The sequence below is a fragment of the Variovorax gossypii genome (assembly GCF_003965815.1).
Lineage (GTDB): Bacteria > Pseudomonadota > Gammaproteobacteria > Burkholderiales > Burkholderiaceae_C > Variovorax > Variovorax gossypii.
This window is the reverse complement of record NZ_RXOE01000001.1, coordinates 1-57,031: the sequence shown is the minus strand read 5'-3', so window position 1 is coordinate 57,031 and position 57,031 is coordinate 1. Positions and strand designations below refer to the sequence as shown.

47 protein-coding genes and 1 pseudogene (1 of these 48 cut by a window edge) are annotated in these 57,031 nt (G+C 68.9%); 38 read left to right on the top strand and 10 right to left on the bottom strand.

Annotated elements, in window-relative coordinates; all coding sequences use genetic code 11:
• The 9 genes from nusB to EJP69_RS00200 all read left to right on the top strand — a co-directional run.
• Positions 1-253, top strand: partial view of a transcription antitermination factor NusB gene (gene nusB / locus EJP69_RS00240; RefSeq protein ID WP_093202799.1) — the 3' portion only. The gene continues 302 nt to the left of window position 1, outside the view; only the last 253 of its 555 coding nucleotides appear in the window; the start codon falls outside the window, past its left edge; it ends in the stop codon at positions 251-253.
• Between the two features lie 88 nt (positions 254-341).
• Positions 342-1,538 carry a pyridoxal phosphate-dependent aminotransferase gene (locus tag EJP69_RS00235; protein WP_126468367.1) on the top strand — a complete coding sequence of 399 codons (1,197 nt, stop codon included), beginning with the start codon at positions 342-344 and terminating at the stop codon, positions 1,536-1,538.
• Complete coding sequence (locus tag EJP69_RS00230) at positions 1,535-1,993, top strand: YbgC/FadM family acyl-CoA thioesterase (RefSeq protein ID WP_126468366.1); 459 nt, start codon at positions 1,535-1,537, stop codon at positions 1,991-1,993. The genes EJP69_RS00235 and EJP69_RS00230 overlap by 4 nt, the downstream gene beginning before the upstream one ends.
• Complete coding sequence (gene tolQ, locus EJP69_RS00225) at positions 1,990-2,712, top strand: protein TolQ (RefSeq protein WP_093202806.1); 723 nt, start codon at positions 1,990-1,992, stop codon at positions 2,710-2,712. The genes EJP69_RS00230 and tolQ overlap by 4 nt, the downstream gene beginning before the upstream one ends.
• A 15-nt stretch (positions 2,713-2,727) precedes the next feature.
• On the top strand, positions 2,728-3,165 hold the full coding sequence (locus EJP69_RS00220) for an ExbD/TolR family protein (protein ID WP_093202808.1): 438 nt from the start codon (positions 2,728-2,730) through the stop codon (positions 3,163-3,165).
• A 3-nt stretch (positions 3,166-3,168) separates the two neighbouring features.
• Complete coding sequence (gene tolA / locus EJP69_RS00215; protein ID WP_093306159.1) at positions 3,169-4,086, top strand: cell envelope integrity protein TolA; 918 nt, start codon at positions 3,169-3,171, stop codon at positions 4,084-4,086.
• 87 nt (positions 4,087-4,173) lie between these two features.
• A complete protein-coding gene (locus EJP69_RS00210; RefSeq protein WP_126468365.1) occupies positions 4,174-5,904 on the top strand; it encodes a peptidoglycan D,D-transpeptidase FtsI family protein in 1,731 nt (576 codons plus the stop codon).
• Positions 5,905-5,965: 61 nt separating this feature from the next.
• On the top strand, positions 5,966-7,186 hold the full coding sequence (locus EJP69_RS00205) for a SprT-like domain-containing protein (RefSeq protein ID WP_126468364.1): 1,221 nt from the start codon (positions 5,966-5,968) through the stop codon (positions 7,184-7,186).
• Positions 7,183-12,402 carry an AAA domain-containing protein gene (locus EJP69_RS00200; protein WP_126468363.1) on the top strand — a complete coding sequence of 1,740 codons (5,220 nt, stop codon included), beginning with the start codon at positions 7,183-7,185 and terminating at the stop codon, positions 12,400-12,402. The genes EJP69_RS00205 and EJP69_RS00200 overlap by 4 nt, the downstream gene beginning before the upstream one ends.
• Here EJP69_RS00200 and EJP69_RS00195 read toward each other — a convergent pair.
• Both EJP69_RS00195 and dnaE read right to left on the bottom strand, forming a co-directional pair.
• Positions 12,386-12,784, bottom strand: a complete 399-nt coding sequence (locus tag EJP69_RS00195) for a YgiW/YdeI family stress tolerance OB fold protein (protein ID WP_093202822.1) — start codon at positions 12,782-12,784, stop codon at positions 12,386-12,388. The two genes, EJP69_RS00200 and EJP69_RS00195, sit on opposite strands and share 17 nt — an antisense overlap.
• 103 nt (positions 12,785-12,887) lie before the next feature.
• Positions 12,888-16,406, bottom strand: coding sequence for a DNA polymerase III subunit alpha (gene dnaE / locus EJP69_RS00190; RefSeq protein ID WP_093202824.1), 3,519 nt, complete (start codon positions 16,404-16,406; stop codon positions 12,888-12,890).
• A gap of 135 nt (positions 16,407-16,541) precedes the next feature.
• Here dnaE and EJP69_RS00185 point away from each other — a divergent pair, with 135 nt between their 5' ends.
• The 5 genes from EJP69_RS00185 to EJP69_RS00165 all read left to right on the top strand — a co-directional run bounded on the left by EJP69_RS00185 (position 16,542) and on the right by EJP69_RS00165 (position 21,900).
• Entirely contained in the window at positions 16,542-17,327 is a 786-nt protein-coding gene (locus tag EJP69_RS00185) for a sulfurtransferase (RefSeq protein ID WP_126468362.1), read from the top strand.
• 38 nt (positions 17,328-17,365) lie between these two features.
• On the top strand, positions 17,366-18,082 hold the full coding sequence (locus EJP69_RS00180; RefSeq protein ID WP_093202829.1) for a response regulator: 717 nt from the start codon (positions 17,366-17,368) through the stop codon (positions 18,080-18,082).
• Positions 18,033-19,616 carry a sensor histidine kinase gene (locus tag EJP69_RS00175; RefSeq protein ID WP_093306148.1) on the top strand — a complete coding sequence of 528 codons (1,584 nt, stop codon included), beginning with the start codon at positions 18,033-18,035 and terminating at the stop codon, positions 19,614-19,616. The genes EJP69_RS00180 and EJP69_RS00175 overlap by 50 nt, the downstream gene beginning before the upstream one ends.
• A 180-nt stretch (positions 19,617-19,796) precedes the next feature.
• Positions 19,797-20,327 (top strand): tripartite tricarboxylate transporter TctB family protein, encoded by a 531-nt coding sequence (locus EJP69_RS00170; RefSeq protein WP_206169266.1) that lies wholly within the window; start codon positions 19,797-19,799, stop codon positions 20,325-20,327.
• A 4-nt stretch (positions 20,328-20,331) separates the two neighbouring features.
• Positions 20,332-21,900, top strand: a complete 1,569-nt coding sequence (locus tag EJP69_RS00165; RefSeq protein ID WP_126468361.1) for a tripartite tricarboxylate transporter permease — start codon at positions 20,332-20,334, stop codon at positions 21,898-21,900.
• A gap of 69 nt (positions 21,901-21,969) precedes the next feature.
• Here the strand turns inward: EJP69_RS00165 and EJP69_RS00160 are convergent, their stop codons facing one another.
• From EJP69_RS00160 to EJP69_RS00140, 5 genes are all read right to left on the bottom strand, one after another.
• The gene (locus EJP69_RS00160) at positions 21,970-22,386 is read right to left on the bottom strand and encodes a hypothetical protein (RefSeq protein WP_093306146.1); all 417 of its coding nucleotides are present in this window, start codon (positions 22,384-22,386) and stop codon (positions 21,970-21,972) included.
• Between the two features lie 106 nt (positions 22,387-22,492).
• On the bottom strand, positions 22,493-23,416 hold the full coding sequence (locus EJP69_RS00155; RefSeq protein ID WP_126468360.1) for a pirin family protein: 924 nt from the start codon (positions 23,414-23,416) through the stop codon (positions 22,493-22,495).
• Positions 23,417-23,563: 147 nt separating this feature from the next.
• Positions 23,564-24,115 (bottom strand): flavodoxin family protein, encoded by a 552-nt coding sequence (locus tag EJP69_RS00150; protein ID WP_093202842.1) that lies wholly within the window; start codon positions 24,113-24,115, stop codon positions 23,564-23,566.
• 37 nt (positions 24,116-24,152) lie between these two features.
• On the bottom strand, positions 24,153-24,557 hold the full coding sequence (locus tag EJP69_RS00145) for a DoxX family protein (RefSeq protein WP_126468359.1): 405 nt from the start codon (positions 24,555-24,557) through the stop codon (positions 24,153-24,155).
• Between the two features lie 91 nt (positions 24,558-24,648).
• Positions 24,649-25,350, bottom strand: coding sequence for a pirin family protein (locus tag EJP69_RS00140; protein ID WP_093202847.1), 702 nt, complete (start codon positions 25,348-25,350; stop codon positions 24,649-24,651).
• Between the two features lie 159 nt (positions 25,351-25,509).
• Here EJP69_RS00140 and EJP69_RS00135 point away from each other — a divergent pair, with 159 nt between their 5' ends.
• The 8 genes from EJP69_RS00135 (at position 25,510) to EJP69_RS00100 (ending at position 34,149) form a co-directional block, all read left to right on the top strand.
• Positions 25,510-26,463, top strand: coding sequence for a LysR family transcriptional regulator (locus EJP69_RS00135; protein ID WP_093202849.1), 954 nt, complete (start codon positions 25,510-25,512; stop codon positions 26,461-26,463).
• A gap of 149 nt (positions 26,464-26,612) precedes the next feature.
• Complete coding sequence (locus tag EJP69_RS00130; protein ID WP_126468358.1) at positions 26,613-27,752, top strand: NAD(P)/FAD-dependent oxidoreductase; 1,140 nt, start codon at positions 26,613-26,615, stop codon at positions 27,750-27,752.
• A 7-nt stretch (positions 27,753-27,759) separates the two neighbouring features.
• On the top strand, positions 27,760-28,722 hold the full coding sequence (gene gluQRS, locus EJP69_RS00125) for a tRNA glutamyl-Q(34) synthetase GluQRS (protein ID WP_126468357.1): 963 nt from the start codon (positions 27,760-27,762) through the stop codon (positions 28,720-28,722).
• Positions 28,722-29,477 carry a tRNA (guanosine(46)-N7)-methyltransferase TrmB gene (gene trmB, locus EJP69_RS00120; RefSeq protein ID WP_126468356.1) on the top strand — a complete coding sequence of 252 codons (756 nt, stop codon included), beginning with the start codon at positions 28,722-28,724 and terminating at the stop codon, positions 29,475-29,477. The genes gluQRS and trmB overlap by 1 nt, the downstream gene beginning before the upstream one ends.
• A gap of 76 nt (positions 29,478-29,553) precedes the next feature.
• Entirely contained in the window at positions 29,554-30,009 is a 456-nt protein-coding gene (locus tag EJP69_RS00115; protein WP_126468355.1) for a helix-turn-helix transcriptional regulator, read from the top strand.
• A gap of 35 nt (positions 30,010-30,044) precedes the next feature.
• A complete protein-coding gene (locus tag EJP69_RS00110; protein ID WP_126468354.1) occupies positions 30,045-30,455 on the top strand; it encodes a VOC family protein in 411 nt (136 codons plus the stop codon).
• Positions 30,456-30,467: 12 nt separating this feature from the next.
• Positions 30,468-32,897 carry an ATP-binding cassette domain-containing protein gene (locus EJP69_RS00105; protein WP_126468353.1) on the top strand — a complete coding sequence of 810 codons (2,430 nt, stop codon included), beginning with the start codon at positions 30,468-30,470 and terminating at the stop codon, positions 32,895-32,897.
• A 79-nt stretch (positions 32,898-32,976) separates the two neighbouring features.
• Entirely contained in the window at positions 32,977-34,149 is a 1,173-nt protein-coding gene (locus EJP69_RS00100) for an ABC transporter substrate-binding protein (protein ID WP_093202867.1), read from the top strand.
• A 30-nt stretch (positions 34,150-34,179) separates the two neighbouring features.
• Here EJP69_RS00100 and EJP69_RS00095 read toward each other — a convergent pair whose 3' ends face one another.
• Positions 34,180-35,058, bottom strand: a complete 879-nt coding sequence (locus tag EJP69_RS00095) for a LysR family transcriptional regulator (RefSeq protein WP_093306130.1) — start codon at positions 35,056-35,058, stop codon at positions 34,180-34,182.
• Between the two features lie 185 nt (positions 35,059-35,243).
• Here EJP69_RS00095 and EJP69_RS00090 point away from each other — a divergent pair, with 185 nt between their 5' ends.
• Together EJP69_RS00090 and EJP69_RS00085 are read left to right on the top strand one after the other, a co-directional pair.
• Positions 35,244-35,699, top strand: coding sequence for a GNAT family N-acetyltransferase (locus EJP69_RS00090; protein WP_170217018.1), 456 nt, complete (start codon positions 35,244-35,246; stop codon positions 35,697-35,699).
• A gap of 3 nt (positions 35,700-35,702) precedes the next feature.
• Positions 35,703-37,232 carry an MFS transporter gene (locus EJP69_RS00085; protein WP_126468351.1) on the top strand — a complete coding sequence of 510 codons (1,530 nt, stop codon included), beginning with the start codon at positions 35,703-35,705 and terminating at the stop codon, positions 37,230-37,232.
• Between the two features lie 16 nt (positions 37,233-37,248).
• Here the strand turns inward: EJP69_RS00085 and EJP69_RS00080 are convergent, their stop codons facing one another.
• Positions 37,249-37,938 (bottom strand): alpha/beta hydrolase, encoded by a 690-nt coding sequence (locus tag EJP69_RS00080; RefSeq protein WP_093202877.1) that lies wholly within the window; start codon positions 37,936-37,938, stop codon positions 37,249-37,251.
• Between the two features lie 260 nt (positions 37,939-38,198).
• Here EJP69_RS00080 and EJP69_RS00075 point away from each other — a divergent pair, with 260 nt between their 5' ends.
• From EJP69_RS00075 to EJP69_RS00065, 3 genes are read left to right on the top strand one after another with little or no spacing between them, the layout of a single operon-like run.
• On the top strand, positions 38,199-39,794 hold the full coding sequence (locus EJP69_RS00075; protein WP_126468350.1) for an efflux transporter outer membrane subunit: 1,596 nt from the start codon (positions 38,199-38,201) through the stop codon (positions 39,792-39,794).
• A gap of 5 nt (positions 39,795-39,799) precedes the next feature.
• The gene (locus EJP69_RS00070) at positions 39,800-41,038 is read left to right on the top strand and encodes an efflux RND transporter periplasmic adaptor subunit (protein WP_126468349.1); all 1,239 of its coding nucleotides are present in this window, start codon (positions 39,800-39,802) and stop codon (positions 41,036-41,038) included.
• Positions 41,039-41,050: 12 nt separating this feature from the next.
• On the top strand, positions 41,051-44,242 hold the full coding sequence (locus EJP69_RS00065) for an efflux RND transporter permease subunit (RefSeq protein WP_126468348.1): 3,192 nt from the start codon (positions 41,051-41,053) through the stop codon (positions 44,240-44,242).
• Here the strand turns inward: EJP69_RS00065 and EJP69_RS00060 are convergent.
• Entirely contained in the window at positions 44,239-44,961 is a 723-nt protein-coding gene (locus EJP69_RS00060) for a Crp/Fnr family transcriptional regulator (protein ID WP_093202886.1), read from the bottom strand. The genes EJP69_RS00065 and EJP69_RS00060 overlap by 4 nt on opposite strands.
• A gap of 126 nt (positions 44,962-45,087) precedes the next feature.
• Here EJP69_RS00060 and EJP69_RS00055 point away from each other — a divergent pair, with 126 nt between their 5' ends.
• The 11 genes and pseudogenes from EJP69_RS00055 to EJP69_RS00005 form a co-directional block, all read left to right on the top strand.
• Positions 45,088-45,678: an HD domain-containing protein gene (locus tag EJP69_RS00055; RefSeq protein ID WP_093202889.1), complete on the top strand. Its 591-nt coding sequence runs from the start codon at positions 45,088-45,090 to the stop codon at positions 45,676-45,678.
• 21 nt (positions 45,679-45,699) lie between these two features.
• Positions 45,700-46,467, top strand: coding sequence for a class II aldolase/adducin family protein (locus EJP69_RS00050; RefSeq protein ID WP_126468347.1), 768 nt, complete (start codon positions 45,700-45,702; stop codon positions 46,465-46,467).
• Positions 46,468-46,575: 108 nt separating this feature from the next.
• On the top strand, positions 46,576-47,454 hold the full coding sequence (locus EJP69_RS00045) for a bile acid:sodium symporter family protein (RefSeq protein ID WP_126468346.1): 879 nt from the start codon (positions 46,576-46,578) through the stop codon (positions 47,452-47,454).
• Between the two features lie 7 nt (positions 47,455-47,461).
• Complete coding sequence (locus tag EJP69_RS00040) at positions 47,462-48,388, top strand: LysR family transcriptional regulator (protein WP_126468345.1); 927 nt, start codon at positions 47,462-47,464, stop codon at positions 48,386-48,388.
• A gap of 76 nt (positions 48,389-48,464) precedes the next feature.
• Positions 48,465-49,892, top strand: coding sequence for an FAD-dependent tricarballylate dehydrogenase TcuA (gene tcuA / locus EJP69_RS00035; RefSeq protein ID WP_126468344.1), 1,428 nt, complete (start codon positions 48,465-48,467; stop codon positions 49,890-49,892).
• On the top strand, positions 49,876-51,099 hold the full coding sequence (gene tcuB / locus EJP69_RS00030; protein WP_126468343.1) for a tricarballylate utilization 4Fe-4S protein TcuB: 1,224 nt from the start codon (positions 49,876-49,878) through the stop codon (positions 51,097-51,099). The genes tcuA and tcuB overlap by 17 nt, the downstream gene beginning before the upstream one ends.
• A 30-nt stretch (positions 51,100-51,129) precedes the next feature.
• On the top strand, positions 51,130-51,918 hold the full coding sequence (locus EJP69_RS00025) for a class II aldolase/adducin family protein (RefSeq protein ID WP_126468342.1): 789 nt from the start codon (positions 51,130-51,132) through the stop codon (positions 51,916-51,918).
• A gap of 46 nt (positions 51,919-51,964) precedes the next feature.
• Positions 51,965-52,948, top strand: a complete 984-nt coding sequence (locus tag EJP69_RS00020) for a Bug family tripartite tricarboxylate transporter substrate binding protein (protein WP_126468341.1) — start codon at positions 51,965-51,967, stop codon at positions 52,946-52,948.
• A gap of 7 nt (positions 52,949-52,955) precedes the next feature.
• On the top strand, positions 52,956-53,942 hold the full coding sequence (locus EJP69_RS00015) for a D-2-hydroxyacid dehydrogenase (protein WP_126468340.1): 987 nt from the start codon (positions 52,956-52,958) through the stop codon (positions 53,940-53,942).
• Between the two features lie 225 nt (positions 53,943-54,167).
• Positions 54,168-56,711, top strand: a complete 2,544-nt coding sequence (locus EJP69_RS00010; RefSeq protein WP_126469244.1) for a type VI secretion system Vgr family protein — start codon at positions 54,168-54,170, stop codon at positions 56,709-56,711.
• Positions 56,711-57,031 (top strand): annotated as a pseudogene (locus tag EJP69_RS00005) (esterase/lipase family protein); the annotation flags it as partial. The gene EJP69_RS00010 and the pseudogene EJP69_RS00005, both read left to right, overlap by 1 nt.

Here is a 57,031-nt window from a genome sequence, read left to right as displayed (position 1 = left end):
CCCGCTGCTCGACCGCAAGTTCGAGGAGATCTCGCCCATCGAGCACGCCGTGATGTGGATTGGCGTCTACGAATTCCAGAACTGCCCCGACGTGCCCTGGCGCGTGGTGCTCAACGAGTGCATCGAGTTGGCCAAGGAGTTCGGCGGCACGGATGGCCACAAGTACGTGAATGCTGTGCTCAACGGGCTGGCGCCGCAGCTTCGGCCGCTCGAAGTGGAAGCGGACCGCGCTTCGGGGAAAGCGCGAGCATGAGGAGCGCCGCACGGCCGCCCGAAGGCGCTCGCCCCCTCGCTTGCGAGGGGGTTGGCGAAGGCGCGCAGCGCCGCAGCCTGGGGGTGCGATGAGAATTTCCACGCGCGCGCAGCGCATCGAGCCCTTCTATGTGATGGAAGTGGCCAAGGCCGCCGGCGTGCTGGCCCGCGAGGTCGCCCACACCGACCGGCCGATGATCTTCCTGAACATCGGCGAGCCCGACTTCACCGCCCCGCCCTTGGTGCAGGAAGCCGCCGCCCGCGCGGTGCGCGCCGGCGCCACGCAGTACACGCAGGCCACCGGCCTCGACCACCTGCGCGAACGCATCAGCGCCTGGTATCGGCAGCGCTTCAACGTCGACGTGCCGGCCCGCCGCATCGTCGTCACCGCCGGTGCCTCGGCCGCGCTGCAGCTGGCCTGTCTCGCGCTGATCGAATCGGGCGACGAGATCCTGATGCCCGACCCGAGCTATCCGTGCAACCGCCACTTCGTGAGCGCGGCCGAAGGCAAGGCGGTGCTGCTGCCGACCACGGCCGAGGAACGCTTCCAGCTCACGGCCGCCAAGGTCGAGGCCGCCTGGACGGACAAGACGCGCGGCGTGCTGCTGGCATCGCCCTCGAATCCGACAGGCACCTCCATCGCGCCCGACGAGCTGCGCCGCATCCACGAAGTGGTGTCCAAGCGCGGCGGCATCACGCTGATCGACGAGATCTACCTCGGCCTCTCCTACGACGATGCCTTCGGTCAGACGGCGCTGGCCATCGACGAGAACGTCATCAGCATCAACAGCTTCAGCAAGTACTTCAACATGACCGGCTGGCGCCTCGGCTGGCTGGTGGTGCCCGAAGTGCTGGTGCCGGTCGTCGAGCGCCTGGCGCAGAACCTCTTCATCTGCGCGAGCACGGTGTCGCAATACGCCGCGCTGGCCTGCTTCGAGGACGAGAGCATCGCCGAGTACGAACGCCGCCGCGCCGAGTTCAAGGCGCGCCGCGACTGGTTCATTCCGCAGCTGAACGCGCTGGGCCTGAACGTGCCCGTGGTGCCCGACGGCGCCTTCTACGCCTGGGCCGACTGCACTTCCTTCGCCGAGAAGCTCGGCATCTCGGGCAGCTGGGACTTCGCCTTCGAGACGATGAAGCGCGCCCACGTCGCCGTCACGCCCGGTCGCGACTTCGGCACCGCCGAGACCGCGAAGTTCGTGCGCTTCTCCACTGCCAGCTCGATGGCGCATCTCCAGGAGTCCATCGAACGCCTGCGGGCGATGGCAGAGAACCGGGCCCGATGAGCTACGCGTTCCCGATCCGCGTCTACTGGGAAGACACCGACGCCGGCGGCATCGTGTTCTACGCCAACTACCTGAAGTTCATGGAGCGCGGCCGCACCGAGTGGCTGCGCTCCCTGGGCGTGGAGCAGCGCAAGCTGCGCGAGGAAACCGGCGGCCAGTTCGTGGTGAGCGAGACACAGCTCAAATACCATCGACCCTCCCGACTGGACGACGAACTGCTCGTTACGGCCGATCTTCAACAACTGGGCACCGCGTCACTGATAATCGGACAGCGCGTGCTATCGAAAACAGAGCAGGAGCGAACGGGGGCCTCCGAACCCGTCCTGCTGTGCGAAGGCGCGATCCGCATCGGATGGGTGGACGCGGCCACACTTCGGCCCGCACGCATCCCGAAACAGGTGACGGGAACCCTCGAGCGCTACAGCGGCTCCATGACTCAACCTTTCAAGCCATGAACCAAGACCTTTCCATCATCAATCTCCTGCTCCATGCGAGCTTCGTGGTGCAACTGGTCGTGCTGCTGCTCGTGATCGTCTCGATCGCAAGCTGGGCCGCGATCATCCGCAAGTACTTCGCGCTGCGGCGCATGCGGGCCCTCAACGACGACTTCGAACGCGAGTTCTGGTCGGGCACCAGCCTCAACGAACTCTTCGCCTCCGCCGCGCAGAACGCCAAGTTCGCCGGCCCCATGGAGCGCATCTTCGCCTCCGGCATGCGCGAGTACCAGAAGCTGCGCGAGCGCCACGTCACCGACGCCGGCACGCTGCTCGACGGCGCCCGCCGCGCGATGCGCGCGAGCTTCCAGCGCGAACTCGATGCGGCCGAGCAGAACCTCTCCTTCCTGGCCACCGTCGGCTCCGTCTCTCCGTACGTGGGCCTCTTCGGCACCGTATGGGGCATCATGCACGCCTTCACCGGCCTTGCCGCCCTGGCACAGGTGACGCTGGCCACCGTGGCCCCCGGCATCGCCGAGGCGCTGGTGGCCACCGCCATCGGCCTCTTCGCCGCCATTCCAGCGGTCGTGGGCTACAACCGCTTCGCCCGCGAGATCGACAAGATCGCCATCGCCCTCGAAACGTACATCGAGGAGTTCTCCAACATCCTGCAGCGCAACCTGTCGGCCAACCCGGCCGCCGGCGGCGCGGGCTCCTCGGTGGCTCCGGCCAACCGCTGAACGGAGGCGCAGCGCATGCCCGCCGTTTCATCCCGGGGCCGCGGCCGCCGGACGATCAACGAGATCAACATGGTCCCGTTCATCGACGTGATGCTGGTGCTGCTGATCATCTTCATGGTCACCGCGCCGCTCATCACGCCGAGCGTGATCAACCTGCCCTCGGTCGACCGCGCCAGCAAGCAGCCCGACAAGCCCATCGAGATCGTCATCAAGAGCGAAGACGAAGTGCAGATCAAGAAGGACCCGTCCACCGGCACGGGCGGCACCTCGATTCCCATGGCCCAGATCGGCTCGGCCGCCAAGCAGGCCCAGGGCGGCGACGACCAGCGCCCGGTGGTCATCAGCGCCGACAAGGCCGTGAAGTACGAAACCGTCGTGAAGGCGATGAACCAGCTCAAGCGCAGCGGTATCGAGCGCGTGGGCCTGTCCGTCACGACCACGGGCGGCAAATAAGGCATGTCGCTCGCACTGGATCGCCCCGAGTTCGCACCGCCGCCGCAACGCGGCACTGGGCGTGCACTGGTACTGGCGCTCATCGCTCACGGCCTGCTGATCGCGGCGCTGACCTGGGGCGTGCGCTGGCGCAGCGACGCCGACGAAGGCGCCGTCGATGCGGAGCTGTGGTCTTCCACGGTGCAGCAGGCGGCTCCCCGCCTGCAGGCACCGCCGGCACCCGCTCCCGTTCCCGCGCCACCGCCGCCCGCCCCCGCACCGCCGCCCCCGCCTGCAGCGAAGGCTCCCGAGCCCGCCCCCGCACCGAAGGCTCCCGACATCGCCCTCGAGCGCGAGAAGAAGCTCAAGGAGCAGAAGGAACAGCAGGAGCGCGAACTCGAGCGGCAACAGCAGCAGAAGAAAAAAGAGCTGGAAGCCAAGCAGCGCGCCGAGGACGAAGCCCAGCGCAAGAAGGAACAGCAGCAGAAGCTGGCCGAGCAGAAGAAGCAGCAGGAGGCCGAGGCCAAGCAGGCAGAGCAGAAGAAGGCCGAAACCGCCGCGAAGCAGGCAGCCGCCGACCGCGCCGCCGCGCTCAAGCGCATGCAGGGCCTTGCGAATGCCACCGGCAGCGACGACTCGCGCGGCACGGCCCAACGTACGTCCGGTCCGTCCAGCGGCTATGCCGGCCGCATCGCCGCCGCGGTGCGCCCGAACATCACCTTCCCCGATGCCGACACCGTGAACGGCAACCCGGCGGCCGAGTTCGAGGTGAGCCTGGCACCCGACGGCACCATCGTCGGCGTGAAGCTCAGCAAGTCGAGCGGCCTGCCCGGCTGGGACGACGCCGCCGAGCGCGGCCTGCGCAAGACCGACAAGCTGCCTCGCGACACCGACGGGCGCATCTTCCCGTCGCTGATCGTCACGCTGCGACCCAAGCGCTGATTTCCAGCCTGCGCCTAACGCGCAGCTAAGAAAATGGGCCCCTTCCGGGTGACTTGCACGTCACCCGGAACTCGATAATCGAGGCTCATGACCCCCAACGGCCGCATCCGCTACGGCAGCAGTCCCCTGCTCGCCAGCCCCACTCCCGTGTGGCGCAGCAAGTTCATCGTGGCCAGCGTCGCCTTCGGCTTCCTGCTGCTGGCCGGGCGCGCAGCCTACGTCCAGATCTTCGCCAACGACTTCTTCCAGCACCAGGGCGAGGTGCGCTACCAGCGCACGCTGGAGCTGCCGGCAAACCGGGGCCGCATCCTCGACCGCAACGGGCTGATCCTGGCCTCGGACATCCCCGCTCCCAGCATCTGGGCCATTCCGGAAGACATCGAGCGCGACGACCCGGCCACGCAGGAAAAACTCAGGCAGGCCGCGAAGCTGCTCGGCATGCCGCAGAAGGACTTCGACAAGAAGCTGGAAGACGAGGACAAGAGCTTCGTCTGGGTCAAGCGCCAGGTCGACGAGCCCGTGGCGAAGCAGGTTGCCGCGCTCAACATCAAGGGCGTCTACCTGCGCCGCGACTACCGTCGCCAGTACCCCGAGGGCGAGGCGGCGGCGCACCTGGCGGGCTTCACCAACGTGGAAGACATCGGCCAGGAAGGCATCGAACTCGCCTTCGACCACGACCTGGCCGGCAAGGCCGGCTCGCGCCACGTGCTGAAGGACCGGCTGGGCCACATCGTGGAGGACACCGAGGACCAGGTGCCGCCCACGCCCGGCCACGACATCCAGCTCAGCATCGACGACCAGGTGCAGTTCGTGGCCTACGAGAAGATCCGCGACGCCGTCATCGCCAACAAGGCGCGCGCCGGCAGCGTGGTGGTGGTGAATGCGCAGACGGGCGAGCTGCTGGCCATGGCCAACTACCCGAGCTACGACCCCAACGACCGCCACAGCCTCACCGGCGAGCAGCTGCGCAACCGCGCGATGACCGACGTGTTCGAGCCCGGCTCGACGATGAAGCCCATCACCGTCGCCACCGCGCTGCAGCTGGGCCGGGTCACGCCCAAGACCATCATCGACACCAATCCAGGGCGCATCACCGTCTCGGGCGCGACCATCCACGACGACGAGAACTTCGGCGTGCTCACGGTCGAAGGCGTGATCCAGAAGTCGAGCAACGTCGGCGCGACCAAGATCTCGCAGCGCATGTCGGCACAGGAGATGTGGAATTCGCTCACCGCCGTAGGCCTCGGCCAGAAGCCGCAGACGCCCTTCCCCGGCGCGGTGACCGGCAGGCTGCGGCCGTGGAAGTCGTGGCGGCCGATCGAGCAGGCCACCATGTCGTACGGCTACGGCCTGTCGGCGTCGCTGTTCCAGATCGCGCATGCCTACACGGCCTTCGCGCACGACGGCGAGGTGATCCCCATCAGCCTGCTGAAGAACCACGGCGAGGAACCCGCCGGCGTGCAGGTGTTCTCGCCGCTGGTGGCCAGCGAGGTGCGCCAGATGATGCACATGGCCGCCGCGCCCGGCGGCACCGCGCCGCTGGCCCAGACCGTGGGCTACTCGGTGGGCGGCAAGACCGGCACCGCGCACAAGCAGGTGGGCAAGGGCTACGCGAGCAACAAGTACCGCGCCTGGTACACGGGCATGTCGCCCATCGACAAGCCGCGCATCATCGTCGCGGTGATGGTCGACGAGCCCAGCGCCGGCAAGTACTTCGGCGGCCTCGTGGCCGCGCCGGTGTTCAGCCAGGTGGTGCAGCAGACGCTGCGCATCATGAACGTGGTGCCCGATCTCGCCGTGACGTCGATGGCGCACTGAACCGAGCTGCCTCCATGCTCGTTTAGGATCGTCGGCAACATTTGTTGCCGGCGCTCCTGACATGGTCGAAACCACCCCTGCCGTAAGCCTCGAGGACCTGACTCCGCTGCCCTACCAGCGCGCCCTGGCCGCATGGCTTGAGGCGAACGAGCCCGAGGTCTGGCGCTGGGCCGCCTCCGCCGAGGCGCGCGAGGAGCACGCCTCCGCCGTGCGCGCCGAACTGCTGCGCAACTCCTACCGGCTCGACGCGGCCGCGCACCCTGAGCTGCATGCGCATGCTCAGCTCGCCTCGCAGCGGCTGGGCATCACCGCGTCCGTCACGCTCTACCAGGCGGGCGACGGCGCGATGAACGCCGCGATCCACTTCATGCCCGGCGAGGCGCACATCGTGCTCTCGGGCCCGCTGCTGGAGCGCCTGCAGGGCGCCGAGATGCAGGCCGTGCTGGGTCACGAGCTGGCCCACTACCTGCTGTGGGAGCTCGACGGCGGTAGGTACCACGTCGTCGACCGGCTGCTGAACGCCACCGCGGCCGATCCGCGCGCCGATGCCAGCCACCTGCAGGCGGCACGCCGCTACGCGCTCTACACCGAAGCCTTTGCCGATCGCGGCGGCTGCGTGGCCTGCGGCTCGCTGGAGCCGGCGGTGAGCGCGCTGGTGAAAGTGCAGACCGGCCTGAGCCAGGTCAACGCCGCCAGCTACCTGCAGCAGGCCGAGGAGATCTGCGCCGCGCCCGACATGCAGACGCGCGGCACGAGCCACCCCGAAGTGTTCGTGCGCGCCCGTGCGCTGCGCCTGTGGACCGAACGCGAGCCCGATGCCGACGAATGGCTGGCCGGCGCGCTCGAAGGCCCGCTCGACCTGGGCACGCTCGACATCCTCGGCCAGCAGCGCGTGGGCGCGATCACGCGTGCCACCATCGCGCAGCTGCTGCAGCGGCCCTTCCTGCAGTCGGAGCCGCTGCTGGCGCACGCGCGCCGCTTCTTCCCCGACTTCAAGCCGCCCGGTTCGGCCATGCCCCCGCCCGAGGAGGTGCCCGCCGGCCTGCACGACTACATGGCCAGCGTGCTGGTCGACTTCGTCGCGGCCGACCCCGAGCTCGACGACGTCACCCTGGCCGCCGCGCTCGGCATCGCCGAAGCACTGGGCTGCGCCGGGCCGCTGGAGCAGCGCGTGGTCAAGGACATGCGCTTTCCCAAGCGCAACCTCACGCGCGTGAAGCGCGAAGCCGCCGCCCTGCTCGACAAGGCGCAGTCCCAGCACCAGCAAGCCGCGACCACATGACGACACAGGCATCCGCCCCCCTGCTGCAGCTGATCGACGCCGCCGACGCGCACGGCGGCCTGCAGACCGACGACGTGCTCAAGCTGGTGCTGCCGCTGCTGCGCGAGGTGTCCGCCCTGCACGAGCAGGGCAAGGTCGCCGCCCTCGGCAGCGCGTTTGCCTACCGCGTCATCGAGGCCCCGGCGCTCGCGCTCGCGCAGCCCGAAGGCACCGAGCCGCGCCGCAACCTCGAAGCGATCGCGCCGCTCGAGCAGCCAGCCACGTCGGTGCTGCGCGTGGTCGGCGAACAGCGCGTCACCATCGACGCCGATGCCGGCTTCTCGGTCGAGAACCTCATGCTCATGGCCAACGCCGCGCCCGACGCACTGCCCACGCGCCCGGTCTACCTGCCCGGCTACGGCGCCTGGGAGCAGCGCTTCGCGCATCACGACGCGCTCAGCGACATCCTGTGCCTGGGCCAGGTGCTCGCCAGCCTTTCCTGCGGGCTCGACTTCAACGACGGCGAAGAGCTGGGTCGCTTCGTCGCGAACCGCGGCAACCTGTTCAACCTCAACCGCCGGCTGCATCCGGTGGTGGCGGCGGTGATCTTCGAGATGACGGCGCTCGACCGCCACGAGCGCGCGCGCGACCTGCCCTCGGTGATCCGCCGCCTCGAAACCTACCGCGACCAGCCGCTGGACCTGGGCCTGGAACGCATCGCTCCCGCCAAGGACGGCGCCGGCCAGCGCCGCGAGGCGATCCAGCTGCACCTGCGCGACCGACTGTTCGACCTGTCGCGGCGCAACCGGCTGCTGTACTTCAAGCCCACGCAGGCGCACGTGAACCTCACTATCGCGAGCGTGCCGCTGGTGGTCGACATGCACAGCATCCGCGTCGACCAGCTCTGCCTGTGGGACGGCCGCTTCGCCTCCGACATCACCGCGTGCAGCCCCGTGCCGCTGGCGCGCTGGCTACGCTTCGAGGACCAGCCCTACCTGCCCGGCGCGCTCGACCGTATCCTGCAGGAGGCGCGGCGCGATCGCTCCGAATACGGCTTCTCGCAGCTGTCGCTGGTCATCGCCTTCCTGCGCTGGCACAACCTCAAGGAAGACGCGGCCGAGCGCATCGCGTCGCCGCTGCTGATGCTGCCGGTGGAGCTCACGCGCAAGAAAGGCGTGCGCGACCAGTACCTGCTCGAGGCCTCGGCCAGCGAGGCGCAGGTCAACCCCACGCTGCGGCACCACTTGCGCCAGCTCTACGGCATCGTGCTGCCCGAGACGGTGGACCTGCGCGAGACCACCATCGAGCAGTTCCACGCCCAGCTCGCAGCGCAGATCGTGCAGAGCGAGCCCGGCGTGCAGCTGCGGCTGGTGCGCCAGCCCGAGATCGCGCTGATCCACCAGCGCGCGCGGCAGCGGCTCGAACAGTTCAAGCGGCGCACCCGCGTGCGCGCCGCGTCGGCGCTGCCGACGGCGGTGCACGACTTCAGCTACGCGCAGGACGACTTCCGCCCACTGGGGCTGCAGCTTTTCCACGCGCGCGTGCGCGGCGTGCCGCTGCCGGTGCGAGACGCCGTCGGCGCAAGGCCGCAGCCGCGTGCGCCGCAGATGGCTCCCGCCGCCGCCTCGGCCGAAACCGAACGCAAGACCATCGAGCTGCGCGAAAGCACCGGCAACCCGTACCAGTGGGACATCGACCTCACGGCCGTGACGCTGGGCAACTTCAACCACCGCAAGATGTCGCTGGTGCGCGACTACTCGGGGCTGGCCGAGTCCGGCATCGCCAACGAGGCCTTCGACCGCGTGTTCTCGCTGCAGCCGCGCCAGGTGGATGCAGAGGCGCCGCCCTCGCTGCCGCTGGCCGAGCAGTGGCCCGTGGTGCAGGCCGATGCCACGCAGACCGCCGCCGTCGCGCTGGCGCGCACGGGCACCAGCTACATCATCCAGGGACCGCCGGGCACCGGGAAGTCGCAGACCATCACCAACCTGATCGCCGACTACGTGGGGCGCGGCAAGCGCGTGCTCTTCGTGTGCGAGAAGCGCGCCGCCATCGACGTGGTGTTCCACCGCCTGCGCCAGCAGGGGCTGGACGAGCTGTGCTGCATGATCCACGACTCGCAGGGCGACAAGAAGGCCTTCGTGCAGAACCTGCGCAAGACCTACGAGCACTGGCTCGAAGCCCCCGAGGAGCTGGCGCAGGAAAGCGCCGAACGCGGCCAGCTGGTCGATGCGATGGAACTCGACCTGCGCGCGCTGGAACGCTTCGACGCCGCAATGCGCGAGGTGCCGGCACATATCGCAGTGACGCTGCGCGAACTGGTCTCTCGGCTGATCGCGCTCAAGCCTCATGACCCGACGCTGACGCCGCTGCAGGCCGAGGCACTGCCCGCCTTCGCCGCATGGCGCGGCCATGCGGAACTCATCTCGCGCCTGCACCTGGCCGTGACCGAAAGCCTGGGCACGGCGAGCCTTGCGCAGCACGCGTTCGCGCAGCTCGCGCCCTCGCTGCTGCGGCAGGAAAAGCCGCTGGCGAAGCTGGTCGAACTCTCCGAACTCACCGCCGATTCGAGCGGCACCTGCCGCGATGCATTGGCCGGCGCCTGGCCGCCGCTCGCCGAAGCCCGCGCCACATGGGCGGACGCCTTGGCCGTAGTGGCCGATGCGCGACGCGTAGCCTCGCTGGCCGCACGCGGACAGCTCAGCCTGCTCGACGGCACGCACGCCGACAGCCTCGCGCTCGGCAACACCATGACCGAGCGCCACGGCCTGACGCAGGCGCTGGACGAAGCGCTGCAGCGCACCGCCCAGTGGCGCGACAAGCTCACGCCCGCCGACACCGAAGCCGGCCTCGCGCAGGCCCGCGCCCAGCAGGGCTCCCTGCTGCGCTGGCTCAAGCCCTCGTGGTGGCGCCTGAACGGCGAACTCAAGCGGCGCTACAACTTCGCGGCCCATGCGGTGCGCCCGCAGCCCAGCCAGATCCTCGAACAGCTGCTGGCCGAGCACACGGCCCGCGCGGCCGTGCAGAAGCACCAGGCACGGATCGAGACCGACTACGGCTGCGCCGACCCGGAAGCCTTCGTGCAGCAACTGCAGGCGCTGCGCAGTCCCGACAGCAGCGCCGGCCTGCGCGCGGAATTCCAGGCCCATCTGCGCACCGGCGCCAGCGCCGCCGCCCGCAGCGTCGAGCAGCTTGCCGCAGCCGGCGTGCACGTCGACACGCTCGACGCCCTGCTGCGCGACTTGCTGCACGACGCCGCCGGCCAGCCGCTGGACGCGCTCGAAAAGCTGGCCCGCACCCTGCGCGAACAGGCCGATGCCCTGCCCTCGGTGCTGGTGCCGCTGCAGGAACTGGCCGATGCCGATCCGGCCGTCGCCACGGCGCTTCGCACCCTGCCATTGCCGCCCGATGCCATCGAATACGCCGTGGCCCGCGAAAGCCTGGAGCGCGTCTATCGCGCCGAGCGCTGGCTCCCGCGCTTCGACGGCGCCGCGCTCGCGCGCCATGCACAACGGCTGGCCGAGGCCGAGCGCAAGCTGCTGGAGCGCAACGCCCGCACGCTCGCCGCCGCGGTGCGGCAGCGTTTTCGCGACCATGTGCAGAAGAGCGCTCTTTCAGCCAGCCAGCTCGACGCCGAGGGCAAGCTCTTCAAGAAGAGCTACAACGCCGGCCGCCGCGAGCTCGAGCACGAGTTCGGCAAGACCATGCGCTACAAGGCGATCCGCGAACTCGCCAGCGGCGACACCGGCCAGGTGGTGCGCGACATGAAGCCGATCTGGCTCATGAGCCCGCTGTCGGTGTCCGACACGCTGCCGCTGGCGGCCGACCTGTTCGACGTGGTGATCTTCGACGAGGCCAGCCAGATCCCGGTGGAGGAAGCCGTGCCCGCGCTGTATCGCGCGCCGCAGATCATCGTGGTGGGCGACGAGATGCAGCTGCCGCCGACCAGCTTCTTCTCGTCCGGCCGCGACCCCGAGGACGACACCGTCTCGGTCGAGGAGGAAGGCGACCGCATCGCCGTGGTGCTCGACGCCGACAGCCTCCTGAACCAGGGCGCGCGCAACCTGCCCGCCACGCTGCTGGCGTGGCACTACCGCAGCCGCTACGAGTCGCTCATCGGTTTCTCGAACGCGGCCTTCTACGCGGGCAACCTCTACACCATTCCCGACCGCAGCCTGCCGGCGCCAGAGCGCGATGAGATCCTGGTGCAGTCGCGCAGCCCCTCGGACGCATCGGTGGCCGCACAAGCCGACGCGCTGCTCTCGCGCGCCATCAGCTTCCACCGCGTGACCGACGCGGTGTACGAGAGCCGCGTCAACGAGGGCGAGGCGCGCCACATCGCGCAGCTGGTGCGCGAACTGCTGCGCCGCGAGACCGGCCTGAGCCTGGGCATCGTGGCCTTCTCGGAGGCGCAGCAGGGCGAGATCGAGGAAGAGCTGGAAGCGCTGGCCTCCGTCGACAGCGCCTTCGCGGCACGGCTCGAGGCCGAGTACGTGCGCGAGGAGGACGACCAGTTCTGCGGCCTCTTCATCAAGAACCTGGAGAACGTGCAGGGCGACGAGCGCGACGTCATCCTGCTGAGCATCTGCTATGGCCCGAACGCCGAGGGCCGCATGCTGATGAACTTCGGGCCGATCAACCAGCGCGGCGGCGAGAAGCGGCTCAACGTGATCTTCAGCCGCGCGCGGCATCACATGGCGGTGGTCTCGACCATCCGGCACGAGGCGATCACCAACGACCACAACGAGGGCGCGGCCGCGCTGAAGAATTTCCTGCGCTATTCGGAATGCCTCTCGCGCGGCGATGCGGGCACGGCAAGGCGAGTGCTCGAAGGCATGAATCCGCTCACGCGCGGCAGTGGCGGTCCGCGTCATGCGCGGGCCGACGAGGTGACGGCGCAGATCGCCGCCGCGCTGCGTGCGCGCGGCCATGCGGTGGACGAACAGGTGGGGCAGTCGCGCTTCCGCTGCGACCTGGCATTGCGCACGCCCGGTTCATCCCCGAACGATGGCCACTACGCGCTCGGCATCCTGGTCGACACCGCCACGCACTACGAGAACCGCAACGTGCTGGAGCGGTACGTTTCGCGCCCGCGCATCCTCGATGCCTTCGGCTGGCGGGTGATTCAGGTGCTGGGCAAGGACTGGCTGCACGAGCCCGACGCGGTGCTCGAGCAGATCGAGCAGGCCCTGGCGAAGTCCGGGGCTGCGTCCAAGGAGGAAATCAGCGCAGCACGCTGAGGCGCTTCACGTCGAGTTCGACCTTGCTGCCGATCAGGTCCTTGTCGAACTCGCCCGTGACCTCGACGCGCACCTTGTCGTCGATCTTCACGCCCGGCGGGAAATGCTTGGCGTCGATCTCCACCTTGATGCGGCCGGTTTCATCCGCGAAGGTGTAGTGCTCGCCGCCGTCGTGCGACACGATGAAGCCGCGCAGCGTGACGTGCTGGTCGTCCTTGCCGGTGTCGAGCAGCTGCTTCACGCTCATCGTCGGCACGGTGCTCGGGCCGGCATACGGCGTGCCCGATCCGGCTGCCGGCTGGGTGCTCGGGCCGGTGTACTGGGCCGAGGCGGCAAAGGGCAATGCCAGGGCCAGGGCAACGACGAGGGACTGTTTCTTCATGGCGGGATCCTCCTGAGCTTCATGATTGAAAAGCGAGAGGCATCGTAGCGAGGGCCTCAAAGAGCCCACGCCCGCCGGGCACTTGTCATCGCGCCGGCAGAAATCAGTCGTAGACGATCAGCGCCTTGCCCGCTTCGGCCTGCGCGGTCCAGCTGGCCAAGGCCGCGTCGGTCGGGAAGAACTTCGCGCGGTCGCCCAGCTGCAGCTCGACCTGCGCGCCCGAACGTGCCATCGACAGCCGCACCGGCAGCCCCTGGATCAGGTCGCCGACCTCGGTCTGCTCGGTGCGCGGCGGAAAGTCCTTCAAGAGCCGCGCGATGTCGGGCGCCTTGCCGTTCACCGCCACGCGCAGGAACTTGCCGAAGCGGCAGCGCGCCGAGGCCAGGTCCCACACCTGCTGCACCTGGAAGCGCGCCTCGAAGCCGCCGCGTGCGGGCTGCAGCCGGCCGCTCACGATGACGAGTTCGTCGTCCTTCAGCGTGTTGCGGTTGGCGTTGATGAGCGCCTCGTCGGCCGTGGCGTCGATGGAATCCGACTTGTCGTCGAGCTTGAAGATCGCAAGCCGGCCGCGCTGGCCGTTGATGACGCGGAAGTCGCTCACGATGCCGGCGATGACCTGCTGGTCGCGGCTGTCGAGCAGGTCGGTGATCTCGCGCTTGCAGAAGCGCCGCACCTCGTGCGAGACCTCGTCGAACAGGTGGCCCGAGAGGTAGAAGCCGATGGCCGTCTTCTCCAGCGTCAGGCGCTCCTTCACGCCCCAGGGCGTGGCGTCGACCAGGTCGGGCTCGGCGGTGGCGGAGCCATGCTCGGAGTCGCCGAAGATGTCGACCTGCGATGCGTTGGCCGCCGTCGCGTTGGCGAATTCGAAGGCGCGGTCCAGCGAGGCGACCAGCGACGCACGGTTCTGCTGGATGGCGTCGAAGGCGCCGGCCTTGATGAGCGCTTCCACGGTGCGCTTGTTGATGCGCTGGCGGTCGATGCGCACGCAGAAGTCGTACAGGCTCTTGAACGGCCCACCCTCCTCGCGCGCGCGCACCACGGCCTCGACCGCGAGCTGGCCCGTGCCCTTCACGGCGCCAAGGCCGTAGCGGATGATCTTGTTGGTGACCGGCTCGAAGCGGTAGTTGCCGCGGTTCACGTCCGGCGGCTCGAAGGTGATGCCGAAGTTCTTCTGGGCGTCCTCGAACAGCAGCTTGAGCTTGTCCGTGTCGTCCATTTCCACGGTCATGTTGGCGCAGAAGAACTCGGCCGTGTAGTGGACCTTGAGCCAGCCCGTGTGATACGCCAGCAGCGAGTAGGCGGCGGCGTGCGACTTGTTGAAGCCGTAGCCCGCGAACTTCTCCATCAAGTCGAAGATTTCGTCGGCCTTGTCCTGCTCGATGCCGTGCGTCTTGAGCGCGCCCGCGCGGAATTTCTCGCGGTGCTCGGCCATCTCCTCGAGCTTCTTCTTGCCCATCGCGCGGCGAAGCAGGTCGGCGCCGCCGAGCGAGTAGCCGCCCAGGATCTGCGCGGTCTGCATCACCTGCTCCTGGTAGACCATGATCCCGTAGGTCTCGGAGAGCATCTCGGCCACGGCCGGGTGCGGGTACTCCACGTCCTCGCGGCCGTGCTTGCGCGCCACGAAGCTGGGAATCAGGTCCATCGGGCCCGGGCGGTACAGCGCGTTCAGCGCGATCAGGTCTTCCAGGCGCGTGGGGCGAGCGTCCTTCAGCATGCCCTGCATGCCGCGACTTTCAAACTGGAACACGGCCTCGGTCTTGCCGTCGGAGAAGAGCCTGTAGGTGGGCCCGTCGTTCAGCGGAATGTTCTCGAACGCGAAGTTCTCCTGGCCCTTGTGGCGCTTCATGATGAACTCGCGCGCGATCTCCAGGATCGTGAGCGTGGCCAGGCCCAGGAAGTCGAACTTCACGAGGCCGATGGCTTCGACGTCGTCCTTGTCGTACTGGCTCACGGCCGATTCGCTACCGGGCTGCTGGTAGAGCGGGCAGAAGTCGGTGAGCTTGCCCGGCGCGATGAGCACGCCCCCGGCGTGCATGCCGATGTTGCGGGTCATGCCTTCGAGCTTCTGCGCGAGCTCGACCAGCATCTTGACTTCTTCTTCCTTCTCGATGCGCTCCGCGAGCTGCGGCTCCATCTCGATGGCGTAGTTGTTCTTGTCGCCCTCGATCTTCTTCTCGGGCGGGTACTGCAGCGTGACCGACATGCCGGGCTTGTTCGGAATCAGCTTGCTGATGCCGTCGCAGAACATATAGCTCATGTCGAGCACGCGGCCCACGTCGCGGATGGCCGCGCGCGCGGCCATGGTGCCGAAGGTGGCGATCTGGCTCACGGCGTTGCGGCCGTACTTGTCCTTCACGTAGTCGATGACGCGGTCACGGTTGCCCTGGCAGAAGTCGATGTCGAAGTCGGGCATCGAGACGCGCTCGGGGTTCAGGAAGCGTTCGAACAGCAGCTTGTATTCGAGCGGGTCGAGGTCGGTGATCTTCAGCGCGTAGGCCACCAGCGAGCCGGCACCCGAGCCCCGGCCCGGGCCCACGGGGCAGCCGTTGGTCTTTGCCCACTGGATGAAGTCGCCCACGATAAGGAAGTAGCCTGGGAACCCCATCTTCAGGATGGTGTTGATCTCGAACTCCAGCCGCTCGACGTAGCGCGGGCGCTCGGCATCGCGCTTGGCCTCGTCGGGGTAGAGATGCTTCAGGCGCAACTCGAGGCCGTCGAACGATTCCTGGCGGAAGAAGTCGTCGATGGGCATGCGCACGCCCTCGGCGATGAAGGGCGTCGGAAAGTCCGGCAGCTGCGGCTTGCCCAGCACCAGCGTCAGATTGCAGCGCTTGGCGATCTCCACCGTGTTGGCCAGTGCGCTGGGCACGTCGGCGAACAGCGCCTGCATCTCGGCGCTCGACTTGAAGTACTGCTCCTCGGTGAAGCGGCGCACCCGGCGCGGGTTGCCCAGGATTTCGCCTTCGGAAATGCACACGCGCGCCTCGTGCGCCTCGTAGTCCTCGCGCTCGGCGAACTGCACGGGGTGCGTGGCGACCACCGGCAGGTGCAGCCGGGCCGCCAGTTGCACCGCGGCGATGACGTGCGGCTCGTCTTCAGGCCGGCCCGCACGCTGCAGCTCGATGTAGAAGCGGTGCGGGAAGATGCCCGCCAATTGCAGCGCCAGCTCGGCGGCACGCTCGCCCTGCCCCTGCAGCAACGGCTGCCCCAGCGGCCCTGCCTGCGCGCCCGAAAGCGCGATCAGCCCGCCCGATAGCTCCTGCAGCCATTCGAGCTTGCAGGCCGCCTGCGACTGGCCCCGGCCCACGTTCTGCGTCCACGCCCGCGCCAGCAGCTCGGACAGGTTGAGGTAGCCCTCCATGTTCTGCACCAGCAGCACGATGCGGGTCAGGGCGCCGGGCTCCTTGCCCAGCCCGTCAACGAAGGCCTCGGCGCCGACGATGGGCTTGACGCCCTTGCCCCGGCCCTGCTTGTAGAACTTGACGGCCCCGAACAGGTTGTTCAGGTCGGTGATGGCCAGCGCGGGCTGCTTGTCGGCAGCGGCGGCCTTGACGACATCGTCGATTCGGTTGGTGCCGTCGACGACGGAAAACTCGGTGTGCAGGCGCAGGTGAACAAACATGCTTGCATTGTAGAAAGCAGCGTCTCCACGATGTGGGTTGGCAATCCCTGAAATTGCCCTCCGCCGCACCCCGCCGAGGCCAGGCAGAGGCCCCGCGCCCGGGCGATATTCCGGCGGCACCTAAAATCCCGCCCCGTGCAAGAGATTCTGAATATCGCGGCCTACAAGTTCGTGGCCATAGACGACAGCCCCGTGCTGCGCGAAGACCTGCGCGAGCGTACGCAGGCCCTGGGGCTCATGGGCACCATCCTGCTGGCGCCCGAAGGTATCAATCTGTTTCTGGCCGGCACGGCCGACAGCGTGCGGGCCTTCCTGGCCCATCTGCGCGCCGACGCCCGCTTCGCCGACCTCGAGGTCAAGGAGAGCTGGTCGGCCGGCCAGCCTTTCCGGCGCATGCTGGTGAAGCTCAAGCGCGAGATCATCCGCATGGACCACCCCGCCATCCGCCCCGCCGCCGGCCGGGCGCCCGGCGTGGACGCCCCGACGCTCAAGCGCTGGCTCGACCAGGGCCATGACGACGAGGGCCGCGAGATCGCACTGCTCGACACCCGCAACGCCTTCGAGGTCGACTACGGCAGCTTCGAGGGCGCCATCGACTGGCGCATCGACAAGTTCACCGAATTCCCTCCCGCCCTGCGCGCGCACCGCGACGAGTTCAAGGGCAAGACGGTGGTGAGCTTCTGCACCGGCGGCATCCGCTGCGAGAAGGCTGCCATCCTGATGCACGAGGAAGGCGTGGAGAACGTGCTGCAGCTCGAAGGCGGCATCCTCAAGTACTTCGAGGAAGTCGGCGGCGCGCACTACAAGGGCGACTGCTTCGTCTTCGACGGCCGCGAGGCCCTGGCGCCCGACCTGAGCGCGCGTTCGGCGCGCGCCAGCGCCCGCGCCTCGGAAGACCCCGACCTCGCCATCAAGCAATAACGGCGACAGCGACGACAAGACGCGACAGGCCTCCTCCCATGCGCATCCTCCTGGTGGAAGACGAACTGGACATGGCCTCGTGGCTGATCCGCGCGCTCACCCAGAGCGGCTTCGTGCCCGACCATGCGCCCGACGCGCGCACCGCCGAAGCCTTCATGGCCGGCACCGAATACGACGCCATCGTTCTCGACCTGCGCCTGCCCGACAAGCACGGCCTGAGCGTGCTGGCCGACATGCGCGCCGCCGACGACCGCACGCCGGTGCTGATCCTCACCGCGCAGGGCGCGCTGCAGGACCGGGTGCGCGGCCTGAACCTGGGCGCCGACGACTTCCTCACCAAGCCCTTCGAACTCGAGGAGCTCGAGGCGCGCCTGTCGGCGCTGGTGCGACGCAGCCGCGGCAAGCAGCACCCGCGCCTGCAATGCGCCTCGCTCTCGTACGACAGCCAGAGCCGCGCCTTCACGCTGCGCGGCACGCTGCTGTCGCTCACGCCGCGCGAGCAGGCCGCGCTCACCGCCCTGCTGCTGCGCAGCGGCTCGCCGGTGGGCAAGTCGCAGCTCTTCGCCAAGGTGTTCACCAACGACAGCACCGCAGGCCCGGACGCCATCGAGGTGGTGCTGCACCGGCTGCGCCGCAAGCTCGCGGACAGCGACGTGCGCATCGTCACCGTGCGCGGCCTGGGCTACATGCTGGAGAGCATTGCCGATGGTTCCTCAGCCCCGGCCAGCACCCGACTCCCCGGCGAAGGCGACTGAGGCGCCGCAGCCGCAGCGCTTCGGCATCCGCGCGCGCCTGCTCGCGCTGCTGCTGCCCGGCATCGTCGCGCTGCTGGCGCTCGACAGCTGGAACGACTACCAGACCCTGACCGACTCGCTCGTGGTCGCCTACGACCAGAGCCTGCTCGAACCCGTGCAGGCCCTGGCCAACGGCATCGTGGTCGCGAGCGACGGCAGCGTGCGCGTGCAGGAGCCGTTCTCGATCCAGGCGATGTTCGAGTCGACGCGGCTGCGCTACAAGTATCTGCACGTCGGCGTGCAGCGCATTCCCAAGGGCGAGGCGCTGGACGTGAACTCGCCCGAGACCACGCTCATGGGCGTGCCCGGCCTGCCACGCCCCGCGCAGCGCCCGCCCGACGGCACGCCTGTGTTCTACGACGCGGAGCACGAGGGCCACCCGGTGCGCGTGGCCGCGCTGCGGCAGACGGTGTACGACAACGTCCATCCCGGCGTCGCCTACAGCGTACTGATCCAGGCGGCCGAGGGCACCGGCCCGCGCGCCCGGGCACAGGCCGAGACGCTGCGCCAGGAGGTACTGCGCGACACGCGCATGGTGCTGGTGACCGCCCTGCTGGTGTGGCTGGGCGTGGCCTGGACGCTGCGCCCGCTGGAGCGCCTGCGCCGCTCGCTGCGCGAACGCCCGCGCGACGACCTCACGCCGCTCGACGCCGGCGGCGTGCCGCGCGAAGTCGCGCCGCTGGTGGATGCGGTCAACCACCACATCGCGGGCCACCGGCGCATGGTGGCCGAGCAGTCGCAGTTCCTGGCCGATGCCTCGCACCAATTGCGCACGCCGTTGAGCATCCTGTCGATCCAGGCCGGCTACGCGGTGCGCGAGACCGATCCGGCGCGCATGCGCGAATCGCTGCACGCCATCGTCGCGCAGCTCGCGCGCACGCGGCGCCTGAGCGAGCAGCTGCTGGCGCTCGCCCATGCCACCACCGGAGACGAAGCCGCGCCCGCCGGGGAGCCGGCCATCGCCGACCTCAACGCCATCGCACGCGGCGTGGTGCTCCAATACCTGCCCCTCGCGCGCGAGAACGACCAGGACCTGGGCTGGGTCGATGCGCGTGGCGACATCGTCGGCGACGAAGCCGACGGCACGGACGAGGCAGGCGACGATGACGACGCGCCCGTGCTCCCCGTCGCGGCCAATGCCGCGGAGCTGCACGAGGTGCTGGCCAACCTCGTGCACAACGCCATCAAGTACACGCCGCGCGGCGGCAACATCACCGTGACCGTCAGGCGCGAGGCATCTCACGCATTGGCCGAGGTGTGCGACAGCGGACCGGGCATCGCGCCCGAACGGCGCGAGAGCGTGTTCGAGCGCTTCCATCGCGACACATCCTCGACCACCGGTGCCGCGCAGGGCGCCGGACTCGGGCTCACCATTGCGCGCAGCTATGCACGACGCAACGGCGGAGAGATCGAACTCTCCAACGCCGACATGCCCGAGAGGCCCAACGGCGGCGGATTGCGCGCGACGCTGAGGCTGCCTCTTCGCGCTGCCTGAACTGCGTCGCAAGGCGCGTCCGCAAGCCCGGCCCGAGCCCCGTTTTTGCAAGGGTTTCACCCGATACGCCGGTACGTGATTACACGTATTTTGCGGCCCGCAAGGCTGTACGGACCTCTCCCGAAAGGGGATTGAAAGTCTCGATTCCTAGACTGCGCTCCTTCCAAACGAAGGAGACTTATGCAGCACCAGCTCGGTGAAGATCCGGCCTCGCACGCGCCCCGGCCCGCTTCGAAATTCAAGAAAGACTACTACGGCGGCGCACTGCTGATCGTGGTCGGGCTGGCAGCCGTGTATGCCGGCGTCGGCTACCGCGTGGGCGAGCTCGCGCACATGGGCCCGGGCTTCTTCCCCGTCGCGCTCGGCGCGCTGCTGGCGCTCACCGGACTGCTCATCGCAATTTCCGCGCGCGGCGACAAGTCCGGCGGCGGCGCGAGCGAGGAAACTGCCTCGCACGGCCACCCGGGCGGCATGCCCGACCTGCGCGGCTGCATCTGCATCGTGCTCGGCATCCTCGCCTTCCTGCTCTTCGGCGAATACGGCGGACTGCTGCCTGCGACCTTCGCCATCGTGTTCATCTCGGCGCTCGGCGATCGCGACAACACGCTGACCGAGGCGCTGCTGCTCTCGCTCGCGATGTGCTTCATCGCGGTGGTGGTCTTCTGGTGGGCGCTGAAGCTTCAGCTGCCCCTGTTCCAGTGGGGAGGCTGACACCATGATCGGTCAATCGCTTCACGACCTCTGGTTCGGCTTCGGCGTGGCCTTCCAGGGCTCGAACCTGATGTGGTCCTTCTTCGGCGTGCTGGTGGGCAACCTGATCGGCGTGCTGCCGGGCATGGGCGCACTGCAGGCCATCTCGATCCTGCTGCCGCTCACCTACGTGATGCATCCGGTGCCCGCCATCCTGATGCTGGCCGGCATCTTCTACGGTTCGCAGTACGGCGGCGCCATCGGCGCCATCCTGATGAACATGCCTTCACACCCGCCGCACGCGGTGACCTGTCTCGACGGGTACCCGATGACCAAGCAGGGCAAGGGCGGCGTCGCGCTCGGGGTGACGATGATCGCCTCGTTCCTCGCGGCCTCGGTCGGCATCATCGTGATGATCTTCGCCTCGCCGCTCCTGGTGCAGATCGCGTTCAAGTTCGGCCCGACCGAGATCTTCTCGATCATGCTGCTGGGCCTGCTGGCCGGCTCCACCATGTCGCGCGGCTCGCCGCTCAAGGGCGTGGCAATGACGCTCTTCGGCCTGCTGTGCGGCGTGGTCGGCACCGACGTGAACAGCGGCAGCTTCCGCTTCGCCTTCGGCCTGCCCGAGCTGAGCGACGGCCTCGAGCTGGTGGCGATCTCGATGGGCCTGTTCGGCGTGGCCGACTTCCTGCTCAACGTGAACCGCATGAAGACCATCGGCGACACCGGCACCCTGAAGCTCAGCGACATGCGCCCGAGCAAGGAAGAGCTCAAGCGCGCCTTCCCCGCGATGATCCGCGGCACCATCGTCGGCACGGTGTTCGGCGCAATGCCAGGCACGGGCCCGACCATCACCACCTTCATCGCCTACGCGCTGGAACGCAAGGTGTCGAAGACGCCGAACAAGTTCGGCACCGGCATGATCGAAGGCGTGGCCGGCCCCGAGGCCTCGGCGCACTCGAAGACGCAGGTCGACTTCATCCCGACGATGAGCCTGGGCATCCCAGGCGACGCGGTGATGGCGCTGATCCTCGGCGCGCTGCTGATCCAGGGCATCCAGCCCGGCCCGCAGCTCATCACCGAGCATCCGGACATCTTCTGGGGCCTGATCGCCTCGTTCTGGATCGGCAACGTGATCCTCGTGATCCTGAACGTGCCGCTGATCGGCGTGTGGGTGAAGCTGCTGAAGGTGCCCTACAAGTACCTGTTCCCGGCCGCGATGTTCTTCATTGCAACCGGCGTGTACAGCACGCAGAACAGCCTCTTCCAGATCTGGGAAGTGCTGGTCTTCGGCATCGTCGGCGCGGTGCTGATGACGCTGGAGTTCTCGGTCGCGCCGATCCTGCTGGGCTTCGTGCTCGGGCCGATGGTGGAGGAAAACTTCCGCCGCGCGCTGCTGCTGTCGCGCGGCGACATGTCGGTGTTCGTGACGCGGCCGATCAGCGCGACCTTCATCGGGCTGTGCGCGCTGCTGCTGCTCGGTGTGAGCTACTCCGCGTGGCGCGGTCGCGGTGGCCGCAAGGGCGTGGTCGAGCTGCCGAAAACGCCTGAAGGTGCACCGCCCGCCGAGACGGTGTCGATCAGCGGCAAGTAGTCAGCCATCAGCAAGAAGAAAGGCCCGCATCGCGGGCCTTTTTCATGTCTGCGGTTTTCCGTTCGCCGCCTACTTGAGCTTCTGCGCGAACGCCAGCAGGCGCTCGCCATCGGCGTCGGTGAACACCGAGGCCGGCGTCAGGCCGACGTAGCGGCCGCCCTCGTGCGGCCGGGCCTCCACGAGCTGCATGCCCACGAGCTTGCCGCTCTTCACGTAGCGCGTCTCGATGTAGATGCCGGTCTGGCCTTCCTTGTTGATCGGCAGCTCGGCGACGGCCGCGTAGTCGTCGGCCTTGAGCAGCTGCGTGAGCCTGTCCTTCAGGTGGAAGTCGTACCAGGCCTGCTGGTAGACCATCGACTCGCCGGTCTGCACGTGCTTGAGCATGAGGACCAGTTGCCGCTTGAAGAGCTTCAGCTCCTTCATCAGGAACTCGAAGAGATCGCCGTATTCGCCCGGTGCAACCTCGGGTGTACGAAAGACTGCCATTTGCCTTGCTCCCTTTCTGGGGATGTCGTTGGGACGGCGATCCCCTCGATCGCCGCTTGCGGGGCGGAGCTTACCGTCCTCGCAAGACAGGCCGGCCCGGAGCAGTTCAGACAGGCGTGGTGCCCGTGTCGGGCTCGCGCACGCCGAAGGGCTTGCCCGGCAGCGGAATGAACTCGGTCTCGCCGGGCACGTGGCCCATGCGCTGGGCGGCCCAGTCGGCGCCGGCCTCGAGGATGCGCTCGCGCCGGCTCGAGACGAAATTCCAGGTGATGTAGCGCGGGCCGTCGAGCGGCTCGCCGCCGATCACCACCAGCCGCGCGGCAGCGCTGGCCGTGAGCACCGCGCCCTGCCCGGCCGGCAGCACGGCCATGGAATGCACGGGAACCTGCTCGCCGTTCACCGCGAGATCGGCATCGACCGCGTAGACCGCAAGCTCGGGTGCCAGCGCGGGCAGCTCGAAGCGACCGCCCGCGGGCAGCGCGATGTCGAGATACACGGTCTGCGAGAGCGTCTTCACCGGCGAGCGGGCGCCGAAGGCCTCGCCCACCAGCACGCGCACCGCAACGCCCTGCTCCGTCAGCTCGGGGATCGCGTCGGCCGGCGTGTGCTCGAAGCTGGGCTCGATCTCCTCGTGTGCCTGCGGCAGCGCGGCCCACAGCTGCAGGCCGTGGTTCACGTAGGTGTCGGCCTTCAGGCGCTCGGGCTTGCGCTCGGAGTGCACGATGCCGCGGCCCGCGATCATCCAGTTGATGGCGCCGGGCAGGATCTCCTGCACGCTGCCGAGGCTGTCGCGATGCATCATCGCGCCCTTGAAGAGATAGGTGACCGTCGAGAGCCCGATGTGCGGATGGGGGCGCACGTCGTGCTCGGTGCCCGGCTGCTCGGTGGCCGGGCCGAAATGGTCGAAGAACACGAAGGGACCGACCGAGCGCTGTTGCGCCGCCGGCAGCAGGCGCCGCACGTTGAAGCCGCCTCCGAGGTCCTTGTCGTGCGGCTTGAGCAGTCGGGTTTCGGGGGTGGCGTCGGTCATCGTGTTCTCCGTGAGTGATTGGTCGGCTTCGTTCGTCGCAGTCCGTTCGCGAGACACCGCGGAACCGGCTTTGCCGGGCCGCGGGTGTCGCCCCCGGCGAGGGGGTTGGCGCAGCGACACGAAGTGCGCGAAGCCTGGGGGTGAGTTCTAGCCTCGCGATCTTGCCACCGTGCCGATGCGCTCACCGAAAGCACGGGCAGTGTCGAAATCGCCCTTGAGCATTTCGGCCGGGCTCGCGTCCGACGGCGACTGCGTCAGCAGGCCGCCGTAGCCGCCCACGTAGTTCAGCGCGTCGCGCGTCGCCGCCTTGCTGTTGCTCGGCAGGATGCCCATGCTGACCCAGATGCCGCTGTGCTGCATGGCCAGCGTCCACAGGTAGGTCATGGTCGTGACCTTGTCGCCGTTCATGGTGGCGCTGTTGGTGAAGCCGGCGAAGAGCTTGTCCTTCCAGCCCTGCGTGTACCAGACCTTCGACGACGCGTCGGCGAATTTCTTGAACTGCCAGCTCACGCCGCCCATGTAGGTCGGCGAGCCGAAGATGATCGCGTCGGCCGCGGCCAGCAGCTCCCAGCCGCCTTCGGGCAGGTTGCCGTCCGCGTCGATGGCCAGCAGCTGCGCGCCCGCGCCGTCGGCGACGGCCTGGGCCACGCGCTGGGTGTGGCCGTAGCCGGAATGGAAGACGACGACGATGTTTGCCATGTTTCAGTGCTCCTGAGCGGGTGAATTGTGTGTGGGATCAGCGCTTGTCGATGCTGAAGCGGCCGGGGCCGAAGGCTGCAAACGAAAACAGGCCGCCAGCGATGGCCATGTTCTTGAAGAACTGGATGTTCTGCGATGCATCCGCCCAGAACTTGTGGAAGAACAACGCCGTCGCGATCGTAAAGATGGCCATGAGCAGCCCCACCAGCCGCGTCTTGAAGCCGAGCAGCAGCGCAATGCCGAGGCCGAGCTCGACCACGATGGCGATCACCGCCGCGACTTCCGGCAGCGGCAGGCCCGCGCTGGTGATGTAGCCGACGGTGCCCGAGAAGCCCATGAGCTTGCCGAAGCCGGCTGGAATGAACAGCGTGGCGATAAGGATTCGGCCGATCAGGGCCTGCAGGTCTTGAGACGGATTGGGGGTTGCGGTTGTGGTTGCCATGGTTGAAAACTCCTCGGTTGTTGGTTGGATTGGGGAAAAGAGAGAGGGAAAGAGAAAAGCCGGGCGGCCAGCGCCCGGCAAGGGGGAAAGATCAGGCGGCCAGGTCGAACACCAGCACTTCGGCGTCCTTGCCCGCGCCCAGCGTCACCTGCGATTCGCCTTCGAGCATCGCGGCGTCGCCGCCGGAGAGCTTCTGGCCATTCACTTCCAGCTCGCCGCGCACCAGGTGCACGTAGCTCTTGCGCTTCGGGTCGAGCGCCAGGCTGGCCTTTTCATCGCCGTCGAACAGGCCGGCGTACAGGCTCGCGTCGGCGTTCACCTTCACCGAGCCTTCGCTGCCGTCTGGCGAGGCCACCAGGCGCAGCTTGCCGCGCTTCTCGGCGTCGCTGAACTTCTTCTGCTCGTAGCCTGGCTCGATGCCACGCACGTTCGGCAGGATCCAGATCTGCAGGAAGTGCGTGGTCTCGTCGGCCTTGTGGTTGAACTCGCTGTGCATCACGCCGCGGCCCGCGCTCATGCGCTGCACGTCGCCGGGAGGGATGCTCTCCACGTTGCCCATGCTGTCCTTGTGCGCCAGTTCGCCCGAGAGCACGTAGCTGATGATCTCCATGTCCTTGTGGCCATGGGTGCCGAAGCCGGCGCCCGCCGCCACGCGGTCTTCGTTGATCACGCGCAGGTTGCCGAAGCCCATGTGGGCCGGGTCGTAGTAGTTGGCGAATGAAAAGCTGTGGAACGAGCGCAGCCAGCCATGGTCGGCATAACCGCGTTCCTGAGATTTACGGACTTGCAACATCGTCTTGCTCCTTCTGCCCTGCCCCGGTGGGGTGTCGGGCCTTTTTCGTATGCCGCGCCGGATGCGCAGCGGATGAGAAGAATTTTGGGCCGCCACCCTCCTCGGAAAGACGCTGCGGTTTGATGGCACCATTCAAATATTTTGATTAATGGAGCCCCGATGCCCAGTCCCAGAGACGTGCTGACCCCCGACGCCCTCGCCATGCTCCAGACCGTGGCCAGCACCGGCAGCTTCGCCGCCACGGCGCGCGCGCTGAACCTCGTGCCCAGCGCCTTGAGCTACCGGGTGCGCCAGATCGAGGACGCGCTCGACGTGCTGCTGTTCGACCGCAGCGCCCGCCAGGCCCGGCTGACCGAGGCCGGCGCTGAGCTGTTGCGCGAGGCCGAACGGCTGCTCAACGAGATCGACGCGGTGGCCAACCGCGTCAAGCGCGTGGCCACCGGCTGGGAGCCGATGCTGACCATCGCGGTCGACAGCGTGATCGCGCGCGACCCGCTGCTCGACCTCGCCACCGCCTTCTTCGCGCTGGAGCCGCCCACGCGGCTGAAGCTGCGCGACGAGACGCTGATGGGCACCATCGAGGCCCTGACCTCCGGCGAAGCCGACCTCGCGATCGGCGCGGTGCTCGACGCCGCGAGCCTGGCCTTCACCTCCACCGGCATCCGCAGCCGGCCGATCGGCGAGTTGAGCTTCGTCTACGCGGTGGCGCCGCACCATCCGCTGGCGCGCATCACGCAGCCGCTGAGCGACACGGTGATGCGGCAGCACCGCGCGGTGGCGGCGGCCGACTCGGCCCGTCAGGCACCGGGCCTCACGGTGCATCTGGTGGGCGGGCAGGACGTGCTCACCGTGCCGAGCATGCAGGCCAAGATCGCTGCGCAGCTGCACGGGCTGGGCGGGGGCTTCCTGCCCGAGCCGATGGCGCGGCCGTACATCGAGGCCGGGCACCTGGTCGAGCTGCAGACCGAGCGCAAGCCGCCGCGGGGTGAGCTGCACTGCGCATGGCGCGTGCGCAGTGCCGGCAAACCCGGCCGGGCACTCGAATGGTGGCTGGCGCAGTTCGAGCACGAAGGCACGCGGCGCGCGCTGCTCGAACGGCATCGGGGGCGATGAGGCAGCCGTGCTTCATCGACGGGGCCGACGAGTATTGCCGAGGATCGCGCAACGCCGCTAAGGGTGTGCCCTCAGGCGAAGCGGCCGCCGGACCGATGTAGAGTGCAGACACATCCATCCGCATTCCATCCAGAAGAAAAGAGTCGTTCATGAGCACTCGCGCAACTGCAAAGAAACCGGCCAAGGCCGCCGCCGACCGCCACCGAACTCCAGCCGCCCTGTCTTCTTCGCCTCCTCCCTCCTCCTCTTCCCGTTCCTCCTCCCGCCACTACGCCGTCGTCGGCGCCGGCATCGCCGGAGTGGCCTGCGCGCGGACGCTGGCGCAGGCCGGCCACAAGGTCACGCTGTTCGAGCGCAACGACGCAGCCGGCGGACGCATGGCCAGCGTGGACACCGCCTTCGGCCGCTTCGACAGCGGCGCTCAATATTTCACCGTGCGCGATCCGCGCTTCGCCCTGGCGCTCGAAAGCGCGCCCGGCACCAGCAAGCGCTGGAGCGCCAACCTCGTGCGCGTGCTCGATGCCCACGGCCGCGTGGCCGAGGCTGCCCTGCCCTCGCTCGAGCCGCACTGGGTGGCCCAGCCCGGCATGGAGTCGCTGGTGACCCGCTGGGCCGCTCCGCTGGGCGACAGCCTCGTCACCGGCACGCAGGTCACTCAGATCGAGCCCGATGCGCTCGACCCGAAGCGCTGGCAGCTGCGCACGACCGGCGCCGACGATTCACGCCACGTCTACTCGGGCTTCGACGCCGTGCTGCTCGCCGTGCCACCCGCCGGCGCCCGCGCGCTGCTTGGCGACGGCAAGCTCTCGGCCACGCTCTCGCGCAAGATCGAACCCGTGCGCATCGCGCCCTGCTGGACGCTGATGATCGCCTTCCCGCAGGCCAACCAGCCCAACATGTCGCACCTCGGCCCGCAGTGGAACGCGGCGCGCAGCACGCACCACCGCGTGGCGTGGCTGGCGCGCGAATCGTCCAAGCCCGGGCGCGAGCCGATCGAGCGCTGGACGCTGCAGGCCAGCGCGACCTGGTCGGAGGAACACCTGCGCGACGCGCCCTCGCGCATCGAGGCCAAGCTGCTGCGCGCCTTCGCCGAGATCACCGGCATCCACGCCACGCCGGCCCACGCCCAGGCCATCTGCTGGAACGAGGCCCAGACGCAGGTGCCCGTGGGCACCACCCACCTCTGGGACGCCAAGGCCCGCATCGGCATCGCGGGCGACTGGTGCACCGGCCATCGCGTGGAAGACGCCTTCCTCTCGGGCCTGTCGCTCGCGCTCGACGTGATCTGACCGGGAGATGAGGGAGACCGGCCGCTTCGCGCCCTCGCCCACCGGCCCGCTGCACGCGGGCTCGCTGGTGGCCGCGCTCGCGAGCTGGCTCGACGTGCGCGCGCGCGGACCGCAGGCGCGCTGGCTGGTTCGCATCGAGGACGCCGACACCGAGCGCTGCCTGCCCGGCATGGGCGAGCACATCCTCCAGCAGCTGGCCGACTGCGCGCTGCTGCCCGACGAGCCCCCCGTCTGGCAGACCCGGCGCACCGACCGCTACGAGGCCGCACTCGATCGGCTGAAGGCGCGCGGGCTGGCCTACCCCTGCGGCTGCTCGCGCAAGGACATCAACGAGGCGCTCGCGCGGCTCGGCCATCGGCACGAACGCCACGGCGAACGCGTGTACCCCGGCACCTGCCGCGACGGGCTGCACGGCAAGCCCGCGCGCGCATGGCGCTTCGCCACGGAGAAATTCGAGGCCGACCTCCCGCCCACGCCCGGCGTGCCGTGGGAGGAAGACGGCGACGATGCAACCGCCGGCGGCGAACTCTGCTTCGTCGACCGCCGCCTGGGCCGCCAGCGCCAGAACGTGAGCCGCGAGGTCGGCGACTTCGTGCTGCGCCGCGCCGACGGCCCCTGGGCCTACCAGCTCGCGGTGGTGGTCGACGACGCCGAACAGGGCGTGACCGACGTGGTGCGCGGCGAGGACCTCACGGACAACACCGCGCGCCAGATCCTGCTGCAGCGCGCGCTGGGCTTTCCCACGCCCAGCTACCTGCACACGCCGCTGGTACGCGGCGCGGACGGCGACAAGCTGTCGAAACAGAACGGCGCCACCTCCATCGACACCGGCTCCCCGGCAGCCGCGCTGGCCGCGCTCGACGCCGCCGCACGGGCGCTGGGCCTGCAGCCCGCCACGGCCGCCGACTGCCCCTCGGCGCTGGCCGGCTGGGTGCCCCAATGGCGCGCTCTCTACAATTCGCGCCCGTGATGAATCTTTCCGATACCGTGTCCAACGACCTCCCTCCGGGCAATGACGAGGGTGCCGACGAAGGCGCCGACAAGCCCCATCCGCTGCACCGCCGCCTCAAGAGCTTCGTCAAGCGCGGCGGCCGCACCACCGAGGGCCAGGCGCGCGCCTTCTCCGAACTGGGCCCGCTGTACCTGGTGCCCTACAAGCCCGAGCCGATCGACCTGACCGCAGCCTTCGGCGGCCGCGCCGGCCCGACCGTGCTGGAAATCGGCTTCGGCATGGGCGAGGCCACCGCGCACATCGCGACGGTGCTGCCCGACACCAACTTCTTCTGCTGCGAGGTGCACGAGCCCGGCGTGGGCGCGCTGCTCAAGCGCATCGGCGAGCAGCAGCTGTCGAACATCCGCATCTGCGCGCACGACGCCGTCGATGTGCTCGACCACATGCTGCAGCCCGGCACGCTGGCCGGCGTGCACGTGTTCTTTCCCGATCCGTGGCACAAGAAGCGCCACAACAAGCGCCGGCTGATCCAGCCCGGCTTCGTGACCAAGCTCGCGCAGCACCTGCGCCCCGGCGGCTACATCCACTGCGCCACCGACTGGCAGCCCTATGCCGAGCAGATGCTCGAGGTGCTCGCGGCCGAGCCGATGCTGCGCAACACGGCCGAGGGCTACGCGCCCAAGCCCGAATACCGTCCGCTCACCAAGTTCGAGAACCGCGGCATCAAGCTGGGCCACGGGGTGTGGGACCTGGTGTTCGAGCGCAAGGCCTGACCCTTTCCCCGCGCCGGCCCCGCCCGCCGGGGCTGCCGGGTTGAGCCTGCCGGTCCGGCATGGCACGATCCCGCGGATGACCAGCAGCAAACCCGACGCCGAGCAACTGCATCTTCGCGAACTGGCCCGGCTGCGCCGCGTTCGCGACCGCATCGACCGCGAATACGCCCAGCCGCTCGACGTCGAGGCCCTCGCCTTCGGCGTGCACATGTCGGCGGGCCACCTCAGCCGCCAGTTCAAGCTCGCGTACGGCGAGTCGCCCTATTCCTACCTGATGACGCGGCGCATCGAGCGCGCGATGGCGCTGCTGCGCCGGGGCGATCTCAGCGTCACCGAGGTCTGCTTCGAGGTCGGCTGCTCGTCGCTGGGCACCTTCAGCACGCGCTTCACGGAGCTCGTCGGCATGCCGCCCAGCGCCTACAAGCGGGAGACCGCGCTGCAGACCGCGGGAATGCCCTCGTGCGTGGCGAAACAGGTCACGCGACCGATCAGGAATCGAGAAGCGCCGGTCGTGGAGCCGCATCTAGACTGAGCGCTCCTCGACAACACAACGACCGGACGACCACCATGAACCTCAGCATCCACGCCAGTTTTCTTCCGCACAACGACCCCGAAGCCTCCCTCGCCTTCTACCGCGACCTGCTCGGCTTCGAGGTCCGCAACGACGTCGGCTACGGCGGCATGCGCTGGATCACCGTCGGCCCGGTCGGCCAGCCCGCCGTGTCGATCGTGCTCGCGCCGCCGGCCGCCTACCCCGGCATCACCGACGAAGAGCGCCGCACCATCGCCGAGATGATGGCCAAGGGCACCTACGCCGCCATCCTGCTGGCCACGCCCGACCTCGAAGGCACCTTCGCGAAGCTGCAGGCCAGCGACACCGAGATCGTCCAGGAGCCGACCGACCAGCCCTACGGCGTTCGCGACTGCGCGGTGCGCGACCCCGCGGGCAGCATGATCCGCATCCAGCAACAGCGCTGAGGCGGAGAACCGATGAGCACGAAGGTAGCAAGGAAGACCACGACAGCGACAAAGACAGCGAAAGCAGCGACGACCGCGCCCTCCGCGCAGCACACCGCCGACAGCCACGACATGATCCGCGTGCACGGCGCGCGCGAGAACAACCTGAAGGACATCAGCATCGAGATCCCGAAGCGCAGGCTGACGGTGTTCACCGGCGTCTCGGGCTCGGGCAAGAGTTCGCTGGTGTTCGGCACCATCGCGGCCGAGTCGCAGCGGCTCATCAACGAGACCTACAGCGCCTTCGTGCAGGGCTTCATGCCCACGCTGTCGCGGCCGGATGTCGACGTGCTCGACGGCCTGACGACCGCGATCATCGTCGACCAGCAGCGCATGGGCACCGACCCGCGCTCCACGGTGGGCACCGCCACCGACGCCAACGCGATGCTGCGCATCTTGTTCAGCCGCCTGGGCAAGCCGCACATCGGCCCGCCGGGCGCATTCGCCTTCAACGTGCCATCGGTCAGCGCGGCCGGCGCCATCACCATCGAGCGCGGCGCGAAGACGAAGACCGTGAAGGAAACCTTCAATCGCATCGGCGGCATGTGCCCGCGCTGCGAGGGCCGGGGCTCCGTCACCGACTTCGACCTGTCGCAGCTCTACGACGACGGCAAGTCGCTCAACGAGGGCGCGCTCAAGATCCCCGGCTACAGCATGGACGGCTGGTACGGCCGCATCTTCCGCGGCTGCGGCTTCTTCGACGCCGACAAGCCGATCCGCAAGTTCACGAAGAACGAGCTGCACGACCTGCTCTACAAGGAAGCGACCAGGATCAAGGTCGACGGCATCAACCTCACCTACGCGGGGCTGATCCCGACGATCCAGAAGTCGTTTCTTTCGAAGGACGTGGAGGCGATGCAGCCGCACGTGCGCGCCTTCGTCGACCGCGTGGTGACCTTCTCCACCTGCCCCGAGTGCGACGGCACGCGGCTCAGCGCGGCGGCGCGCTCGTCGAAGGTCAAGGGCATCAGCATCGCCGACGCCTGCTCCATGCAGATCAGCGACCTGGCCGCGTGGGCGCGCGGCCAGAAGGAGCCCTCTGTGGCGCCGCTGCTCGAGGCGCTGGCGGCGACGCTCGATTCCTTCGTGGAGATCGGCCTGGGCTATCTCTCGCTCGACCGGCCCTCGGGCACGCTCTCGGGCGGCGAGGCGCAGCGCACGAAGATGATCCGGCACCTCGGCTCCTCGCTCACCGACGTCACCTACGTCTTCGACGAGCCCACCACCGGCCTGCACCCGCACGACATCCAGCGCATGAACGAGCTGCTGCTGCGGCTGCGCGACAAGGGCAACACGGTGCTGGTGGTGGAGCACAAGCCGGAGGTCATCGCCATCGCCGACCACGTCGTCGACCTCGGGCCCGGCGCGGGCACGGCCGGCGGCAGCGTGTGCTTCGAAGGCAGCGTCGAGGGGCTGCGCGGCAGCGGCACGGTCACCGGCCGGCACCTCGACGACCGGGCCACGCTGAAGAAGAAGGTGCGCAAGCCGACCGGCAAGCTCGAGATACGCGGCGCGACGGCGCACAACCTGCGCAAGGTGAATGTCGACATTCCGCTCGGCGTGCTCGCGGTCGTCACCGGCGTGGCGGGCTCGGGCAAGAGCTCGCTGGTGCACGGATCGATTCCGGCCGGCGCGGGCGTGGTGAGCATCGACCAGGGCGCCATCCGCGGCTCGCGGCGCAGCAACCCGGCAACCTACACCGGGCTGCTCGACCCGATCCGCAACGCTTTCGCGAAGGCCAACGGAGTTAAGCCGGCGCTCTTCAGCGCCAACTCCGAAGGCGCGTGCCCCACCTGCAACGGCGCGGGCGTCATCTACACCGACCTGGCGATGATGGCCGGCGTCGCCACCACCTGCGAGGAATGCGGCGGCAAGCGCTTCCAGGCCTCGGTGCTGGAGTACCGCTTCGGCGGGCGCGACATCAGCGAGGTGCTGGCGATGCCGGTGGACGAGGCCGCGGCCTTCTTCGGCGAGGGCAAGGCCCGCACGCCGGCCGCGCACGCCATCCTGCAGCGGCTGGCCGACGTGGGGCTGGGCTACCTGCGGCTCGGGCAGCCGCTCACCACGCTCTCGGGCGGCGAGCGTCAGCGGCTCAAGCTGGCCACGCAGATGGCCGAGAAAGGCGACATCTACGTGCTCGACGAGCCGACCGCCGGCCTGCACCTCGCCGACGTGGCGCAGCTGCTGGGCCTGCTCGACCGGCTGGTGGATTCGGGCAAATCGGTCATCGTGGTCGAGCACCACCAGGCCGTGATGGCGCATGCCGACTGGCTCATCGACCTCGGCCCCGGCGCGGGGCACGACGGCGGCCGGGTCGTCTTCGAGGGCACGCCCTCGGACCTGGTCGCCAAGCGCGCCACCCTGACCGGCGAGCATCTCGCCAGTTACGTCAAGGGAGGCTGACCCCACCCGCGCATTTGCCGCCTTCCACCCTGGCCCCGATATTGCTACACTTTTTTACTAATGTGAAAGAAGGTGTCCAATGAACAGGTCACGCAGGGAATGGTTGGGCAAGGCATGTGGCGCGCTGATGCTGGGAAGCGGCATCGGGGTTACCCACCCCGTCATGGCGCAGGCCACGCGGACGCCGGCGGCGGGCGGAGCGCGCGTCGTGCTCCTCGGGCAATCGGTGCCGCTGACGGGCAGTGCTTCGGAAATCGGCACCGCCTTCGCCGCCGGCAGCCGCCTCGCGGTGAGCAGCTTCAACGAACGCAACGCCGCCAGCGGCCTGCAGCTCAAGCTTCTGCAGCTCGACGACGGCTACGACGCGGCCCGCGCAACCGCCAATGCGCGCACCCTGCTCACCGCCGACAAGGCCGACATGCTCTTCGGCTTCGTCGGCACGGCCAGCAGCGAGGCCGGCGCGAACGTCGCCACGCAGCAGGGCAGCCTGCTGTTCGCGCCCTTCGCGGCTTCCGACACGCTGCGCGGCGCCGAGCACCCCAACGTGTTCCATGTGCGCCCCGGCATGATCGACGAGGCCCTGAAGATCGTGAGGCAGTGCGCCACCGTGGGGCAGACGCGCGTGGCGCTGGTGGGCGACGACGACGCCATGGGCCGCGCCGGGCTCGCCGCCGTGGAACAGGCCATCACCGAACTCAGGCTCACGCCGCTGGTCGCGACCGCGCTCGTGCCGGCCAGCGGCGACAAGCTCGACGCGGCACTGAAGGAAGTGCAGAAGCAGTCTCCGCAGGCCATCGTGCTGGTGTCGCTCTCGGGCACCACGGCCAACGCCATCCGTAAGCTGCGCAAGAGCGGCTACGCGGGCAGCTTCATGGCCTTCTCCATCGTCGGCATCGACCCGCTGTACGCCACGCTCGGCAAGGACATCGGCGGCATCGTGATCTCGCAGGTGGTGCCCTCGCCCCGGCCCTCGGCGATTCCGATCGTCAAGGAGTACCTCGCAGCCGTCGACAACTCCGACCAGACCGCGTCGTACGAGGGCCTCGAAGGCTTCATCGCTGCAAAAGCGGCCGGAGAGGCCGTACGCCGCGCGGGCAAGGGCTTCAACACGGCGAGCCTGCAGCGCGTGATGTCCGGCATGACCGACTACGACGTGGGCGGCTTCCGCATCAACCTGCGCCCGGGCCTGCGCGACAGCGTGCGCAACATCGACCTGATCAGCATCTCCGCCGACGGCCGCGTGCTGCGGTAGTCCGCTTTCGCATCCGCTTCGCGCGGATCGTCAGGCCGGCGTGTCGCGCAGCAGCTCGGTGAAGCGCTTCTGCACGTAGCTCGCCGTCGCTCCTGGCTGACGCCCCTGCAGCCACAGCATGCGCACCGACAGCCTCGGCAGCGCCAGCGACGGGCAAGGCACTTCCTGCAGCGCCTGCCTGAAACCCTCGTAGTGCGCGATGTTGACGGGCAGCACCGCCCAGCCGAGCTTGTCGGCCACCATCTCGGCCGTGCTGTAGAAGCTGTCGGAGCGCCACACCCTGGGGCTGTAGGCCACCTCGTGCACGTCGTCGGCATGCATCAGCAGCTGCCGGTGGCGGGCCAGGTCCTTGCGCCGCACCACGCGCCCGTCGGCCAGCGGATGACCGTTGGCGACGAACACGCCCTGCGGCACGGTGCCGATGTGCCGCTGGTCGAAGCTGGCGCGCACCGGTCCCCTGTCGAAATGGAAGGCGACGCTGGCGCGCTCCTGCTCGACGTAGTCGGCAACCTCGGTGGCCGTGCCATTGAGCAGCGTGAGTTCGAGGCTGGGAAATTTCACCGAGATCTCGCGCATCAGCGTGGCGATGGCGGTGTACGGCAGCGCCTCGTCGAGCGCCAGAGACAGCGCGGCCTCGTTGCCCGCGTTGAGCGAGCGGGCGCGCTGGTCGAGCTGCTCGGCCTGGCGCAGCAGCTCGCGCGCTTCCAGCAAAAGCACCTGCCCGGCTTCCGACAGCTGCGCGTTCCTGCGCGAGCGGTCGAAGAGCGCCACGCCGAGGTCGACCTCGAGCAGCCCGATGGCGGTGCTCACGGCCGACTGCGCCTTGCCCAGGTGACGTGCGGCTGCCGAGAACGAGCCGCACTCGGCGGTCGTCACGAACTGGCGCAACTGGTCGACGGTCCATTCCATGCGGTGCTCCTGAACTCGATGCAGAACTCCATCCATCTGCTTTTCAGATGGATTTCATCTTTATCCATCCATTTTAATGGCGCAACATGGCGCCCATGCTGAAAGATCCCCGTCAAACAAAGGCGCCGCTGCGAATCGAGTGGTGCAGCGATCCCGCCAGGGAGCGGGCCATCGTCGAGTTGTTCATGAAGCAACTGAGCCCCCGCTACATCTCCCACTCCGAGCTGCAGGAGCAGCGCGCCGTCGCGATCGGCGAGTGGCGCCCCGACCTGGCCGAGGTGCTGGGCGCGCAGGTGCGCCACGCGCTCGCGCAGCCCGTTGCCGCATCGAGCTCGCTGATCGCGACCGCGTACGCGGAAGACAGCGGTGCACTGGCCGCCGTCGCATTCGTTTCCATCGACGAGGCCCGGCTGGCCTCGCGCCCCTTCGCCACGCTCGACGATCTTGTCGTCGACGCCTCCCGCCAAGGCAGCGGCGTGGGCCGGCTGATGTTCGACTGGATCTGCGCCGAGCTGAAGCCGCGCGGCATCCGCCGCCTCTTTCTCGAAAGCGGCATCGGCAACGAGGATGCCCACCGCTTCTTCGCGGCACGCGGCTGCACGCCGGTGTCGATCACGATGCTCAAGGAGCTGGAGGCCTGAGCCATGACGCACACCACGAACAACACGAGAAAGTGGATCACGCTGCTGATCGTCTCGACGGCGCTGCTGCTGATCGTGATCGACATGACCGTGCTCTACACCGCGCTGCCCAGGCTCACGCACGATCTCGGCGCGTCGGCCTCGGCCAAGCTCTGGATCATCAACGCCTACACCGTCGTCGTCTCCGGCTTCCTGCTGGGCATGGGTGCGCTGGGCGACCGCGTGGGCTACAAGCGCATGTTCATCGCGGGGCTGGCCGTGTTCGGCGCGGCCTCGCTGTGCGCGGCCTATGCGCCGGGCGCGGGCGCGCTCATCGCCGCGCGCGCCTTCCTGGGCCTGGGCGCCTCGATGATGATGCCGGCCACGCTGGCGATCATCCGCCTTGCCTTCACCGACGACCGCGAGCGCGCGCTGGCCATCGGCGTGTGGGCCGCGGTGGCCTTCGGCGGCGCGGCGCTCGGCCCGGTGGTGGGCGGCGTCCTGCTCGAGTACTTCTGGTGGGGCTCCGTCTTCCTCATCAACGTGCCGGTGGTGCTGGTGTCGCTGGTGCTGGGCCTGTGGCTGCTCCCGGGCCAGCGCGCCACCAGCCGCAGGCCGTGGGACTTCGTCGGATCGGTGCAGGTGTTCGCCGCGCTGGTCTGCCTGGTGCTGACGATCAAGGAATTCGCGAAGCCTGAACCCTCGCTCGCGGTGGCCGTGGCGAGCGGCACGCTGTCGATCGTCGCCATGCTTCTCTTCGTGCGGCGCCAGCGCCGCAGCACGTCACCGCTGATCGACTTCAGCCTGTTCCGCAATCCGCACTTCTCCAGCGGCGTGATCGCCGCCACCGTAGCCTCGGCTGCGCTGGTGGGCGTCGAGCTGGTGTTCAGCCAGCGGCTGCAGCTGGTGACCGGCCTCACGCCGCTCGAGGCGGGCCTGGCCATCCTGCCGATTCCGCTGGCCGCCTTCGTGGCCGGGCCCGTCGCGGGCCTGCTGCTGGCGCGCATCGGCTCGCGCCGCATCATCGTGCTGGGCCTGGCCGCCACTGCCGTGGCGCTCTTCGGGCTTGCGCTGACCGTCGAGGCATCGGGCTTCGCGCGGGTGGCCGTGCTGGCGCTGCTGGGCATGAGCGTCGGAGCGACCATGACGGCCGCCTCCAACGCCGTCATGAACAACGCGCCGGAAGACCGCGCGGGCATGGCCGCGTCGGTCGAGGAGGTGTCGTACGAACTGGGCAGCGTGCTCGGCGTGGCGCTGCTGGGCAGCGTGCTCTCGTCGAGCTACACGGCCGCGCTGATCATTCCGCGGACGCTGGCCGTGCCCGCCTCGGCCAGCGACGGCATCGACGCCGCGCTGCTGGCCGCGGAGAGCCTGCCGGCGCATGCGGCGACGCAGCTCGTGTCGCTCGCGCACGCGGCGTTCGACAAGGGCTTCTTCGCGGTGATCGCCGCGGCGGTGCTGATGGTGATCGCGGCCGCGGGCTCGGTCGCTGCAATCGGGTGGCAAGCCGGCGCGCGACGGCAGCGCACGCGCACTGGAGAGTGCGCGTCCTGAACTGCTCGCGGCGCAATCAGCCGGCGCTCGCCGCCTCGTCGATCAGCGCCGCCACCTCGACGGGCTTCGACGCCAGCGAGGCATGGCTGGCCGCCAGCGTGATGACCTTCTTCGCGCCCAGCCGCGCCGACATGCGCTCCTGGTTGGCCGGCGCGATCATGCGGTCGTCGCTGGAGATCTGGTACCACGACGGCTTCTTCTTCCACGCCGGCGCGGTGATCGCATCGCCGAAGGTGCTGGCGAGCGGCGCCTTCTGCGTCACGCCCATCACGAGGCCTTCGTCGGGCGTGAGGTCCTGGCAGAAGCTCTCGTGGAACTTCTCCGGCTTGACCCACAGGTAGCCGTCGCTGTCGGGCGCCAGGTTGGGCACGGCCACCGGCGGGTGCTCCTGCGTGATGCCGCCGGGGCTTTCGCCCGCATCGGGCGCGAAGGCCGCGATGTAGACCAGCCCCGTCACGTTGGGCAGGTCGCCCGCCTGCGTGATGACCGCGCCGCCGTACGAGTGGCCGACCAGCAGCACCGGGCCGTCGACCTGCGCCACCATCTTGCGCAGCCGCTGCGCATCGTCCGCGAGCGAGGTCAGCGGCAGTTCCACCGCGCGGATTCCCGTGTGCCCCTTGCGCGAAAGCTCCACGATGACCTTGGCCCAGTGGGCCGCGCCGCCCCAGAAACCGTGGACCAGAACGACTGTCGGTTTGTTGCTCATGATTGGTTGCCTTCCTGTGATGTCTACCGAGCATGGCCGCACCGGCGTCCGCTCTTGATGGCTCCGGCCGGTGCGGGACTTGTCGGCCGGCGGCCGACGCGCACTTATACGCCGCGCAGCTTGTCGGCATGTGAACAACCACGCCCGTCGCCCGAGCGCGGGGAAGACGGGCTGCCTTAACGCTGGCCTAACAGTTGCATAAAAGTTCTATAAACCACGCCTCATAGATTGCCCGCTCCTTCCCCGAAGCGAAGAAACCGATGAACGACATCGACGCAAGAAAAGCTTGCGCCGCACGCGCGGCGCCGCCTCCCGCCAGGCAAGTACGCCGAAAGCATGCTCCCGCACCCGGCCTCGCAACCGGCCTCACGCTTGGCCTGGCGCTCCTGCTCGGAGGCTGCACGCTCGGGCCGGACTACAGCCGGCCGGCCATCGACATTCCCGCGTCGTTCAAGGAAGACGACGGCATCACCTGGCAGCGCACGCAGGCCGACCCGCAGGCGGTGCTGCCGGGCACCTGGTGGAGCGCCTACGGCGACGAAGTGCTGGGCTCGCTCATCGAACGCGCGCTGCAGGCCAACCAGAACATCGCGGCGGCCGAGGCTTCCTACCGCGCCGCCCGCGCCACGGTGGCGGCGAGCGAAGCCAGCCTCTATCCGGTGCTCTCGCTCGGTGCCTCGGCGAGCCGCAGCCGCAACCTCGCGAGTACCGGCAGCTCGTCGGGCAGCGGCACGCAGTCGAGCCTGCTGTCCACGCAGGTCAGCGCCAGCGCCACGGCCAGCTGGGAGCCCGACCTGTGGGGCGAGGTGCGGCGCCAGGTCGAGGCGAGCCGGGGCAGCGCGCAGGCCTCGGGCGCGCAGCTGGCCGGGCAGCGGCTGTCCATCGCCGCCACGCTGGCCAACAGCTACTTCGCGCTGCGCCAGCTCGACATCGACATCGCGCTGCTGGGACAGCAGGAGCGCATCCACGCCCGCGTGCTCGACATGACCCGCGCGAGCTTCCAGCATGGGCTGGTGGCCGCCGACCAGGTGCTGGTGGCTCAGGACAACCTGGAGTCGTCCATCGCCGCCCTGGCCGCCTCGCGCGCCGCGCGCGCCCAGTACGAGCACTCGATCGCGGTGCTGACCGGCGTACCTCCGGCGGCCTTCGCGCTCGCCCCGCAGCCGGAGTACCGCTTCGCGCTGCCGCCGGTGCCGCTGGCCCTGCCCTCGCAGCTGCTGCAGCGCCGCCCCGACGTGGTGGCGGCGGAGCGCAACGCCGCCGCCGCCAATGCGCGCATCGGCGTCGCGCAGGCGGCCTTCTTCCCATCGCTCACGCTGTCGGCGCAGGCCGGCTACCGCAACAACAGCCTGTCGCAGCTCTTCGCCGCGCCGCACCGTTTCTGGACGGTGGGCCCCGCGCTGGCGGGCACGCTGTTCGACGGCGGTGCGCGCAGCGCCGCGCTGGAAAGCGCGCGCGCCGGATACGACCAGAGCGCGGCCAACTACCGGCAGGCCGTGCTGAGCGCATTCCAGAGCGTGGAGGACAGCCTCGCGTCCTACCAGCAGCTGCAGGGCCAGGCCCGCGCCTTCGGCGCCATCCTGCAGCGCAACCAGCAGCTCTTCGCCAGCGCGCGCGCACAGCGCAGCGCCGGCAGCACCAGCGAACTCGAGCTGCTGACCCAGCAGCTCGCGCTTCTCACCGCCGAGCAGAACCTGCGCGACACGCAGGGCCTGCTCACCCAGAGCAGCGTCACGCTGATCCGGAACCTCGGCGGCGGCTGGCAATGGGACGAAGCCCAGGGCACTCCTGCCTCCGCGCCATCTTCCTCCACGGCCTCCTCATCCACACCCGCGACACCGCACACGACGCCCTAGCCGCCATGCGCATCCACTCTCTTCATTCATCGACGCGCTGGCGCCTTGCGGCCGGCATCGCACTGGCCGCCACGCTGCTGGCCGCCTGCGGCCCGCAGACCGCCCCGCCCGCCCCGCCGCCGCCCGAGGTCGGCGTGATCGCCGTGCAGCCGCGCGACGTGCCGCTGGTCAAGGACATGGTCGGCCGGCTCTCGCCCTTTCTGAGCGCCAACGTCACCGCCCGCGTGTCGGGCGTGCTGCAACGGCGCACCTACGTGGAAGGCGCCAACGTCAGGCAGGGGCAGGTGCTCTTCGAGATCGACCCCGGCTTCTACCGCGCGCAGCTGGAGAACGCGCTGGCCGTGCTGGCACAGGACCAGGCCACGCTGGCCAACGCGCGCATGACCGCCGCGCGCAACAGGCAGCTGCTGCCCGTTGGCTCGGTCTCGCAGCAGACCGTGGACAACTCCGACGCCGCCGAACGCAGCGCCGCCGCCAGGGTGCGCGCCGACGAAGCAGCCGTGGCCACCGCGCGGCTCAACCTCGGCTACACCAAGGTCACTTCGCCCATCGACGGCATCGCCGGCCAGCAGCAGCTCACGGTCGGTGCGGTGGTGGGCAACGGCACCAGCGACGGCGGTGCCAACGGCACGCTGCTGGCCACCGTGCAGCAGATCGATCCGCTCTACGTCAACTTCACGGTGAGCGCCGACGAGCTGATGGCGCTGCGGCAGGCTCAGGCGCAGGGCCGCGTTTCGCTCGCGCAGCAGAACCGGGTGCAGGTGAAGGTCAGGCTGCCCAACGGCGCGCCGTACGAGCACCCCGGCACGCTCGACTTCACGGCCGCGGTGGTGAACGCGGCCACCGGCGCGGTCAACCTGCGCGCGCGGCTGCCCAATCCGCAGCAGGCGCTGTTGCCAGGCCTTTACGTCACGCTCTCGGCCGAGCTCGGCGAGCAGAAGCAGGTGTTCCTGGTTCCGCAGCGCGCGATCCTGCGCGACACGGCCGGCGCCTACGCGCTGGTGGTCGGGCCCGACGCGAAGGTGCTGCGCAAGAACGTGCAGGCCGGCACGGCGCGCGGCAGCGACTGGATCGTCACGGGCGGCCTCGCCGCCGGCGACCGCGTGATCGTGAGCGGCCTGCAGGGCGCGGCGCCCGGCAGGGAGGTCAAGGCTTCGGACTGGCAGCCGCCGCCACCGGCACCCGTGCCCGGGAACGTGCCCGCGCCCGCTCCGGCCGCACCGGCATCCGCCCCCGCTCGCTGAAGGACCGCCCGCATGCCGAAGTTCTTCATCGACCGCCCGGTCTTCGCCTGGGTCGTCGCCATCCTGATCTCGCTGGTCGGCGCCATCGCCGTGAGCCGGCTTGGCATCGCCTCGTACCCCAACGTCGCGCCGCCGCAGATCACGGTGACAGCCACCTATCCCGGCGCCAGCGCCGAGACGATGGAAACCACCGTCACGCAGGTGATCGAGCAGCAGCTCATCGGCCTGGACAACCTGCTGTACTTCAGTTCCACCTCGCGAGCCAACGGCACCGCCACCATCACGCTGAGCTTCGCCACCGGCACCAACCCCGACACCGCCGCGGTGCAGGTGCAGAACAAGGTGCAGCTGGCGCAGCCGCTGCTGCCCTCGCAGGTCACGCAGCAGGGCGTGGTGGTGGCCAAGGCGAGCCCGGACATCCTGATGTTCATGCAGCTCATCTCGGACGATCCGACGATCGACTCGGGCCGGCTCAACGACATCATCGCCTCGCGTATCCTGCCGGTGATCGCGCGCATCGACGGCGTGGGCAGCACCATCACGCCGGGCTCCGAATACGCGATGCGGCTGTGGCTCAACCCCGACAAGCTCCAGGCCTACGGCCTCTCCGCCAGCCAGGTGCTCACCGCGGTGCAGGCGCAGAACGCGCAGTTCGGCGCGGGCTCGCTCGGCGCCGATCCGGCAGCGCCGGGACAGGAGGTGACCGCCACCGCGGCGGCCGACACCCTCTTCACCTCGCCCCAGCAGTTCCGCGACATCATCCTGCGCGCCAACAACGACGGCACCGTGGTGCGCCTGTCCGACGTGGCGCGGGTCGAGTTCGGCCCCCAGACCTACGGCCAGCGCGCCCTGCTCGACGGCAAGCCGGCGGGCGGCCTGGGCATCAACCTCGCGCCGGGCGCCAACGCGCTGCAGGTGGGCGAGACCATCAAGAAGCAGATGGACCTGCTGGTGCGCGACCTCCCCGGCGTGCGCTGGACGGTGGCCTACGACACCACGCCCTTCATCACCGCATCGATCACCGAGGTGGTGAAGACGCTGTTCGAAGCGATCGTGCTGGTGTTTCTCGTGATGCTGGTGTTCCTGCAGAACCTGCGCGCCACGCTGATCCCCACGCTGGTGATTCCGGTGGCGCTGCTGGGCACCTTCGCCGGCATGCAGCTGCTGGGCTTCTCGCTCAACCAGCTGACGCTGTTCGGCATGGTGCTGGCCATCGGCATCGTGGTGGACGACGCCATCGTGGTGATCGAGAACGTCGAACGGCTCATGACCGAGGAAGGACTGGAGCCCCGGGAGGCCACGCGCAAGAGCATGGGGCAGATCACCGGCGCCATCGTGGCGATCACGGTGGTGCTCACCGCCGTGTTCGTGCCTTCCGCGCTGCAGCCCGGGGCCACCGGCATCATCTACGCGCAGTTCGCCTTCACCATCGCGCTGTCGATGGCCTGCTCGGCCTTCCTGGCGATGACCTTCACGCCCGCGCTGTGCGCCACGCTGCTCAAGCCCACCGACCACGCGCGCAAGAACGCCCTCTTCCGCGGCTTCGACCGCCTCTTCGACTGGGTGGCGCGCACCTACAACGGCCACGTGGGCTGGGCGCTGCGCCACGCGCCGCGCTGGATGCTGGCCTTCGTGCTGGTCACGGTGCTCACGGGCTTTCTCTACGCGCGCATGCCCACCGGCTTCGTGCCGGGCGAGGACCAGGGCTCGGTGCTGGTGTCGGTCACGCTGCCGCCCGGCGCCACGCTGGAGCGCAACGACCGCGTGATGGCGGAGATCCGCGAGCGCATCCTGAAAAGCCCGGTGGGCGCGAGCGTCGATGCGATCTTCCAGGCACAGGGCTTCGGCTTTGCAGGCAACGCGGAGAACGCCGGCACGGTCTTCGTCAAGCTCAAGCCGTGGGAGCAGCGAAGCAAGACCGCGATGGAGCTCATTCCCGAGATCACCCGCGCGCTGCGCGGCCTGCCCGACGCGCAGGCCATCGCGTTCAACCAGCCGGCCATCCGCGGCCTGAGCCAGCTCGGCGGCATCGACATGTTCCTGCAGGCGCGCGCGGGCCAGTCGCGCGCCGAACTGGCACAGGCCTCGCGCACGCTGGTGGAAAAGGCCGGCCAGAACCCGACGTTGTCGGGCATCCGGCCCAACGTGCTGCCTGACGCGCCGCAGTGGCAGATCGCGGTCGACCGCGCCCAGGCCTATGCGCTCGGGCTGACGCTGACGGACGTCTACAACGGCGTCGCGATGCTGCTGGCCCCCACCAACGTCAACCAGTTCCGCTACGACGGCCGCATCAAGCGCGTGTACATGCAGGCCGACGCGCCCTTCCGCATGGGCCCCGAGGCGCTCGACCGCGTGTACACGCCGAGCACGCTGGCGGGCAGCGCCGGCGCGATGGTGCCGCTGTCGAGCGTGGTGAAGGCCCAGTGGGGCACCGGGCCGATCGCGCTGCAGCGCTTCAACGGCAACGCGGCGGTGCAGATCGTCGGCAACCCGGCGCCCGGCACGTCCACCGGGCAGGCGATGGCCACGCTGCAGGACATCGTGCGCAACGAACTGCCGCCGGGCTTCGGCTACGACTGGAACGGCCTGTCCTACCAGGAGCAGCAGGCCGGCAACTCGGCCACGCTGCTGCTGGTGCTGTCGGTGGTAGTAGTGTTCCTGTGCCTGGCCGCGCTGTACGAGAGCTGGTCGATTCCGGTGGCGGTGCTGCTGGTGGTGCCGCTGGGCATGCTGGGCGTGATCGCCTTCTGCTGGCTGGCCGGCTTTCCGAACGACGTGTTCTTCAAGATCAGCCTGGTGACGGTGATGGGCCTGGCGGCGAAGAACGCGATCCTGATCGTGGAGTTCGCGGTCGAGGCGCAGCAGCGCGGGCTGACGCTGTACGAATCGGTGCTCGAAGCCGCGCGGCTGCGGCTGCGCCCGATCCTGATGACCTCGCTGGCCTTCATCCTCGGCGTGTTCCCGCTGATCGTCTCCAGCGGCGCGGGCGCGGTCTCGCGGCACGAGATCGGCATGGGCGTGACCGGCGGCATGCTGTTCGCGACCTTCCTCGGGCTGCTGATGATCCCGGTGTTCTACGTGGTGGTGCGGCGCGTGCTGGGCGACAAGCTCGACCAGCCCTCGCGCAAGCTGGCGAAGACAGGGGCCAAGCCGGAAACGGGGTCGATGCCCGACGACGAGGCCGCAGACGGCGTGCGCCCCTAGCCCATGCTCACCAGCTTCCTCAGCGCATCGAGCGACAGCAGCTCGATGCGCCCGTAGCCCAGCGCGACCACGCCTTCGGCCGCCAGCGCGTTGAGCTCCTTCGACAGCGTCTGGCGCGTCACGCCGAGCATCATCGCCAGCGCCTCCTGCGGCAGCTGCAGCTCGTGCCGCAGGTGCACCGACTGCGTGGCGTCGCCGCGCGCCAGCACCAGCAGCCGGTGCGCCACGCGCGCGCGCAGGCTGCGCAGCGTGGCGTCTTCCGCGAGGCCGTAGAGCATGCGCACGCGCGCCGCCAGCATCGCGGCGATGGCGTTGGAGAAAACCACCTCGCGCATCAGCTGCACGAAGGCGGCGGGCGGCACCACCAGCAGGTCGAGCGCTTCCAGCGCGGTGGCGTCGTGGGTACGCGGCGAGCCGTCGATCAGCGTGATCTCGCCGAACCAGTTGCCGGGCTCCAGCACCGCCAGGATGGCCTCGCGGCCGTCCTGCCGCAGCGAGGAGATCTTGATCGTGCCCGCCACCAGCCCGTAGAAGCCGCCGTCCGTGGCGTGGATGGGGTCGCCCTGGCGGAACACCATCGCGCCGCGCCGCACGTGGTGAAGCTCCGCCGCGGCTACCAGCGCCTCGCGCTGGGCGCGCGGCATGCTCATGAACCACGGATTGCCTTCCAGCGCGGCACGGTGCGCGGTGGAAAGGCGCGGTTTCGGGGAGGTGGCCATGAAGGAGGAATGACGAGGGAACGGGGGTTTACCAGAACCCCGCATTGTCAAATTCTTGACAGTTGATGGTCAAGCGCAGGCATACAGTGACCAGTTCCCCACAAGACAAGAACGGAGACTCCGGCGATGAACGCACGCGCAAGTTTCAAGAGCATGCAGGAAAGCACGCGCGAAGACTGGCAGCTGATCGGTGGCGAATTCATGCAGTTCGCGGGCGGCCTGCCCGCGCGCGTGATCAAGCACCTGCAGATCCTCGAGGGCGACTACGGCGGCTTCCCGGTCGACCGCTACACCCACTCGCTGCAGACCGCCACCCGCGCGCTGCGCGACGGCCGCGACGAGGAATACGTGGTGTGCGCGCTGCTGCACGACATCGGCGACACGCTCGGCAGCTTCAACCATCCCGACATCGCCGCGGCCATCCTGAAGCCCTTCGTGAGCGAGGCCAACCACTGGATGGTGCAAAACCACGGCATCTTCCAGGGCCACTACTTCTTCCACCACATCGGCCTGGACCGCGACATGCGCGACAACTTCAAGGGCCACCCGCACTACGAGCGCACGGCCGAGTTCTGCGCGCTCTACGACAACCCCGCCTTCGACCCCAAGGCCGAGACGCTGCCCATCGGCGAATTCGAGCCCATGCTGCGTCGCGTGATGGCGCAGCCGAAGCAGAGCATCTACAAGGCCGCGCTCACCGAGCCCGCGGCCGCCTGACCCCATCCGAGGACCAATCCCATGAACGCCTTCGCCCAACCCGAAATCCAGAAGCTCGTCTCCGCCGAGGAGTGGCAGCTGCGCGTCGACCTCGCCGCCTGCTACCGCCTCGTGGCGCTGCACGGCTGGAGCGACCTCGTCTTCACGCACATCAGCGCGCGCATTCCCGGCCCGGAGCATCACTTCCTGATCAACCCCTACGGCCTGATGTTCGACGAGATCACCGCGTCGAGCCTGGTCAAGGTCGACCAGCAGTGCAACAAGATCATCGACTCGCCCTACCCCGTGAACCCGGCGGGCTTCGTGATCCACAGCGCGGTGCACGCCGCGCGGGAAGACATCCAGTGCGTGCTGCACACCCACACGCGCGCCGGCATCGCCGTGAGCGCGCAGAAGAACGGCGTGCTGCCCATCAGCCAGCAGTCGACCTTCGTGCTGGCCTCGCTGGCGTACCACGACTACGAGGGCGTGGCCTTCCGAGACGACGAGAAGCCGCGCCTGCAGGCCGACATGGGCAATGCGAACTTCCTCATGTTGCGCAACCACGGCCTGCTGACCTGCGGAAAGACCATTGCCGACGCCTTCCTTTCGATGTACACCTTCGAGGCCACCTGCCAGATCCAGATCGCGGCGCAGTCGGGCGGCGGCGAACTCACGCACGTGAACCCGCGCATCGTGGAAGGCGTGGGCCAGGCCATGAAGGTGCAGACCGGCGGCATGGGCGGGCAGTTCGTCTGGCCTTCGCTCATTCGCAAGCTCGACCGCATCGACGACAGCTACAAGCAATAAGACCTTCGTCGGTCCCGGTTTCCACGGCTGCCAGCGCCTGCGCGACAGGTGCTGGCAGCCATTTTTTTACCGCATCAAAACTACAAGAGCCACCGAGGAGACAACCCAATGGACAGTACCGTCATCGTCACCCGATTCCTGTTCGGCGCGCTCGCGCTCGTGATGTTCGGGCTCGGGCTTTCGCTTTCGCTCGACGACTTCAGGCGCCTTTTCAAGCACCCCAAGGCCGTGACCATCGCGCTCGCGCTGCAGGTCATCGGCCTGCCGCTGGCGTGCTACGCGATCATCGTGGGCTTCGGGCTGTCGCCGGTGTTCGCGGTCGGGCTGATGCTGCTGGCGGCCTCGCCGGGCGGCATCTCGGCCAATCTGTTCTCGCACCTGTTCGGCGGCAACGTGGCGATGAACATCTCGCTCACTGCCGTGAACACGCTGCTGTCCATCGTCACGCTGCCGCTCATCGCGAACTGGGCCATCGGCCACTTCGCGCAGAGCGGCCAGGTGGTGCCGCTGCAGACGCGCAAGCTGGTGGAGGTGATCGCCATCGTGCTGGTGCCGGTGGCGCTGGGCATGTTCGTGGCCTCGCGCCGGCCCGGCTTCGCGGCGCGCATGGAGAAGCCGACCAAGGTCTTCAGCGGCGTGGTGCTCGCCGTGGTGACGGTTCTCGCCATCGCCAACGAGTGGAAGACCATCACGAGCACCTTCGCGCAGATCGGCATTCCCGTGCTGCTGTTCAACCTGCTGAGCCTGCTGGCGGGCTACTACCTCAGCCGCGCCGCCGGGCTCGACAAGCCTCTGGCCACCGCCATCAGCTACGAGATCGGCATCCACAACTCCACGCTGGCGATCTTCATCGCGGTGAGCGTGCTCGGCAGCTTCCCGCTGGCGCTGCCGGCAGCCATCTACTCGGTGGTGATGTACATCACCGCCCCGCTCTTCGGATGGCTGCTGTTGCGCCGGCCGGCGCCCAGTACCGCGCCTGCGCGATGATCGGCGGATGGAACTCCGGCAACTGCGCTACTTCGTCAAGGTCTGCGAGCTTCGCAGCATGGGCCGCGCAGCGGTCGAGCTGGGCGTCGTCACCTCGGCGCTGAGCCAGCAGATCAGCCGGCTCGAGGGCGAGCTCTCCACCCGGCTGCTCAAGCGCAGCTCCAGCGGCGTGGTGCCCACCGATGCCGGCGTGGCCTTTCTCCATCAGGCGCAGCTCGTGCTGCGGCATGCCGACGATGCTGTGCTCGCGGCGCAGCAGGCGCGGCTCTCGGGCCACGTGAGCGTGGGCCTGGCGCCCACCACCGCCACGGTGCTCGGCGTGCCGCTGATGCGCGCCATGCGCGAGCGCTACCCCGAGGTGCGGCTACACATGGTCGAAGCGCTCTCGGGCCATCTCACGACCATGCTGCAGGCGCGGCAGCTCGACCTGGCCGTGCTGTTCCAGACCGACACCCCGCGACGCTGGAGCGTGACGCCACTGCTGGCCGAGAAGCTCTTCGTCATCGCCTCGCCCACCCTGGCGCAGCGCCCCACCGGTGCGCGCGTGCGCCTGTCGCAGTTGGCCGACCTGCCGCTCATCTTGCCCAGCGGCAGCCACGGCCTGCGCGCCACGCTGACGGCCGCCTTCACTCGGGCACGCATCTCGCCGCGCATCGTGGCCGAGGTCGACGGCCTCGCGCTGCTGATGGACGCGGTGCGCGCCGGCCACGGCGCGACCATCCAGCCCGGCGCCGCCACCGCGCGGCACGACCGCGACGATCTGCAGCTCACGCAGATCGCCGACGCGCACGTGGGCCGCCGCAACCTGCTCGTGAGCCTGTCGGACGACGAGCTCTCCCCCGCCGCGCTGGCCACGCGCGTGGTGGTGGCAGAGACGGCGCGCGCGCTGGTGCGCGAGGGCCGCTGGGCCGGCGCCAGTCTTCTCGAAACGTGAACACCCGTTGCCCGAACCGGCCTTTCGCCTGAAGGCCGGCCTGCCTAGAGTCTCCTGATTCCAAGGAGACCCACGAGTGATTGACGTACTGGTCGTCGGAGGCGGCAATGCCGCCCTCTGCGCCGCCCTGATGGCGCGCGAGGCAGGCGCCTCGGTGCTGCTGCTCGAAGCCTCGCCCAAGGCATGGCGCGGCGGCAATTCGCAGCACACGCGCAACCTGCGCTGCATGCACGACGCCCCGCAGGACGTGCTGGTCGACGCCTACCCCGAAGAGGAATACTGGCAGGACCTGCTGAAGGTGACCGGCGGCCTCACCGACGAGCACCTCGCGCGCCTGGTGATCCGCGCCTCGTCGAACTGCCGCGACTGGATGCGCAGCCACGGCGTGCACTTCCAGCCGCCGCTGTCGGGCGCGCTGCACGTGGCGCGCACCAACGCCTTCTTCATGGGCGGCGGCAAGGCGCTGGTGAACGCCTATTTCCGCAGCGCCGAGAGGCTCGGCGTGCGGATCCGCTACGACACGCCGGTTGCCTCGGTGGAGCTCGACGGCGACCGCTTCGTCGCCGTGCGAACCGAAGCAGGCGAACGCATCGAGGCGAAGAGCTGCGTGCTGGCCGCCGGCGGCTTCGAGTCGAACCGCGAATGGCTGCGCGAGGCATGGGGGCGGAACGAGCGCGGCGAGTGGCCGGCCGACAACTTCCTGATCCGCGGCACGCGCTTCAACCAGGGCGTGCTGCTCAAGCACATGATCGAAGCGGGCGCCGACAGCATCGGCGACCCTTCGCAGGGCCACATGGTGGCCATCGACGCGCGCGCGCCGCTGTACGACGGCGGCATCTGCACGCGCATCGACTGCGTGTCGCTGGGCGTCGTGGTCAACCGCGAGGCGAAGCGCTTCTACGACGAGGGCGAGGATTTCTGGCCCAAGCGCTACGCCATCTGGGGCCGGCTGGTGGCGCAGCAGCCGGGGCAGATCGCGTGGTCGGTCATCGACCAGAAGGCGGTCGGGCGCTTCATGCCGCCGGTGTTTCCCGGCACGCAGGCGGCCACGCTCGGCGAACTGGCACGCAAGATCGGCCTCGACGAAGCCACCTTCGTGCGCACCGTGGAGGACTACAACGCCGCATGCCGCGTCGGCCGCTTCGACCACACCACGCTGGACGACTGCCGCACCGAAGACATCGCGCCCGCCAAGACGCACTGGGCGCGCCCCATCGACACCGCGCCCTTCCACGCCTACCCGCTGCGCCCCGGCATCACCTTCACCTACCTCGGGCTGAAGGTGGACGAGACGGCGGCCGTGCGCTTCGGCGGCCGCGCGAGCCCCAACCTCTTCGTGGCCGGCGAGATGATGGCCGGCAACGTGCTGGGCAAGGGCTACACGGCGGGCGTCGGCATGAGCATCGGCACGGCCTTCGGGCGCATCGCCGGCACGCAGGCGGCCAAGGCCGCGCGGGCTTCCACGAAGAACGACAAGGAGGCCGCGCTTGCAGCAACTCACTGATCTCGTCGCACGCGCCCGAGCGGATGCCGAGGGCACGCCCGCGCAGCGCGTGATTCCCATCGCCCCCGCGCTGCCGCTGAGCGCCGGCGAAGAAGAAGTCGCGCGCATCCTGCAGATCTGCAACGCCTGCCGCTACTGCGAAGGCTTCTGCGCCGTGTTCCCGGCCATGACGCGCCGGCTCGACTTCGGCAACAAGGCCGACACGCACTACCTTGCCAACCTGTGCCACAACTGCGGCGCCTGCCTGCATGCCTGCCAGTACGCGCCGCCGCACGAGCTCGCGGTGAACGTGCCGCAGGCGATGGCGCAGGTGCGCATGCAGACGTACCACGACTACGCCTGGCCGCCCGCGATGGGGGCGCTGTACCGCAAGGCCGGCCTCACGGTCGCACTGGCACTGGCGGGCGGACTCGCCCTCTTCCTGGTGCTGGCCGTGGCGATGTCGGGCTCGTTGCTGCACGAGCCGATGGCGGGCAACTTCTACGCGATCTTTCCGCACAACCTGCTCGCGCTGGTGTTCGGCGCGGTGTTCCTCTTCGTGATGTTCGCGCTGGCCATGGGCGTGCGCCGTTTCTGGCGCGATGTATCGCCTTCGCGCGACAACCCGCGCGCCGAAGTGGCAGGCGTGCGCACATCCGCCGGCGCCGAGGCCGCGCACGACGCGCTGCGCCTGAAGTACCTGGACGGCGGCCACGGCCAAGGCTGCAACAACGAGGACGACCGCTTCACCCTGTGGCGCAGGCGCTTCCATCACTTCACCTTCTACGGCTTCATGCTGTGCTTCGCCTCGACCTGCGTGGCGACGCTGTACCACTACCTGCTCGGCCTTCACGCGCCCTATGCACTCACCAGCCTGCCGGTGTTGCTGGGCACGGCAGGCGGCATCGGCCTCGTCATAGGCCCTGTCGGCCTGCTCTGGCTGAACCTGCGGCGCGACCCGGCGCACGGCGACGCCGCGCAACGCCCCATGGACCGCGGCTTCATCGCGCTGCTGCTGCTCACCAGCCTCACCGGCCTCGCGCTGCTGGCGTGGCGCGACACGCGCTTCATGGCGCTGCTGCTGGCGGTGCACCTGGGCGTGGTGATGGCGCTCTTCCTCACGCTGCCCTACGGCAAGTTCGCGCACGGCATCTTCCGCTCGGCCGCGCTGCTGAAGTTCGCCATCGAGAAAAGGCTGCCCAGCCGCCTGCAGCTTGGCGCCGACTGAAAAACAACCTCCGACGAAGGAAACACCCCCATGACACGACCCGGCGTACTCCAGATCCCCTCCATGAAGGGCCGCTGCTCCGATGCCGAGTGGCAGGCCCGCGTCGACCTCGCCGCCTGCTACCGGCTGGTGGACCTCTACGGCATGTCCGACATGATGGCCAACCACATCTCCTCGCACGTGCCGGGCGAGAAAGGCGCCTTCCTCATCAACCCCTACGGGATGATGTACGAGGAGATCACCGCCTCCTGCCTCATCAAGGTGGACCAGGACGGCAACATCCTGTCGAAGCCAGACTTCGGCGAGCTCGACTACGGCATCAACAAGGCCGGCTACGTGATCCACAGCGCCGTGCACGCCGCGCGGCCCGACGTGGCCTGCGTGATCCACACGCACAGCTGGGCGTCGATGGCGGTCTCTTCGCTCGAATGCGGCCTGCTGCCGCTCACGCAGACCGCCATGCGCTTTTTGAAGATCGGCTACCACGACTACCAGGGCGTGGTGCTGAACACCGAGGAGCAGGCCTCGCTGCTGGCCGACCTGGGCGATGGCGAGGCCGTCATCTTCCGCAACCACGGCGCGCTGGTGGTGGGCCGAAGCGTGGGCGAAGCCTTCAACTGGATGCACCGGCTGGAGCTGGCCTGCCGCGCGCAGATCGGCGCGATGTCGTGCAACTCGCCGCTCAAGGCGGTGCCGCAGCACATCCTGGAAGAGACCTGGAACAACTACCAGCCCGGCACCCGCAGGCCCTACGGGCTCATGGAATGGCCGGCGCTGCTGCGCAAGCTCGACCGCATGGACCCGGGCTTCCGCGACTGAGCCTCCCTCCATCCGCTTCAGCCAACTCCCACGAGGACGAACAACAATGACACGAGACAAGCTTTCCTTCCCTTTCCTGCGCAGGCTCTTCTGCGCCACGGCGCTGCTCGCCACCGCTGCCTGCGCAGTCGCTCAGACGCCCTACCCGAACAAGCCCGTGCGCGTGGTCGTGGCCTTCACGGCCGGCGGCACCACCGACATCCTCGCGCGCGCGGTGACGCAGCAGATGTCGGAAAAGCTCGGCCAGCCCTTCGTCATCGACAACAAGCCCGGCGGCGGCGGCAACATCGGTACCGAGTTCGTGGTGCGCGCACCGGCCGACGGCTACACGCTGATCGTCAACTCGGTCGGCCCCATGGCCGTCAACCAGACGCTCTACAAGAGCCTGCCCTACGACCCGCTCACCGACCTCGTACCGGTGGTGCAGATCGCCGACGTGCCCAACGTGCTGGTGGTCAACCCCGCCGTGCCCGCGAAGACGCTGGAGGAGTTCATCGCCTACGCCAAGGCCAACCCTGGCAAGCTGAACTACGGCTCGACCGGCATCGGAACCTCGTCGCACCTGTCGAGCTACATGCTCGGCAAGCGCGTGGGCGCGGACATGCTGCACGTTCCCTACAAGGGCGCGAACGCGCTCAACGACCTGCTCGCGGGCCGCGTGCAGTTCATGTTCGCCACCATTCCTTCCGTCATCTCGCACATCAAGGCGGGCAAGCTGCGCGCCATCGCGGTGAGCAGCCAGAAGCGCTCGCGCTCGCTGCCGGACGTGCCCACGGTCGCCGAGAAGGGCTTCGCCGATTTCTCCGCCGGCTCGTGGTTCGGCTTCTTCGCTCCCAAGGGCACGCCCGCGCCGGTGATCGCGCTGCTCAACAAGTCGGTGAACGACGCACTGCCCTCGCTCGAAGCCCAGATGATCCGCGAGGGCGCCGACCCGGTAGGCGGCACCCCGGAGCAGTTCGGCAAGTTCACGCGCCAGGAGTACGAGAAGTGGAAGGCGATCGTGCGCGAATCGGGCGCGACCGCCGAGTGAGCGCCGGATGACGAGTACCCCGCCCCTGCGCATCCTGATGAGCGCGCAAGCCGTCGCGCAGGCGGCGTCCGACCTGGGTGCCGCACTCGGCGAGCGCACGCACGTACTGGTAAACCCGGGCGACGATGCCGACGTCGCCTTCGTCTCGCGCGACGTCACCGGCCTTTCGACCAAGCACGAGGTGCTGCCGCACACGCAGGCCTTTCACGACGCGATGCGCAATGCGCCCTCGCTGCGCTGGGTGCACGCGCATTCGGCGGGCGCCGACCGGCCGGTGTACGGCGAGCTGCGCGCGCGCGGCGTGGAAGTGACGACCTCTTCCGGCGCCAATGCCGGCGTGGTGGTGCAGACCGCGCTCGCGGGCGTGCTGATGCTGGCGCGGCAGTTTCCCCAGCTGATGGCCGCGCAGCGCGCGCATGCATGGTCGCCGCTGGTAGGCAGCGGCCTGCTGCCGCGCGACCTTGCGGGGCAGACCGCCGTGATCGTCGGCTGGGGACCGATCGGGCAAGGGCTGGGCGCGCTGCTCGCGGCGCTGGGCCTGCGCGTCGTGTCCGTGCGCGGCAGCGAGACCGCGGCCGCGGCACCGGCGCACGAGAGCTTCAGCTACGAGCAGCTGCACACGGTGCTGCCGCGCGCCGACTGGCTGCTGCTGGCCTGCCCGCTGAGCGAACGCACGCGCGGCCTTGTCGATGCGGCGGCGCTCGCGCTGATGCCCGCGGGGGCGCGGCTGGTGAACGTGTCGCGCGGCGAAGTCGTCGACGAAGCGGCGCTGATCGACGCACTGCGCAACGGCGCATTGAGCGGCGCCTACCTCGACGTGTTCGCGCACGAGCCGCTGCCGGCGAGTTCGCCGCTGTGGGACCTGCCGAACGTGATCGTCACGCCCCACACCGCGGGCCATTCGGACGGCAACGAGGCGCGCGTGGCCACCATGTTTCTCGACAACCTGCGGCGCTGGGTGCGCGGCGAGCAGCTGTTGAACCGGGTGGCCTGAAGCGGTCGCCATTTATTCCTCGCGGCATGGAAATGGCCGCGCCTTGCGTTTGCAGCGAGCATTTCTTCACGCATTTCCCTGCTTTCCGCGCTTCGTCATCCTCCTCGAATCGCTCGCTCGAATAATCCGAAAAAACTATTTTCGGTCGAGCAGTCGACTATTCAGGGAGGATCTCTCGTGCCCAAGCCCATCCTGGCCGGCCGTCGCGTCACCATTGCCACGCCCATGGGCGAGGCGCTGCAATTCCACCGGCTGGTCGGCCACGAGGCGCTGAGCCGGGCCTACGCCTTCGACGTCGAACTGCTGGGCAGCAGCAACGGCATCGACCCCAAGGCCCTGCTCGGCAAGACGGCCACGGTGTCGATGCAGACCGGACACGGCGGCACGCGCCATCTCGCAGGCATCGTCACCCGCTTCGGGCTCGTGCGGGAAGACGCGCGGCACTGCTTCTACGCGATGAGGCTGCGCCCGTGGTTCTGGCTGGCCTCGAAGCGGCACGACTACAGGATCTTCCAGGACCGCAGCGTTCCCGAGATCCTGGCCGAGGTGCTCGGCCGCTACGGGCACCCCTTCGAGCAGAAGCTCACACGCAACTACAGGGCGTGGAGCTATTGCGTGCAGTACGGCGAGAGCGACTTCGATTTCGTGTCGCGCCTGTGCGAGCACGAGGGCATCTGCTACTACTTCCGGCACGAAGCCGCCCAGCACGTGCTGGTGTTCGCTGACGACATCGCCGGCTCGCACGACCCGCTGCCCGGCGGCGAGACGGTGCGCTACCACCCGCACGAGCAGTCGGGCATGACCGGCGGCGAGGAGCCGGCCGAGCGCATCTATGCCTGGGAGATGGCCGAGGACCTGCGCTCCGGCCACCACTGCACCGACGACTACGACTTCGAGAAGCCCAAGGCCGACCTGAAGAGCCGGCGCCAGATGCCGCCGGGCCACGATCACGACGGCCATGAAGTCTTCGAGTGGCCCGGCCACTACCTGCAGAACGGCGACGGCGAAATCTACGCCGGCATCCGCAACGAGGAACAGCTGAGCGCGCGCAGCCTCGTCTCCGGGCGGTCCAACCTGCGCTCGTTGGCGCCGGGCCACACGCTGCAACTTGCCGGCCATCCGCGTGACGACCAGAACCGCCAGCACCTGGTGCTCGGCGTGGCCTATCACCTGCAGGAGAACCTGCGCGCCAGCGAAGGCACGGCCGGCACATCGGGCGGCTCCATCCAGCGCTTCGCCTTCGATGCACAGCCCACCAGCTTCGCGTGGCGCCCGCCGCGCATCACGCCGAAGCCCCGCACCGGCGGTCCGCAGACGGCCGTGGTGGTCGGCCCGGCGGGCGAGGAAATCTGGACCGACCAGCATGGGCGGGTGAAGGTGCAGTTCCAGTGGGACCGCCTGGGCCAAGGTGACGAGAACTCCTCGTGCTGGCTGCGCGTGTCGCACGGCTGGGCGGGCGCGCAGTTCGGCACGGCGGCCCTGCCGCGCATCGGGCAGGAGGTGGTCGTCGATTTCCTCAACGGCAACCCCGACCGCCCGATCGTCGTGGGCCGCTTCCATAACGCCGACGAAATGCCGGCATGGAAGCTGCCCGCCCAGACTCACCTGATGGGCATCCGCAGCCGTGAACTCGGAGGCGGCCTGCGCGGCAACCACCTGGCCCTCGACGACAGCGCGAGCAAGGTGCAGGCGCAGCTCAAGAGCGACCACCAGTGCAGCAGCCTCAGCCTCGGGCACATAGGCCGCATCGAGGACACCGCCGGCCGCAAGGACGATCGCGGCCAGGGCTTCGAATTGCGTACCGACGGGCACGGTGCGCTGCGCGCCGCGCGCGGATTGCTGGTGAGCACCGAACCCCGGCCCAACGCACAGGCACACATCACCGACATGGGCGAGACCATCGCGCGGCTCACGCAGGCGCGCGACGTGCACGAAGGCATGTCGCAGGTCGCGCTGGATGCCAAGGCCCACGAGGAAAGCGATCAGAGCGAGGTCACCAGGGAACTCAAGCAGCAGAACGACGCGATCAGGGGCAAGGCCAATGGCACCACACAGGGCGAGTTCCCGGAGTTCGCCCAGCCGCACCTGACGCTCGCCAGCCCTTGCGGCATCCAGACCACCGCACAAGGCTCAAGCCATTTCGCGAGCGGCGGACACAACGCGCTCACCAGCGGCGGGCACACCAGCGTCGCCAGTGCGAAGAGCTTCCTGGTTTCGGCGAGGAACGCGGTGCGCATGTTCGCCTACAAGGCCGGCATGAAGCTGGTGGCGGGCAATGCGGACATCGACATCGCCGCGCTGAAGAACAGCATCAATGTGCTCGCGAAGATGAACATCCGGCAGGAGGCCGACCGGATCACTATCACGGCGGCCGAAGAAGTCGTGATCAACGGTGGGTCGAGCTACACCTGCTGGAATGCCTCGGGGATCGTGCACGGCACTCGGGGCACCTGGCGGGCGCATGCGACGACGCACAGCTTCGTGAAGCCCGACAGCCGCACGCCCGACAAGATGAATCGGGACGTGCAGACGCGCTTCGACCAGGAGGTCATGTTTCATCACATCGATGAAAAGGACACGCTCGCGGCGAGGCAGCGCTTCGAGCTCTTCCGCAACGGCGAGCCCAGCTCGCGGGCTGCGCCTTCCGGTGAGACGACGGGGCCGGGCCGGCAAGGCGGCGAGGTCACAAGCACCGACGGCACCACGCGGCAGCAGCGATCGGATGGCCCGGAGGTCTACAAGGTGCGATGGCTCGGGAGGACAAAGTGATGGCGGTACAGGGAGAAGAAGAGGACATCTGGCTGGACTTCAGCCTGGGTCTGGGCGGTTTCGCGGAGGTCACCGCCGTGACGACGCCGCTCGACGACAGGAGAAAGATCCGCGTGCGCGTGCCTCCGGGCAAGCTCATCCCGATCGTCTTCCTGCCCGGCATCATGGGCAGCAACCTGCGCCTGTCCCGCGAGCGGCAGGAGCTGCTCAAACGCAGCGACAACCTCTCGTGGTCGCCCGACAAGAAAGGCGATGCCTTCTCGCGGCGCAACGCAAGCGCGGCAGCCCGCCAGATGCGGCTGGACCCCGACGAGGTGGAG

Excerpts from the sequence above, each read along its gene's own strand:
- EJP69_RS00050 (WP_126468347.1), top strand. The coding sequence starts at position 45,700 with ATGAACGCCTTCGCCCAACCCGAAATCCAGAAGCTCGTCTCCGCCGAG.
- EJP69_RS00200 (WP_126468363.1), top strand. The coding sequence starts at position 7,183 with ATGACGACACAGGCATCCGCCCCCCTGCTGCAGCTGATCGACGCCGCC.
- EJP69_RS00220 (WP_093202808.1), top strand. The coding sequence starts at position 2,728 with ATGCCCGCCGTTTCATCCCGGGGCCGCGGCCGCCGGACGATCAACGAG.
- EJP69_RS00040 (WP_126468345.1), top strand. The coding sequence starts at position 47,462 with ATGGAACTCCGGCAACTGCGCTACTTCGTCAAGGTCTGCGAGCTTCGC.
- EJP69_RS00070 (WP_126468349.1), top strand. The coding sequence starts at position 39,800 with ATGCGCATCCACTCTCTTCATTCATCGACGCGCTGGCGCCTTGCGGCC.
- gluQRS (WP_126468357.1), top strand. The coding sequence starts at position 27,760 with ATGAGGGAGACCGGCCGCTTCGCGCCCTCGCCCACCGGCCCGCTGCAC.
- EJP69_RS00110 (WP_126468354.1), top strand. The coding sequence starts at position 30,045 with ATGAACCTCAGCATCCACGCCAGTTTTCTTCCGCACAACGACCCCGAA.
- EJP69_RS00130 (WP_126468358.1), top strand. The coding sequence starts at position 26,613 with ATGAGCACTCGCGCAACTGCAAAGAAACCGGCCAAGGCCGCCGCCGAC.
- EJP69_RS00160 (WP_093306146.1), bottom strand. The coding sequence starts at position 22,386 with ATGGCAGTCTTTCGTACACCCGAGGTTGCACCGGGCGAATACGGCGAT.
- EJP69_RS00090 (WP_170217018.1), top strand. The coding sequence starts at position 35,244 with ATGAAGCAACTGAGCCCCCGCTACATCTCCCACTCCGAGCTGCAGGAG.
- EJP69_RS00170 (WP_206169266.1), top strand. The coding sequence starts at position 19,797 with ATGCAGCACCAGCTCGGTGAAGATCCGGCCTCGCACGCGCCCCGGCCC.
- EJP69_RS00015 (WP_126468340.1), top strand. The coding sequence starts at position 52,956 with ATGACGAGTACCCCGCCCCTGCGCATCCTGATGAGCGCGCAAGCCGTC.
- EJP69_RS00180 (WP_093202829.1), top strand. The coding sequence starts at position 17,366 with ATGCGCATCCTCCTGGTGGAAGACGAACTGGACATGGCCTCGTGGCTG.
- EJP69_RS00150 (WP_093202842.1), bottom strand. The coding sequence starts at position 24,115 with ATGGCAAACATCGTCGTCGTCTTCCATTCCGGCTACGGCCACACCCAG.
- EJP69_RS00195 (WP_093202822.1), bottom strand. The coding sequence starts at position 12,784 with ATGAAGAAACAGTCCCTCGTCGTTGCCCTGGCCCTGGCATTGCCCTTT.
- EJP69_RS00075 (WP_126468350.1), top strand. The coding sequence starts at position 38,199 with ATGAACGACATCGACGCAAGAAAAGCTTGCGCCGCACGCGCGGCGCCG.
- EJP69_RS00080 (WP_093202877.1), bottom strand. The coding sequence starts at position 37,938 with ATGAGCAACAAACCGACAGTCGTTCTGGTCCACGGTTTCTGGGGCGGC.
- EJP69_RS00230 (WP_126468366.1), top strand. The coding sequence starts at position 1,535 with ATGAGCTACGCGTTCCCGATCCGCGTCTACTGGGAAGACACCGACGCC.
- EJP69_RS00135 (WP_093202849.1), top strand. The coding sequence starts at position 25,510 with ATGCCCAGTCCCAGAGACGTGCTGACCCCCGACGCCCTCGCCATGCTC.
- EJP69_RS00060 (WP_093202886.1), bottom strand. The coding sequence starts at position 44,961 with ATGGCCACCTCCCCGAAACCGCGCCTTTCCACCGCGCACCGTGCCGCG.
- EJP69_RS00210 (WP_126468365.1), top strand. The coding sequence starts at position 4,174 with ATGACCCCCAACGGCCGCATCCGCTACGGCAGCAGTCCCCTGCTCGCC.
- EJP69_RS00205 (WP_126468364.1), top strand. The coding sequence starts at position 5,966 with ATGGTCGAAACCACCCCTGCCGTAAGCCTCGAGGACCTGACTCCGCTG.
- EJP69_RS00055 (WP_093202889.1), top strand. The coding sequence starts at position 45,088 with ATGAACGCACGCGCAAGTTTCAAGAGCATGCAGGAAAGCACGCGCGAA.
- EJP69_RS00045 (WP_126468346.1), top strand. The coding sequence starts at position 46,576 with ATGGACAGTACCGTCATCGTCACCCGATTCCTGTTCGGCGCGCTCGCG.
- EJP69_RS00115 (WP_126468355.1), top strand. The coding sequence starts at position 29,554 with ATGACCAGCAGCAAACCCGACGCCGAGCAACTGCATCTTCGCGAACTG.
- EJP69_RS00020 (WP_126468341.1), top strand. The coding sequence starts at position 51,965 with ATGACACGAGACAAGCTTTCCTTCCCTTTCCTGCGCAGGCTCTTCTGC.
- EJP69_RS00235 (WP_126468367.1), top strand. The coding sequence starts at position 342 with ATGAGAATTTCCACGCGCGCGCAGCGCATCGAGCCCTTCTATGTGATG.
- trmB (WP_126468356.1), top strand. The coding sequence starts at position 28,722 with ATGAATCTTTCCGATACCGTGTCCAACGACCTCCCTCCGGGCAATGAC.
- EJP69_RS00010 (WP_126469244.1), top strand. The coding sequence starts at position 54,168 with ATGGGCGAGGCGCTGCAATTCCACCGGCTGGTCGGCCACGAGGCGCTG.
- EJP69_RS00155 (WP_126468360.1), bottom strand. The coding sequence starts at position 23,416 with ATGACCGACGCCACCCCCGAAACCCGACTGCTCAAGCCGCACGACAAG.
- EJP69_RS00085 (WP_126468351.1), top strand. The coding sequence starts at position 35,703 with ATGACGCACACCACGAACAACACGAGAAAGTGGATCACGCTGCTGATC.
- EJP69_RS00025 (WP_126468342.1), top strand. The coding sequence starts at position 51,130 with ATGACACGACCCGGCGTACTCCAGATCCCCTCCATGAAGGGCCGCTGC.
- EJP69_RS00140 (WP_093202847.1), bottom strand. The coding sequence starts at position 25,350 with ATGTTGCAAGTCCGTAAATCTCAGGAACGCGGTTATGCCGACCATGGC.
- tolQ (WP_093202806.1), top strand. The coding sequence starts at position 1,990 with ATGAACCAAGACCTTTCCATCATCAATCTCCTGCTCCATGCGAGCTTC.
- EJP69_RS00175 (WP_093306148.1), top strand. The coding sequence starts at position 18,033 with ATGGTTCCTCAGCCCCGGCCAGCACCCGACTCCCCGGCGAAGGCGACT.
- EJP69_RS00065 (WP_126468348.1), top strand. The coding sequence starts at position 41,051 with ATGCCGAAGTTCTTCATCGACCGCCCGGTCTTCGCCTGGGTCGTCGCC.
- dnaE (WP_093202824.1), bottom strand. The coding sequence starts at position 16,406 with ATGTTTGTTCACCTGCGCCTGCACACCGAGTTTTCCGTCGTCGACGGC.
- EJP69_RS00165 (WP_126468361.1), top strand. The coding sequence starts at position 20,332 with ATGATCGGTCAATCGCTTCACGACCTCTGGTTCGGCTTCGGCGTGGCC.
- tolA (WP_093306159.1), top strand. The coding sequence starts at position 3,169 with ATGTCGCTCGCACTGGATCGCCCCGAGTTCGCACCGCCGCCGCAACGC.
- EJP69_RS00105 (WP_126468353.1), top strand. The coding sequence starts at position 30,468 with ATGAGCACGAAGGTAGCAAGGAAGACCACGACAGCGACAAAGACAGCG.
- EJP69_RS00145 (WP_126468359.1), bottom strand. The coding sequence starts at position 24,557 with ATGGCAACCACAACCGCAACCCCCAATCCGTCTCAAGACCTGCAGGCC.
- EJP69_RS00100 (WP_093202867.1), top strand. The coding sequence starts at position 32,977 with ATGAACAGGTCACGCAGGGAATGGTTGGGCAAGGCATGTGGCGCGCTG.
- EJP69_RS00095 (WP_093306130.1), bottom strand. The coding sequence starts at position 35,058 with ATGGAATGGACCGTCGACCAGTTGCGCCAGTTCGTGACGACCGCCGAG.